The organism is Butyricicoccus pullicaecorum (assembly GCF_002160355.1).
GTDB lineage: Bacteria > Bacillota > Clostridia > Oscillospirales > Butyricicoccaceae > Butyricicoccus > Butyricicoccus pullicaecorum.
Genome location: NZ_NFKK01000003.1, coordinates 229,987 through 287,657, shown reverse-complemented (window position 1 = coordinate 287,657; position 57,671 = coordinate 229,987). Strand labels below are relative to the sequence as shown.

The 57,671-nt window shown below is 52.2% G+C and carries 52 protein-coding genes, 2 riboswitches and 1 other annotated feature (2 of these 55 only partly in view); of the genes, 29 read left to right on the top strand and 23 right to left on the bottom strand.

The genetic code is table 11. From position 1 onward, the window contains the following. Both B5F17_RS04555 and B5F17_RS04550 read left to right on the top strand, forming a co-directional pair. On the top strand, nucleotides 1–216 hold the 3' end of the coding sequence (locus B5F17_RS04555) for a radical SAM protein (protein WP_087371290.1). 687 nt of this gene lie to the left of the window's left edge; only the last 216 of its 903 coding nucleotides appear in the window; the start codon falls outside the window, past its left edge; its stop codon occupies nucleotides 214–216. 418 nt (nucleotides 217–634) lie between these two features. Continuing rightward, nucleotides 635–1,138 (top strand): GNAT family N-acetyltransferase, encoded by a 504-nt coding sequence (locus B5F17_RS04550; protein ID WP_087371287.1) that lies wholly within the window; start codon nucleotides 635–637, stop codon nucleotides 1,136–1,138. Between the two features lie 50 nt (nucleotides 1,139–1,188). Here B5F17_RS04550 and B5F17_RS04545 read toward each other — a convergent pair whose 3' ends face one another. From B5F17_RS04545 to asd, 4 genes are all read right to left on the bottom strand, one after another. Continuing rightward, nucleotides 1,189–2,463 carry an HlyC/CorC family transporter gene (locus B5F17_RS04545; RefSeq protein ID WP_087371284.1) on the bottom strand — a complete coding sequence of 425 codons (1,275 nt, stop codon included), beginning with the start codon at nucleotides 2,461–2,463 and terminating at the stop codon, nucleotides 1,189–1,191. Nucleotides 2,464–2,655: 192 nt separating this feature from the next. Further along, on the bottom strand, nucleotides 2,656–3,417 hold the full coding sequence (gene dapB / locus B5F17_RS04540) for a 4-hydroxy-tetrahydrodipicolinate reductase (protein WP_087371281.1): 762 nt from the start codon (nucleotides 3,415–3,417) through the stop codon (nucleotides 2,656–2,658). Between the two features lie 10 nt (nucleotides 3,418–3,427). Further along, a complete protein-coding gene (dapA, locus tag B5F17_RS04535; RefSeq protein WP_087371278.1) occupies nucleotides 3,428–4,318 on the bottom strand; it encodes a 4-hydroxy-tetrahydrodipicolinate synthase in 891 nt (296 codons plus the stop codon). A 25-nt stretch (nucleotides 4,319–4,343) separates the two neighbouring features. Continuing rightward, nucleotides 4,344–5,423, bottom strand: a complete 1,080-nt coding sequence (gene asd / locus B5F17_RS04530; RefSeq protein WP_016146574.1) for an aspartate-semialdehyde dehydrogenase — start codon at nucleotides 5,421–5,423, stop codon at nucleotides 4,344–4,346. A 122-nt stretch (nucleotides 5,424–5,545) separates the two neighbouring features. Next, nucleotides 5,546–5,740, bottom strand: a riboswitch (Lysine riboswitch). A gap of 97 nt (nucleotides 5,741–5,837) precedes the next feature. Between asd and B5F17_RS04525 the strand changes: the two genes are divergently transcribed. The 26 genes from B5F17_RS04525 to B5F17_RS04400 all read left to right on the top strand — a co-directional run bounded on the left by B5F17_RS04525 (nucleotide 5,838) and on the right by B5F17_RS04400 (nucleotide 35,668). Further along, complete coding sequence (locus tag B5F17_RS04525) at nucleotides 5,838–7,229, top strand: SpoIID/LytB domain-containing protein (protein WP_087371275.1); 1,392 nt, start codon at nucleotides 5,838–5,840, stop codon at nucleotides 7,227–7,229. Between the two features lie 63 nt (nucleotides 7,230–7,292). Beyond that, a complete protein-coding gene (queA, locus tag B5F17_RS04520; protein WP_016146576.1) occupies nucleotides 7,293–8,321 on the top strand; it encodes a tRNA preQ1(34) S-adenosylmethionine ribosyltransferase-isomerase QueA in 1,029 nt (342 codons plus the stop codon). Nucleotides 8,322–8,348: 27 nt separating this feature from the next. Further along, a complete protein-coding gene (tgt, locus tag B5F17_RS04515) occupies nucleotides 8,349–9,491 on the top strand; it encodes a tRNA guanosine(34) transglycosylase Tgt (protein ID WP_087371272.1) in 1,143 nt (380 codons plus the stop codon). A 114-nt stretch (nucleotides 9,492–9,605) separates the two neighbouring features. Continuing rightward, nucleotides 9,606–11,153, top strand: a complete 1,548-nt coding sequence (locus tag B5F17_RS04510) for an MATE family efflux transporter (RefSeq protein WP_087371269.1) — start codon at nucleotides 9,606–9,608, stop codon at nucleotides 11,151–11,153. A 113-nt stretch (nucleotides 11,154–11,266) separates the two neighbouring features. Beyond that, nucleotides 11,267–12,451: a THUMP domain-containing class I SAM-dependent RNA methyltransferase gene (locus tag B5F17_RS04505; protein WP_087371266.1), complete on the top strand. Its 1,185-nt coding sequence runs from the start codon at nucleotides 11,267–11,269 to the stop codon at nucleotides 12,449–12,451. 153 nt (nucleotides 12,452–12,604) lie between these two features. After that, on the top strand, nucleotides 12,605–12,889 hold the full coding sequence (locus B5F17_RS04500) for a co-chaperone GroES (RefSeq protein ID WP_016146580.1): 285 nt from the start codon (nucleotides 12,605–12,607) through the stop codon (nucleotides 12,887–12,889). A gap of 49 nt (nucleotides 12,890–12,938) precedes the next feature. After that, nucleotides 12,939–14,564 (top strand): chaperonin GroEL, encoded by a 1,626-nt coding sequence (groL, locus tag B5F17_RS04495; protein WP_087371263.1) that lies wholly within the window; start codon nucleotides 12,939–12,941, stop codon nucleotides 14,562–14,564. 191 nt (nucleotides 14,565–14,755) lie between these two features. After that, a complete protein-coding gene (locus B5F17_RS04490; protein WP_087371260.1) occupies nucleotides 14,756–15,211 on the top strand; it encodes an NfeD family protein in 456 nt (151 codons plus the stop codon). A 19-nt stretch (nucleotides 15,212–15,230) separates the two neighbouring features. Then, complete coding sequence (locus tag B5F17_RS04485) at nucleotides 15,231–16,163, top strand: SPFH domain-containing protein (RefSeq protein WP_087371257.1); 933 nt, start codon at nucleotides 15,231–15,233, stop codon at nucleotides 16,161–16,163. Nucleotides 16,164–16,414: 251 nt separating this feature from the next. Beyond that, entirely contained in the window at nucleotides 16,415–16,792 is a 378-nt protein-coding gene (locus B5F17_RS04480) for an ArsR/SmtB family transcription factor (RefSeq protein WP_016146584.1), read from the top strand. Nucleotides 16,793–16,971: 179 nt separating this feature from the next. Continuing rightward, complete coding sequence (locus tag B5F17_RS04475; protein WP_087371254.1) at nucleotides 16,972–18,810, top strand: TIGR03960 family B12-binding radical SAM protein; 1,839 nt, start codon at nucleotides 16,972–16,974, stop codon at nucleotides 18,808–18,810. Continuing rightward, on the top strand, nucleotides 18,803–19,471 hold the full coding sequence (locus tag B5F17_RS04470) for a TIGR03936 family radical SAM-associated protein (protein ID WP_143287668.1): 669 nt from the start codon (nucleotides 18,803–18,805) through the stop codon (nucleotides 19,469–19,471). Before B5F17_RS04475 ends, B5F17_RS04470 begins: the two co-directional genes overlap by 8 nt. Before the next feature lie 29 nt (nucleotides 19,472–19,500). Continuing rightward, nucleotides 19,501–20,928, top strand: coding sequence for a tRNA (N6-isopentenyl adenosine(37)-C2)-methylthiotransferase MiaB (miaB, locus tag B5F17_RS04465; protein ID WP_087371248.1), 1,428 nt, complete (start codon nucleotides 19,501–19,503; stop codon nucleotides 20,926–20,928). Nucleotides 20,929–20,951: 23 nt separating this feature from the next. Next, nucleotides 20,952–23,546, top strand: a complete 2,595-nt coding sequence (gene mutS, locus B5F17_RS04460) for a DNA mismatch repair protein MutS (RefSeq protein WP_087371245.1) — start codon at nucleotides 20,952–20,954, stop codon at nucleotides 23,544–23,546. A gap of 21 nt (nucleotides 23,547–23,567) precedes the next feature. After that, nucleotides 23,568–25,694, top strand: a complete 2,127-nt coding sequence (gene mutL / locus B5F17_RS04455; RefSeq protein WP_087371243.1) for a DNA mismatch repair endonuclease MutL — start codon at nucleotides 23,568–23,570, stop codon at nucleotides 25,692–25,694. Nucleotides 25,695–25,704: 10 nt separating this feature from the next. Next, complete coding sequence (miaA, locus tag B5F17_RS04450) at nucleotides 25,705–26,646, top strand: tRNA (adenosine(37)-N6)-dimethylallyltransferase MiaA (RefSeq protein WP_087371240.1); 942 nt, start codon at nucleotides 25,705–25,707, stop codon at nucleotides 26,644–26,646. 36 nt (nucleotides 26,647–26,682) lie between these two features. Further along, nucleotides 26,683–26,928 (top strand): RNA chaperone Hfq, encoded by a 246-nt coding sequence (gene hfq, locus B5F17_RS04445; RefSeq protein WP_016146591.1) that lies wholly within the window; start codon nucleotides 26,683–26,685, stop codon nucleotides 26,926–26,928. A gap of 17 nt (nucleotides 26,929–26,945) precedes the next feature. Continuing rightward, nucleotides 26,946–28,190, top strand: coding sequence for a biotin/lipoyl attachment domain-containing protein (locus B5F17_RS04440; RefSeq protein ID WP_087371237.1), 1,245 nt, complete (start codon nucleotides 26,946–26,948; stop codon nucleotides 28,188–28,190). Then, entirely contained in the window at nucleotides 28,187–28,933 is a 747-nt protein-coding gene (locus tag B5F17_RS04435) for a YggS family pyridoxal phosphate-dependent enzyme (protein ID WP_242968701.1), read from the top strand. Before B5F17_RS04440 ends, B5F17_RS04435 begins: the two co-directional genes overlap by 4 nt. A gap of 37 nt (nucleotides 28,934–28,970) precedes the next feature. Beyond that, on the top strand, nucleotides 28,971–29,438 hold the full coding sequence (locus tag B5F17_RS04430) for a cell division protein SepF (RefSeq protein ID WP_087371234.1): 468 nt from the start codon (nucleotides 28,971–28,973) through the stop codon (nucleotides 29,436–29,438). 13 nt (nucleotides 29,439–29,451) lie between these two features. Next, complete coding sequence (locus B5F17_RS04425; protein ID WP_087371231.1) at nucleotides 29,452–29,724, top strand: YggT family protein; 273 nt, start codon at nucleotides 29,452–29,454, stop codon at nucleotides 29,722–29,724. 83 nt (nucleotides 29,725–29,807) lie between these two features. Continuing rightward, the gene (locus B5F17_RS04420; protein WP_087371228.1) at nucleotides 29,808–30,614 is read left to right on the top strand and encodes a DivIVA domain-containing protein; all 807 of its coding nucleotides are present in this window, start codon (nucleotides 29,808–29,810) and stop codon (nucleotides 30,612–30,614) included. A 33-nt stretch (nucleotides 30,615–30,647) separates the two neighbouring features. Next, nucleotides 30,648–33,446 (top strand): isoleucine--tRNA ligase, encoded by a 2,799-nt coding sequence (gene ileS, locus B5F17_RS04415; RefSeq protein ID WP_087371225.1) that lies wholly within the window; start codon nucleotides 30,648–30,650, stop codon nucleotides 33,444–33,446. A gap of 57 nt (nucleotides 33,447–33,503) precedes the next feature. Then, the gene (lspA, locus tag B5F17_RS04410; protein ID WP_087371222.1) at nucleotides 33,504–33,962 is read left to right on the top strand and encodes a signal peptidase II; all 459 of its coding nucleotides are present in this window, start codon (nucleotides 33,504–33,506) and stop codon (nucleotides 33,960–33,962) included. After that, a complete protein-coding gene (locus B5F17_RS04405; protein WP_087371219.1) occupies nucleotides 33,955–34,881 on the top strand; it encodes an RluA family pseudouridine synthase in 927 nt (308 codons plus the stop codon). The genes lspA and B5F17_RS04405 overlap by 8 nt, the downstream gene beginning before the upstream one ends. Continuing rightward, nucleotides 34,874–35,668: a Cof-type HAD-IIB family hydrolase gene (locus B5F17_RS04400; protein ID WP_087371216.1), complete on the top strand. Its 795-nt coding sequence runs from the start codon at nucleotides 34,874–34,876 to the stop codon at nucleotides 35,666–35,668. Before B5F17_RS04405 ends, B5F17_RS04400 begins: the two co-directional genes overlap by 8 nt. Nucleotides 35,669–36,173: 505 nt before the next feature. Here the strand turns inward: B5F17_RS04400 and B5F17_RS04395 are convergent. From B5F17_RS04395 to B5F17_RS04305, 19 genes are all read right to left on the bottom strand, one after another. Further along, nucleotides 36,174–36,800, bottom strand: a complete 627-nt coding sequence (locus B5F17_RS04395) for an ECF transporter S component (protein WP_087371213.1) — start codon at nucleotides 36,798–36,800, stop codon at nucleotides 36,174–36,176. A gap of 125 nt (nucleotides 36,801–36,925) precedes the next feature. Beyond that, nucleotides 36,926–37,057, bottom strand: a riboswitch (FMN riboswitch). 58 nt (nucleotides 37,058–37,115) lie between these two features. Beyond that, nucleotides 37,116–37,745, bottom strand: a complete 630-nt coding sequence (locus B5F17_RS04390; protein ID WP_087371210.1) for a ribonuclease M5 — start codon at nucleotides 37,743–37,745, stop codon at nucleotides 37,116–37,118. Then, complete coding sequence (gene holA / locus B5F17_RS04385; protein WP_087371207.1) at nucleotides 37,742–38,788, bottom strand: DNA polymerase III subunit delta; 1,047 nt, start codon at nucleotides 38,786–38,788, stop codon at nucleotides 37,742–37,744. Before holA ends, B5F17_RS04390 begins: the two co-directional genes overlap by 4 nt. A gap of 11 nt (nucleotides 38,789–38,799) precedes the next feature. Further along, nucleotides 38,800–41,061: a ComEC/Rec2 family competence protein gene (locus B5F17_RS04380; RefSeq protein ID WP_162608075.1), complete on the bottom strand. Its 2,262-nt coding sequence runs from the start codon at nucleotides 41,059–41,061 to the stop codon at nucleotides 38,800–38,802. Between the two features lie 85 nt (nucleotides 41,062–41,146). Further along, nucleotides 41,147–41,482 carry a histidine triad nucleotide-binding protein gene (locus B5F17_RS04375; protein WP_016146607.1) on the bottom strand — a complete coding sequence of 112 codons (336 nt, stop codon included), beginning with the start codon at nucleotides 41,480–41,482 and terminating at the stop codon, nucleotides 41,147–41,149. 37 nt (nucleotides 41,483–41,519) lie between these two features. Continuing rightward, nucleotides 41,520–44,168 (bottom strand): alanine--tRNA ligase, encoded by a 2,649-nt coding sequence (gene alaS / locus B5F17_RS04370; RefSeq protein WP_087371201.1) that lies wholly within the window; start codon nucleotides 44,166–44,168, stop codon nucleotides 41,520–41,522. Between the two features lie 332 nt (nucleotides 44,169–44,500). Beyond that, nucleotides 44,501–45,724 carry a peptidase U32 family protein gene (locus tag B5F17_RS04365; RefSeq protein WP_016146609.1) on the bottom strand — a complete coding sequence of 408 codons (1,224 nt, stop codon included), beginning with the start codon at nucleotides 45,722–45,724 and terminating at the stop codon, nucleotides 44,501–44,503. Nucleotides 45,725–45,745: 21 nt separating this feature from the next. Beyond that, nucleotides 45,746–47,086 carry an endolytic transglycosylase MltG gene (mltG, locus tag B5F17_RS04360; RefSeq protein WP_087371198.1) on the bottom strand — a complete coding sequence of 447 codons (1,341 nt, stop codon included), beginning with the start codon at nucleotides 47,084–47,086 and terminating at the stop codon, nucleotides 45,746–45,748. A 13-nt stretch (nucleotides 47,087–47,099) separates the two neighbouring features. After that, complete coding sequence (locus tag B5F17_RS04355; protein ID WP_162608074.1) at nucleotides 47,100–47,765, bottom strand: CPBP family intramembrane glutamic endopeptidase; 666 nt, start codon at nucleotides 47,763–47,765, stop codon at nucleotides 47,100–47,102. Between the two features lie 217 nt (nucleotides 47,766–47,982). Next, entirely contained in the window at nucleotides 47,983–48,549 is a 567-nt protein-coding gene (locus B5F17_RS04350) for a 5-formyltetrahydrofolate cyclo-ligase (RefSeq protein ID WP_087371195.1), read from the bottom strand. Then, on the bottom strand, nucleotides 48,539–49,084 hold the full coding sequence (locus tag B5F17_RS04345) for a DJ-1 family glyoxalase III (protein WP_087371192.1): 546 nt from the start codon (nucleotides 49,082–49,084) through the stop codon (nucleotides 48,539–48,541). Before B5F17_RS04345 ends, B5F17_RS04350 begins: the two co-directional genes overlap by 11 nt. A gap of 16 nt (nucleotides 49,085–49,100) precedes the next feature. Further along, nucleotides 49,101–49,937: a GNAT family N-acetyltransferase gene (locus tag B5F17_RS04340; protein WP_087371189.1), complete on the bottom strand. Its 837-nt coding sequence runs from the start codon at nucleotides 49,935–49,937 to the stop codon at nucleotides 49,101–49,103. After that, nucleotides 49,934–50,845 (bottom strand): DUF2156 domain-containing protein, encoded by a 912-nt coding sequence (locus B5F17_RS04335; RefSeq protein WP_016146615.1) that lies wholly within the window; start codon nucleotides 50,843–50,845, stop codon nucleotides 49,934–49,936. Before B5F17_RS04335 ends, B5F17_RS04340 begins: the two co-directional genes overlap by 4 nt. 60 nt (nucleotides 50,846–50,905) lie before the next feature. Then, complete coding sequence (thyX, locus tag B5F17_RS04330) at nucleotides 50,906–51,679, bottom strand: FAD-dependent thymidylate synthase (RefSeq protein WP_087371187.1); 774 nt, start codon at nucleotides 51,677–51,679, stop codon at nucleotides 50,906–50,908. Next, entirely contained in the window at nucleotides 51,676–52,413 is a 738-nt protein-coding gene (locus B5F17_RS04325) for a WecB/TagA/CpsF family glycosyltransferase (protein WP_016146617.1), read from the bottom strand. The genes thyX and B5F17_RS04325 overlap by 4 nt, the downstream gene beginning before the upstream one ends. A 151-nt stretch (nucleotides 52,414–52,564) precedes the next feature. Beyond that, complete coding sequence (gene leuB, locus B5F17_RS04320; protein ID WP_087371183.1) at nucleotides 52,565–53,641, bottom strand: 3-isopropylmalate dehydrogenase; 1,077 nt, start codon at nucleotides 53,639–53,641, stop codon at nucleotides 52,565–52,567. 5 nt (nucleotides 53,642–53,646) lie between these two features. After that, complete coding sequence (leuD, locus tag B5F17_RS04315) at nucleotides 53,647–54,138, bottom strand: 3-isopropylmalate dehydratase small subunit (RefSeq protein WP_016146619.1); 492 nt, start codon at nucleotides 54,136–54,138, stop codon at nucleotides 53,647–53,649. An 18-nt stretch (nucleotides 54,139–54,156) separates the two neighbouring features. Further along, nucleotides 54,157–55,419, bottom strand: coding sequence for a 3-isopropylmalate dehydratase large subunit (gene leuC / locus B5F17_RS04310; RefSeq protein WP_087371180.1), 1,263 nt, complete (start codon nucleotides 55,417–55,419; stop codon nucleotides 54,157–54,159). Between the two features lie 18 nt (nucleotides 55,420–55,437). After that, nucleotides 55,438–56,946 carry a 2-isopropylmalate synthase gene (locus tag B5F17_RS04305; RefSeq protein WP_016146621.1) on the bottom strand — a complete coding sequence of 503 codons (1,509 nt, stop codon included), beginning with the start codon at nucleotides 56,944–56,946 and terminating at the stop codon, nucleotides 55,438–55,440. A 73-nt stretch (nucleotides 56,947–57,019) separates the two neighbouring features. Beyond that, nucleotides 57,020–57,256, bottom strand: a binding site (T-box leader). 179 nt (nucleotides 57,257–57,435) lie between these two features. Here B5F17_RS04305 and B5F17_RS04300 point away from each other — a divergent pair. Further along, nucleotides 57,436–57,671: the 5' end (the start) of a phosphatase PAP2 family protein gene (locus B5F17_RS04300; protein WP_087371176.1), read on the top strand. 319 nt of this gene lie beyond the right edge of the window; 236 of the gene's 555 nt are visible here — the first part of the coding sequence; the start codon lies at nucleotides 57,436–57,438; the stop codon falls past the right edge of the window.

Below are 57,671 nucleotides of genomic sequence, written 5' to 3'. Positions count from 1 at the left end.
GAGCACTTTGGTGATCGGATTCTGGTCAGCCTGATGCGCCAGTACACACCGTTCGGTATGGCAGAGCGTTACCCGGAGCTTGACCGAAAGATTACAGACGAAGAATACGAGCAGGCGGTTACGCTGTTTTCTGAGCTGGGACTTGCCGGATTTTTGCAGGATAAAGAGTCGATCAGCGAGAGTTTTATTCCATCGTTCGAGGGGCAGGGCGTGTAACTGAAAATCGGTTGACAAACAGGGAAACGGGTGTTATACTGACCTCATAGTGAAACAGATTCATAGCATAAAGGCGATGAAAAGGAAAGTACAACGTGACCGAAAGCACAGAGAGCCTCGGGATGGTGTAACGGGGACTGGAAGCGCGTCTGGAAAATGGCCTTGGAGCCGCGTACCGACCTGCGTGAGATCATCACGCAATAGGATGCGATGGGTGCGCCCATTACAGCGCCTGGATATCGAGCGGCAGTCTGTCCGTTCCGTACCCGCAGAGGTTCGCATCGTGAGGTGCGGATAAAGTGAAGGTGGTAACACGAAGCGATTTCGCTCTCGTCCTTGCACGTAGTCAGGGACGAGGGCTTTTTTATATCCCTTATCCCACAAACCAATACCATTTGATGGAGAAAGGGAATGTAAGATGGAGATTCAGATTCGTACATGGAAGCCGGAAGACGCTGCGGCATTGGCAGAGCAGGCAAACAACGAGAAGGTAGCAGAGCATCTGCGCAATGTATTTCCGCATCCGTACACCGAAGAGGACGCACAATTCTTTATCAACGGCGCATTGCGTACCCATTGTGACCGTGCCTGGGTGCGTGCAATCGAGGTGGACGGTAAGATTGCGGGCGGCATTACGCTGACGTTTGGAGACGACGTGTACAGTAAAAATGGCGAATTAGGCTATTGGCTGGGAGAGTCCTATTGGAATCGCGGCATTGCCACCCGTGCAGTCGCTGACCTGTGCGAGCGGGCGTTCCGTGAAACCGATCTGGTGCGCATTGAGGCCGAAGTGCTGACCAATAACCCGGCATCAATCCGCGTGCTGGAAAAAGATCATTTCCAGAGAGAGGGATACTTCTGCAATCGCGTCTGCAAGAATGACAAGCTGATTGATAGTGTCGTTTTTGCGCTGCTCAAGTAAACGAAAAAAACGCCCCGATGATATTCGTCGGGGCGTTTTATGTATGCGTTTTAAGATGCGCTGTCCTTTGTCGAATCCAGCGGTTCGGGGCAGATGCGTTCAACCAGAATAAACGAGATGTAACGACCGTTGGTCTGTTCAATCGTAAAGCGCAGACCGTTGAACACAAAGACCTCCTTGTCATAGATCGAGCTTAACTGAGACATTAACCAACCGTTCACCGTTGTCAGGTCGGTTTCCGGCGTATCCAAGTCAAGCTCGTCGAAGAGCTTGGACAGACGGGTCTCACCGCGTACCCGGTAGGAAGTTTCCGAGAGCTGTTCGATCTCGGGTTCTACCGTATCGTGTTCGTCCCAGATTTCGCCGACCAGCTCTTCCAGGATATCTTCCATCGTTACGATGCCGGCCGTACCGCCGTACTCATCGGTGATGATTGCCAGGTGGGTCTGACTCTGCTGGAAGAGACGGAGCAGATCGGAAATCTGAAGGGAAGGTGCAATATAGAGCGGGGGCTGAAGGACAGACGAGAGCGGCTTGTGCTCAGCAATCACATGATTGTAGAAATCCTTCTCATGCAGGATACCGACAATGTGATCAATGTTGTCCTGATAGACCGGCAGACGAGAGAATCCGGTGTCGCGGAACACTTCGATAATTTCCTCGTTTGTCGCGGTGTCCTCGATGCCGCAGACCGATACACGGGGCGTAAACACATCGATGACGTCCAGATCGTTAAATTCGATTGCCGAGCGAATCAGGTCACTTTCCTGCTCGTCGAACGTGCCGTCGTTTGTCGCTTCATCCACGATCGTCAGCAGCTCATCCTCGGTGATGCTGGTTTCCGCTTCGGTGGGGAAAATGTGAGAAAGCAGTTTTTTCCACTGACCGAACAGGAAATTGAGCGGTGCGAGGATGGTGAGAAAGATGCGAAGGATAGGAGCGGAAAACATCGCGAACTTTTCGGGAGATTCCTTAGCCAGACTTTTCGGAGAAATCTCACCGAAGATCAGAACCAGAACGGTCATGACAACGGTAGAGAGCGTCGGACCGGTGCTCGAGCCGAACCATGCGATGAAAAGAACGGTGGCGATGGAGGTCGAGCAGATATTTACGATGTTGTTGCCGATCAGAATGGTCGAGAGCAGACGGTCGTATTGATCTGCCATATCCAGCGCGAGCTGAGCACGCTTGTTGCCGTCAGCTGCCATGTTTTTCATGCGGATACGGTTAAGCGATGAGAACGCGGTCTCAGTGGCTGAAAAGTAGGCTGAGCCAACAATGAGAATGACGATGGCTATGACCAGGGGTATGTGACTACTGTCCATGGAAAAAAGAAACCTCCCAAAGATGAAATATAGGGTTAATAAATAGATTTATGGTGATTATACCATGAAAATCAAGCAGCGTCTATGAAAACTTTGTAAAAAATTACAGCAGAGCATGCAAGATACATAAAGAGAAAGATCCGGAGACAGACTCCGGATCTTTGAAACTTTATTTGGTTTGGAAAGAACCGGTTACTGTGCTGCAATGACGTGACTCATGTTGTAGAGTCCGGGTGTCGTCTGCTTTGCCAGGAAAGCGGCAGCGTTGACTGCACCGACGGCGAAGACTTCACGCGAGAGCGCAGAGTGCTTAATTTCGATTACTTCATCACGGCCACAGAACATAACACTGTGCTCACCAACGATGGTACCGCCGCGGATGGAGTGAATGCCAATCTCGTGCGCCGGACGCTTTTCACGGCGTTCGTGACGATCGTAGACATACTCAGCATCATAGGGCAGTGCCTCGGAAACAGCATCGGCCAGCATCAGTGCGGTACCGCTGGGCGCATCAAGCTTCTGGTTGTGGTGTGCTTCCACAATCTCGACGTTGTAATCCTCACCGAGAACGGATGCGCACTTTCTCAGCAGATCCATCAGCAGGTTGATGCCAATGGACATGTTGCCCGAACGGAAGACCGGAATCTGCTCGGAAGCTGCCTGAATCTGAGCGAGCTGCTCGGGTGAGTGACCGGTGGTGCAGATTACGACCGGAACATGGCGAGACAGACAGAACGCCAGCAGTTCTTCGGTCAGTGCTGCATTGGAAAAGTCGATGACAACATCGCAGTCGCCGGTAAACTCTGCCGGATGGGCAAAGACCGGGTAATCGGACAGAGAAACCGCATTGAGATCGAAACCAGCTACGATCTGCATGTCGGGCTTTGTCGCGCAGATATCGGTGATCGCGCGGCCCATACGGCCATTACAGCCGGAAAGAACAATTTTAGGCATGGGATACACCTCAGATCTTGCAGCCCATGCGCTCGAGTTCACGACGCAGCAGCGCTTCGTGTTCCTCGGTTACACCGACGAGCGGCAGACGCAGGTCGCCAACCTTCCAGCCCAGAATCTCCATCGCCTTCTTGACCGGAATCGGGTTGACTTCGCAGAACAGTGCATTGATGAGGGGCAGATAATCGAGCTGCATGCGGCGCGCCTCTTCATACTTGCCCTCAAGGCACAGCTGGGTGAGCTTGTGGGTCTCAGCCGGTGCGACATTGGACAGAACCGAGATAACGCCCTTGCCGCCCATTGCCATCAGGGGAACGATCTGATCATCGTTGCCCGACCAGAAGTTCATCTCGTCACCGCACAGGTGCATTGCCTCGATCAGTAGAGAGAAATTGCCGCTTGCTTCCTTTGCACCGTTGATGTTGGGATGCTTGGACAGTGCAGCGTAAGTTTCAGCTGCGATGCTCAGGCCGGTACGGCTGGGTACGTTGTACAGGATAACCGGGCAGTCGCTGCAATCTGCGATTGCCTCAAAATGTGCGATCAGACCGCGCTGGGTGGTTTTGTTGTAGTACGGGGTAACCGACAGAACGGCGTCTGCACCCGAAGCCGCAGCCTCACGGGTCAGCTCGATGGCAGCCGCGGTATCGTTGGAGCCGGCACCGGCAACAACCGGAACGCGGCCTGCAATGTAAGAGCAGCCGAAGTCGACGACCTCTGCATGCTCCTTGAGGGTCATGGCAGAGGACTCGCCGGTGGTACCGACAATGACGATTGCATCGGTACCATGCTCGATCTGATGATCGATGATCTTCTTGAATTCGTCATAGTTTACATCGCCGGAAGCGGTAAACGGGGTGACGATTGCAACAGCGGCACCGGTAAATACAGGCTTTTTCATAGTAAACTTGTTTCCTCCTTGCCGATTAGTCCAGATAACCCTCGGCGCACAGCAGCTCAGCCATCAGAACCGCACCACCTGCTGCGCCGCGCAGGGTATTGTGCGACAGGCTGACAAACTTGTAATCGAATACGGAATCCTCACGCAGACGGCCGACCGAAACGCCCATGCCGCCCTCAAGATCGCGGTCGAGCTTGGTCTGAGGACGATTGTCTTCCTCAAAGTAGGTCAGGAAGTGCTCGGGAGCAGAAGGCAGCTTGAGCTCCTGTGCACGGCCGGAGAATGCACGCCACTTGGCGATGATCTCTTCCTTGGAAGCCTTGTTCTTGAGCTTTACGAAGACAGCTGCCATGTGACCATCGGCAACCGGTACACGCAGGCACTGTGCGGTGATCTTGGGAGAAACTGCGGGCTCGATGTGGTCGCCCTCGATGTGACCCCAAACCTTCATCGGCTCAACCTCGGACTTTTCTTCCTCGCCGCCGATGTAGGGGATGACGTTGTCGATCATTTCCGGCCAAGTGTCGAAGGTCTTGCCGGCACCGGAGATTGCCTGGTAGGTGCAGACAGCGACTTCCTCTACGCCCAGATCCCAGATGGCCGACAGTGCGGGAACGTAGCTCTGAATGGAGCAGTTAGACTTAACTGCGATAAAACCGCGCTTGGTGCCCAGACGCTTTCTCTGTGCCTCGATGATCTTGGCGTGGTCAGCGTTGATCTCGGGGATAATCATGGGAACGTCGGGAGTCAGGCGGTTTGCGCTGTTGTTGGAGATAACCGGGCACTCGAGCTTTGCATAGCGCTCTTCCAGTGCACGAATCTCATCCTTCTTCATATCAACGGCACAGAAGATGAAATCGACCTTAGAAGCGAGAAGCTCTGCGTCCTCGGTTGCATCCAGAAGAACCATATCCTTCATGGACTCGGGGATGGGACGGGTCATCTTCCAGCGGCCCTCAACGGCCTCTGCATAGGTCTTGCCCTTGTTGCGGCCGGAAGCTGCGAGAGCTACGACGTGGAACCAGGGATGATTTTCCAAAAGGAGAGAGAAACGCTGACCGACCATGCCGGTTGCGCCCACAATGCCTACCTGATACTGCTTCATGATTACAAGATCCTCCTGTATCTTAACCGTTCACTTGAAATCTCCGACAGATACGAAAAAAACCGGTTGAAAAACCGGTATAGACTCACTATAATGGAAAGACAGGATCATTGTCCTAACTAAACCAAGACAGCACTCCACCGGCACAGCGCGAATCGTTCTATGCAGTGACAGACGACGGGATATTCTCCGCGGCATCCAGGACGGCCGTGCCGTAACGCAGGCTGACCTTCGGCGATGGTCCCTTTTTCGTATGGTCACCGGGGTTACGGCCCCTCCCAGACGATACTGATGAACACCGCGCCTCTATCTGAAGGAAATTTCTTTATTTAGGTAAAGTATAATATGCCTTTATTCTATTGCACAGGATGCGGTTTGTCAAGACGAGATTCATGAAAAAAGGAGGCAGTTCGTATGAAACGTCGATTTGCAGCATTTTTGCTTGCGGGCGTGCTGCTGTGCACACCGGCTTCGGCGGCGGTATCCACTGTACAGAGTCAGACGATTGTACGTGTGGGACTGGCGTATGATACGACAGCAATGACCGCACCACAGCTTCAAAATGTTGACGGTACGGGATATGATATCGACACCATGAACGGTACATCGTTTTCGGCGGTGACCAGCGTGAGCCAGACCCGACTGACGATCAAGCCGCAGGGAACTGGTTTGGCTGTATTGGATACCGATTCCGGACAGGTGCTCTATCAGACGAGCGGGACGACACTTGCCATTTCGCCGCGCGGAACGCTGACCTGGTTTAACAAATATAAGTATCGCGGCGACTTTGTATATACCCGAACGGGCAACGCTGTGACAGTGGTGAACTATGTCGGTTTGGAGGACTATATCAAGGGCGTTATTCCGTATGAGATGTCGGCCAGCTGGCCCAAGGAAGCACTCAAAGCGCAGGCTGTCTGCGCACGGTCATATGCTGACGGACAGATGGACCGCCATAAGAGCCAGGGGTTTGATGTCTGCAACAGCACTCATTGTCAGGTATATAAGGGAGCGAACAGCGCAACCGCAAATTCAGACGCGGCAGTCGATGAGACACAGGGAAAGTATATTTACGAGAATGACAAAAAGGTCGTTGGATATTTCTTCTCGTCGGACGGCGGTGCGACCGAGTCTTCGGTTAACGTCTGGGGCGGTAACTATGCATACCTGACCGGCAAGGTCGACCCGTATGAAAATACGGCTGCGGCATCGAATGGCGTGTGGAGCGTGACGCTGACTGCGGCTGAGGTGCAGTCTAAGCTGCAAAGCGCGGGATATTCGATTGGTACGATACAGTCGGTTCAGGTGACAAAGCGTACCGCAGTGGGCAATGTCAATGAACTCACGATCACCGATACGAGCGGGAAGCAGGTCGTGCTGTCCAAGGATAAATGCCGTACAGTACTGGGACTCAACAGCATTCGCTATACGGTGAACGGTCTGGGTTCTACGCAGGCAGTTACGAATTCTGCGGCAAGTGGACTGTACATAAACGGTACCCGGGCAACCGATGGCAGCTTGTATGCAGTGTCGGGAAATGGCACTGTGTCTGCGATTGGTTCGGCAAACGGCAAGACTGCACTGACCGGAACGGGTACCCAGACCATTACGACGACCACGTCTGGTGGCCAGACAACCATGAATACAGCAGACCCGGCAGCAACCGGAGCGAGCTATACATTCAGCGGAACCGGCTGGGGACATGGTGTTGGTATGAGTCAGTACGGCGCGAAGGCAATGGCTGAACAGGGATATACCTACAATCAGATTTTACAGTTCTACTTTACCGGCGTTACGGTAAAGTAAGGTTTGAGATAGAACGGGAACAAACAGCGAAGGAGGAACCAGGGCGAAACCGCCCGATTTACTATGAAGAAGAGTGATTTTTATTTTGACTTACCCGAGCGATTGATCGCACAGCATCCGATGGAGCAGCGCGACGCATCGCGTATGCTGGTCATGGACCGCAAGACGGGAGAACTGTCGCACAGACATTTCCACGATCTGATTGAATATTTAAAGCCGGGTGACTGCTTGGTTATGAATAACTCGCGCGTCATTCCGGCACGCCTGATGGGACAGGCCGAAGGACGTACCACGCCGATCGAAGTCGTTCTGCTGACCGATCATGGTGACGGTGTGTGGGAATGCCTGACCCGACCGGGTAAGAAGACCCGCGAGGGTGTCAAGCTGTCGTTTGGTGATGGACTGCTGACCGGTGTGGTTGAGTCGGTCAATCCTAAGGATGGCAACCGCATGATTCGCTTCCAGTATGAGGGCGTTTTCCTTGAGCTGCTCGAGCAGCTGGGCACCATGCCGCTGCCGCCCTACATTAAGGAAAAGCTGGATGACCCGGAGCGCTACCAGACCGTTTACTCCAAGACACCGGGCTCGGCAGCAGCGCCGACTGCGGGACTGCATTTTACCCCGGAACTGCTGGATGAAATTCGTGCTAAGGGTGTAAAGACCGCGTTTGTGACTTTGCATGTTGGTTTGGGAACTTTCCGTCCGGTTAAGGAGGAAGAGATTACCGATCATATCATGCACTCTGAGTTCTATACCATGGATGAGGAGACAGCACGTATTATTAACGAGACACACGCGCAGGGACATGATGTATTTGCAGTTGGCACAACCGCATGCCGCACGCTGGAGACCATTGCAGCGGAAGACGGCACGGTACGTGCGCAGTCTGGCTGGACGGATATTTTCATCTATCCGGGATATCGCTTTAAGTGCATCGATCATCTGGTGACCAACTTCCATTTGCCCGAGAGTACGCTTATGATGCTGATTTCGGCTTTTGCCGGACGCGAGCGGGTGCTGGATATGTATAAGACTGCGGTAGAACAGGAGTATCGCTTCTTCTCGTTTGGCGATAGCACGCTGTTTTTGTAAGAGAGTTTCAGATCAAGAGGTGACACAATGGAAATTGGAGCATTTGAGTTAAAGAAAACCGAGGGTAAGGCACGACGTGGTGCGTTTCAGACCGCACACGGCCTGGTGCAGACCCCTGTATTTATGAATGTCGGAACGGCTGGCGCAATCAAGGGTGCGGTTGACGCATTTGACCTGAAGGAACTTGGCTGTCAGGTAGAGCTGTCCAATACTTATCATCTGCATGTACGTCCGGGTGACGCGATTGTAAAGCAGATGGGCGGTCTGCATAAGTTTATGCGCTGGGATGGCCCCATGCTGACCGACTCGGGTGGATTCCAGGTATTCTCGCTGGCTTCGCTGCGCAAGATCCGAGAGGAAGGCGTGACCTTCAACTCGCATGTAGACGGCAGAAAGATTTTTATGGGTCCGGAAGAGAGCATGCGCATCCAGTCTAATCTGGGTTCGGATATCGCGATGGCATTTGACGAGTGCATTGAGAATCCGGCGCCTTATGAGTATGTAAAGGACTCTTGTGCCCGTACCACGCGCTGGCTGGTACGCTGCAAAGAGGAGATGGCACGGCTGAATAGTCTGCCGGATACCGTCAATCCGCATCAGCTACTGTTCGGTATCAACCAGGGTGGTACCTATGATGATCTGCGTATCGCACACATGGAGGAGATTGCAAAGCTAGATTTACCCGGATATGCAATCGGTGGTTTGGCAGTCGGTGAGAGCACAGATGTGATGTATCATATTCTGGATGTTGTTCTGCCGCATGCGCCTGAGCATAAGCCGCGTTACCTGATGGGTGTTGGTACACCGTCCAATATCATCGAGGGCGTTGCACGCGGCATTGACTTCTTCGACTGCGTCATGCCTACCCGTAATGCACGTCACGGTCACCTGTTTACCTGGGACGGTATTATGAATATCCATAACGCGAAGTACCAGACCGATGACCGTCCGATTGAAGAAGGCTGTCAGTGCCCGACCTGCCGCAAGTTCTCGCGTGCTTATGTCCGTCATCTGCTCAAGGCAGGCGAGATGCTGTCCCAGCGCCTTCTGGTACAGCATAACCTGTGGTTCTATAACAATCTGATGGTTAAGATTCGAGAGGCATTGGATCAGGGAACCTTTGCTGAGTTCCGCGCACAGTACAGCGAGAAGCTGGCTAAGCGTATCTGATTTCAAATATATGACATTCAAGCGGTGCAGATACCTTTTCTGCATCGCTTTTTGTTTGGTCTTTTTTGGAGCGTGGTCCCGTATACTTGGAACGAGAACAAAGGGGGCGTGTCCATGCGGAAGTGTGATAGTTTCATGGGAAGGCTGTTTTTGCTCTGTGTCTCCAACATTGGCCTTCAGCTTTTGGGATTTGTATATCGTATTTTCCTCAGCCGGTTTGCGGGAGCTGAGGGACTGGGTGTTTATCGTCTGGCGTTTTCTGCGTATATTGTCATTCACGCAGCGACACTTTCGGGTGTTACGATGGCATGCACCCGCCTGTCAGCCGAGTGGAGTGCCCAAGGGCGAGCGGGAGCAGTACGACAGCTGGTGTATCGAGCTGCACGTACTTTTTTGTGCTTTTTCCTGTGTGCAGGCACCATCCTGCTCGGATTCCGGGATTGGATCGGCACCGAGTTGCTTGGCGATGGGCGCACGGTAGATGCCATGCCCATTATGCTGGTCTGTATTTTGCTGACCGGCGTTGAGAATATTCTCAAATCCACCATGATCGGCATGAATCGCGTGGATAACGCGGCGGCAAGTGAACTGACCGAACAGATTGTACGCATCGGCGCGACCATTGTGCTGCTGTCTTTTGAGCAGACTGCTGATCTGGGACGCATTGCTGTGCTGATTTTCACCGGCATGGCAATCAGTGAGTGCGTCAGTGCTGCGATGATGGTACACATGTATGGGGGACTGCATTTGCCTGCGCATTGTCCACCGCCAACCGGGAAAGACCCGTTTTGGAAGATTGTCCTGCCGGTCTCGGCCTCAGCGCTTGTGACCAATGGCATTGCGTCTGCCGGTGCGGTCATTCTGCCGACTCGTCTGGTCGCTTCAGGGTTGTCTCGTACCGAAGCCATTTCTGCACTGGGTATTGTCTCGGGCATCGCATCTCCCATCATGTTTTTGCCGATCGCGCTGCTGGCATCCTTGTGCACGGTAGCCATGCCTCAGGCCAGTCGATACGCCTCCAAGCACAATCAAAGCAGATTGCAGCATTTTACCTCACAGAGTTTGTTCGCGACCGGCATCGTGGGCATTCCGGCAACCGCACTCTTGCTGCCGCTTGCCCCGGTTATCGCCCGACTGTTTTTTTATCGAGCTGTTCCCACCGGGTATTTTTGGCTCATCGGTCTGTCTGCAATCTTTTGCTATTACCAGATGATTACTGGCTGTCTGCTCAACGGCATCGGACGACAACAGTTTACGGTCATGAGCGCATTGTCCGGTGAAGCACTTCAACTGATTTTGGTATATCTCATGGCAGGACAGCCGCATTTGCGTGTGTATGGCTATCTGATTGCCCAGTGCATCGCGCCGATCTATGTGGTTTTGTGCAACCTGATTCGATTGGTTTCTTGCGGCGCTCTGGTCATCCGCCTCCAGCGCTTTTTGGGTGCACCGCTGCTATGTGGGTTTGCGGTATGGCTGTGGACGCGGATTTTCTATTCGTTCTTTGTCGGTTGGCTGGGCGGCCAGTGGATGGGACTGTGCTGTGCGGTGGTATGTTCGATCGCGCTGTATCTGTGCTTTCTGCGGCTGTTTGACATCAAAATCGAAAAATACCTGTCCGTTCGCGGGCGTCCGATGCATGATTTGATGCTGTTCTATTGACTTTTTGGCAGAAACAAGGTATTATGAGGTCAGAAAAAGTGATTGGCTCCTGTCTCAGGACAGGAGCCTTTCTTTTGCAGAATGCTCGCTGTTTTAGATGTTGAGGTGGAAAGATGAAATTAGAGTTTTGTTGTCCGACGCTGTTCGGATTGGAAGGAATCGTTGCCGATGAACTGCGTTTTGGCGGTAAGCTGACCGATGTACGCGCGGAAAACGGCCGCGTCCTGTTTACCGGCGATGAGGATACGCTGATCTGGGCAAATATGAATCTGCGCTGCGCCGAGCGCGTGCTGATTCGTCTGGCAGCTTTCCGGGCGGATACGTTTGACCAGCTGTTTGAAGGCGTCAAGGCAATTCCGTGGGAGGATTTTCTGCCGGTAGATGCGGCATTTCCGGTTAAGGGACATGCACTGGATTCCAAACTGCACAGTGTGCCCGACTGTCAGAAGATCATCAAGAAAGCGATTGTCACCCGACTGGGTGGACATTATGGCGTGAGCTGGTTTGAGGAAAAGGGTGTCCGCTGTCAGGTGCAGTTTTCGATCATGCACGATATGGCAGAAATCTATCTGGATACCTCGGGCTCGGGACTGCACAAGCGTGGTTATCGTGCCAATGCCAATGCGGCACCGCTGCGTGAGACGCTGGCAGCAGCGATGGTCAAGCTGGCGCGTTGGCGCGGCCGCGATGCGCTGATCGACCCGTTCTGTGGTTCGGGCACGATTGCCATTGAGGCAGCCATGATTGCGCTCAATCGTGCACCCGGACTCATGCGCACTTACGATGCGGAGAAGTGGTCCTGGGTTGGAGATGCACGCTGGAAGGCAGCGCGTGAACAGGCGATTGCAGCGGTGCGTACCGATCTGACGCTGGACATGTGCGGCAGTGATATTGACCCGGCGTGCGTGGTGCTGGCACAGGAAAATGCCAAGAAGGCAGGCGTCGGACATTTTATCCGCTTTGAGCAGGCAGACGCAGCCAAGCGAGTGTATCCGCAGTCCGGTGTCCTGTTTGCCAATCCGCCGTATGGCGAGCGCCTGATGGACCGCGAGAGTGCGCAGGCGATTTACCATGCAGTTGGCCGTGCGGTCGGAAAGAGTGAACTGCGCCAGTATTACCTGACATCCGACCCGGAATTCGAGCGTTTTTATGGATACCAGGCGGACAAGCGCCGCAAGCTGTATAACGGCATGATTAAATGTGATCTGTATATGTATTTCCGTCCACAGGAGGCGCGCCGACCGTTTGGCAGGAGAGACAGCAAAGTGCCAAACTCCGGAAAGCGGGAACGTCGATAAGCATTCATAAATTTTTCACAAATTTTTTGTTAGATTCTTCAAAAAACCACTTGCGTTTCCAGTATACTTGATGTATCATAATAACCGGATTAGCACTCTGACGTTTTGAGTGCTAAGTGATTTTGTATTCTAATCTTTTAGGAGGAATAGATTATGACTTTGAAGCCCCTTTCTGACCGCGTTGTCATCAAGATGGTCGAAGCAGAAGAGACCACTGCAAGCGGTATTATCCTGACCGGTTCCGCAAAGGAAAAGCCCCAGGTAGCTGAGGTTCTGGCGGTTGGCCCCGGCGGCATCGTTGACGGCAAGGAAGTTGTCATGCAGGTAAAGGTTGGCGATAAGGTAATCACCAGCAAGTACTCCGGCACCGAAGTCAAGATTGACGGCGAAGACCTGATCGTTGTCCGTCAGGGTGACATTCTGGCTGTTGTTGAGTAAGCGTATTCCATTTGATTATTTGTTTGATATTGTAAGGAGTAATTGAGTTATGGCGAAGCAGATTCAGTTTGGCGAAGAAGCACGCAAGTCTCTGATGAATGGTATCGACCAGCTGGCCGACACCGTTAAGGTTACTATGGGTCCCAAGGGCCGCAATGTTGTTCTGGCAAAGAAGTTCGGCGCTCCGTTGATCACCAATGACGGTGTCACCATTGCAAAGGACATCGAGCTGGACGATCCGTTTGAGAACATGGGTGCACAGCTGGTTAAGGAAGTTGCAACCAAGACCAACGACGTTGCAGGCGACGGTACCACCACCGCTACCATGCTGGCACAGGCATTTGTACACGAGGGCCTGAAGAACCTGGCTGCTGGTGCAAATCCGATGGTCATGCGTAAGGGCATGAACAAGGCTGTTGAGACCGCTGTTAAGGCAATCGCTGAGCAGTCCAAGAAGGTAGACGGCGCAGCTGATATCGCACGTGTTGCAGCTGTTTCTTCTGGCAACGACGAGATCGGCAAGCTGATCTCCGAGGCAATGGAGAAGGTTTCCACCGACGGCGTTATCACCGTTGAGGAGTCCAAGACCGCAGAGACCTACTCTGAGGTTGTTGAGGGTATGCAGTTTGACCGCGGTTACGTTACTCCCTACATGGTAACCGATACCGAGAAGATGGAAGCTGTTCTGGACGACGCACTGGTACTGATCACCGACAAGAAGATTTCGGTTATCGCTGACCTGCTGCCCATCCTGGAGCAGATCGTAAAGATGGGCCGCAAGCTGCTCATCATTGCAGAGGACATCGAGGGCGAGGCTCTGTCCACCCTGATCGTAAACCGTCTGCGCGGCACCTTTACCTGCGTTGCAGTTAAGGCTCCGGGCTTTGGCGATCGCCGCAAGGATATGCTGCAGGATATCGCAATCCTGACTGGCGGTACTGTAATCTCTGAGGACATCGGCATCGAGCTCAAGGACGCGACTCTGGAGATGCTGGGTCAGGCTCGTCAGGTTAAGGTCAACAAGGAGACCACTACCATCGTTGACGGCGCTGGCGATTCTGAGGCGATCAAGGCTCGCGTTACAACCATCCGCAATGCAATCGAGAAGACCACCTCTGACTTCGACCGTGAGAAGCTGCAGGAGCGTCTGGCTAAGCTGGCAGGCGGCGTAGCAGTCATCAAGGTTGGCGCTGCAACCGAGGTTGAGATGAAGGAAATGAAGCTGCGCATTGAGGACGCACTGAATGCAACCCGTGCAGCAGTTGAGGAAGGCATCGTTGCAGGCGGCGGTACCGCATACGTCAACGCAATCCCGGCAGTTGAGAAGCTGCTGAGCGAGGTTGAGGGCGACGAGAAGACCGGCGTACAGATCATCATGCGTGGTCTGGAAGCACCGGTTAAGCAGATCGCTGCAAACGCTGGTGTAGACGGTGCAGTTGTACTCGATCGCATCAAGAATTCTGGTAAGGTTGGCTTCGGCTTTGACGCTTACAAGGAAGAGTTCTGCGACATGATCCCGTCCGGCATCGTAGACCCGACCAAGGTAAACCGTTCGGCTCTGCAGAACGCAGCATCCATCGCTTCGATGGTTCTGACCACCGAGAGCATCGTTGCAGACAAGAAGGAGCCTGTTGCTCCGACTGCTCCGGCTCCGGACATGGGCGGCATGTACTAATTCCCAGATAATTTGGTACAAAAGAATACTTTCAGGCGGCTGTTCGTATGGACAGCCGCCTTTTTTGGTGACAATCTGGTATCAATATCAGAAAGCATAGACATTTTAACACCGGTGCAGTATAATAGCGATAAACAGCCGGGTAAGATACTTGTGAAAGGATCGACCCAGTTCAAAGGAGGGATACTCGAATGTTTTGGCTGTCAGACAACGTGTGCTGGATTCTTGTCATCGTCGCGGCGTTGATTGTGGAAGCGATTACACTCAGTCTCAATGCAGTCTGGTTTGCATTGGGCGGAGTCGGAAGCCTGATCGCAGCTTCATTAGGCGCTTCTGTGCCAGTGCAGTGGGTGGTATTTATCATCGTGTCTGCAATTTTTATGCTTTTGATTCGTCCGTTTGCGCGGCGTGTGCTCAAACCGAAGGGAGCAGCCACCAATGCCGATCGTATTCTGGGCGAACAGGCAATTGTGACACAGGCGATTGACAACACACAAGCACAGGGTGAAATCAAGATTATGGGACAGTATTGGACGGCACGCTCGGCGGACGGCGCACCGATCGCGCAGGGGAGTGTTGTACGCGTGCGAGAGATTGTCGGCGTGAAAGCAATTGTCGAGTCTGTCCCGGCGACCGATAAGGTATGAAGAAGTAAGGAGGTCAAGTATGGCTACTATCGCGACTATCGCTGGTTGGATTATTCTGGCACTGATCATTCTGATCATCATTGCAAAGAACATTGTCATCGTGCCGCAGGCACATGCGTATATTATTGAACGTCTGGGCACCTATCAGGGCACCTGGAACACCGGTTTGCATGTAAAAATTCCGCTGTTTGAGCGCATTGTCCGCAAGGTAACGCTGAAGGAGCAGGTTGTTGACTTTGAGCCGCAGCCGGTTATCACCAAGGATAATGTTACCATGCAGATTGATACCGTTGTATATTTTCAGATTACCGATCCGAAGCTCTATACTTACGGCATTGAAAATCCCATGGCAGCGATTGAGAACTTGACCGCAACGACGCTGCGTAACATCATCGGTGATCTGGAACTTGACCAGACGCTGACCAGCCGTGATATCATCAACACCAAGATGCGTGCGATTCTGGACGAAGCGACCGATCCCTGGGGCATCAAGGTGGGACGTGTCGAGCTGAAGAACATCATTCCGCCGACTGCGATTCGTGAGTCGATGGAAAAGCAGATGAAGGCAGAGCGTGATCGTCGAGAGGCAATCCTGACCGCAGAAGGTGAGAAGCAGTCCAAGATTCTGGTTGCAGAAGGCGAGAAGGAGTCCATGGTTCTGCGCGCAGAAGCAACGCGACTGGCAAAGATCAAGGAAGCGGAAGGCGAGGCAGAAGCACTGCTGACCGTACAGAAGGCGCTGGCAGATTCCATCCAGATGCTGAATGATGCCGCACCGACCGATCCGATCATTCGTCTGAAAGCACTTGAGGCATTTTCCAAGGCGGCAGACGGCAAGGCAACTAAGATCATCATTCCGTCTGAGATTCAGGGTCTTGCAGGACTGGCAGCTGGACTTAAGGAAGTCATTACGAGCGACCAGATTCAGGAAGATAAGAAAATCAACCGATAAACATAAAAGTGCAGCTGATTTCAGCTGCACTTTTTATATTCCAGCAGTTTTCTTTCTTTATATGAATGATACAAAACGTGAGATATCTAAAATACAAATTCTCTAAAAATGTCATTAAAAGGATGAAAACTGTCAAAATGCGCGGAATAGGGGACAAAATAGAAAATATGTTTGAAAAACAGGGCGGGAATCGTGTATAATAGATATACCGGCTCGGAGAGAGACCGGGTAGAACGGTATGAGGTGAAACTATGGTGAACGAACCTCTGATGTGCTGCGAAGAAAACTGCGTACACTGCGAAGCGGTCAAGCAGGTTGGATGCCGGATGCCGGACGAGCAGACTGCACGATTGACTTCGGATTTTTTCAAGGCATTTGCGGATAAAACACGAGTGCGGATTCTGTCCGCGCTGGCGATTCACGAACTGTGTGTATGTGACATTGCCGATCTTCTGGGTATGACCCAGTCGGCCATTTCACATCAGCTCAGCTTTCTCAAACAGGCGCGTCTGGTTGTCGGACGCAAAGAGGGAAAGACGGTGTATTATACCCTGTGCGATGGTCATATTCGCACCATTTTGCGGCAGGGCATCGAACATGTACAGGAAGAAACGACGGGAGACGTGTAAAGCGTCTCCCTTTGTCATGTAGATGGTCTGCGATTCGTTGAAAAAAGAAATTTCGATACGCACGAAATTTAGCTTAAAAGCACAATCTTTTCCGCGGAAAAAGCATTTTCGAGATTTTGAATTGCGCTTTTTCGGGATTCGTAATATAATAAACTCTGTATATGAAATGGAGGATTGTCATGCTGCATACTGCTCTGGAACAGATTTTGCCCCGTGTACAAAAGCCTGCCCGTTATGTCGGCGGTGAATGGGGATCTGTGACCAAAGATAAAAACAATGTTGATTTACGCTTTGCGTTCTGTTTCCCCGACGTTTATGAAGTCGGTATGTCCCATCTGGGTTCGCGCATTTTGTACGGACTGCTCAACGATCAGAAGAACATCTGGTGTGAGCGCGTCTTTGCGCCCTGGATTGACATGGAAGACGAGATGCGCCGCGCAGGAATTCCGCTGTATGGTCTGGAGAGCGGCGATCCGCTGTCTGATTTTGATATCATCGGCTTTACGCTGCAATACGAGCTGTCGTTTACCAATATTCTGAACATGCTGGATTTGGGCGGCGTGCCGATTTTGGCTAAGGATCGTCCGGGCCTTAAAAATCTGGTTGTCGCCGGCGGCCCGTGTGCTTACAACCCGGAACCGCTCTGCGATTTCATCGATCTGTTTATGATCGGTGATGGCGAGGAGATCATGCTCGATCTGACCAATCTGTATCAGAGTGCGGTACAGCGTGGTCTGTCCAAGCACGAATTCCTGGTCGAAGCGGCCAAGATTCGCGGTATGTACGTTCCGGCGCTCTATGAGGTCGGCTATAAGGAAGACGGTACGATCAAGGCAATTACACCTAAGGACGGTGCACCGGCATTCGTACAGAAGCGCATTGTACGCGATCTGGATACCATGTACTATCCGGATTATTTTGTCGTTCCCTCGACCGATATCGTATTTGACCGTGCGATGATCGAGCTGTTCCGCGGTTGTCCGCGTGGCTGCCGTTTCTGTCAGGCAGGTCATACCTATCGCCCGCTGCGCCGCAAGTCTAAGGAAACCCTGATGAAGCAGGCCGAGGCTATCCTGAAAAATTCGGGTTACGAGGAGATTTCGCTGTCCTCACTGTCCACGAGTGATTACGGTGAACTGAGTGAGCTGACTGAGTGCATGCTCGACTACTGTGAGCCGCGTCATATCAGCCTGTCGCTGCCGTCGCTGCGCGCGGACAGCTTCAGCTCGGAGCTCATGCAGCGCGTCCAGAAGGTGCGCAAGAGCGGTCTGACTTTTGCGTGTGAGGCAGGTACCCAGCGCCTGCGTGATGTCATCAACAAGAATATCACCGAAGACGATGTCCTGCACGCTTGTGAGATCGCATTCAAGGGCGGCTGGAATAATGTCAAGCTGTACTTTATGATTGGCCTGCCGACCGAGACTTCGGAAGACCTCGACGGTATCTCTGAGATTTGCAAGAAGGTCGCTTACTGCTGGCGCATGAACACCGACAACCGTCAGCGCGGCGTTAAAATCACGGCCTCGGCTTCGTGCTTCGTGCCCAAGCCGCAGACCCCGTTCCAGTGGGATGCACAGAACTCGCTCGAGGAGTTCCGCGGCAAGCAGGATTATATGAAGAAGATCATGCGCACCAAGAACGTGACTTATAACTGGCATGATGCTGAGACTTCGGTCATGGAGGGCGTCATTGCACGCGGTGACCGCCGTCAGGGTGCTGCCATCTATACCGCATGGAAGAATGGCTGTAAGTTTGACGGCTGGGATCAGTGCTTCTCGTATGAAAAGTGGATGGATGCATTTGCGTCCTGCGGACTGGACCCCAAGTTCTACGCATACCGTCAGCGCCCGCTCGACGAGCTGTTCCCGTGGGATCATATCGGCTGCGGTACGCTCAAGGATCACTTGAAGCGTGAATGGGAGCGTTCGCGTCAGGCGATTGTCACCCCGGACTGCATGCAGCAGTGTGCTGCCTGCGGCTCCAATCGACTGCTCGAGGGAGGTAAGTGCTGTGTTTAAGGCTAGAATGCGATTTGCCAAGGAAGGCCGTGCGAAATATATTTCTCACCTCGATCTGATGCATACCATGCAGCGTGCAATGGCACGCTGCCAGATGCCGCTCTGGTTTACCGAGGGTTTTAACCAGCACGCTTACGTGTCGGTTGCCCTTCCGCTCTCGACCGGTTACTCGGGCGAGTATGAGTTTTTGGACTTTAACCTGTTGTCCGAGAATGTACCGATCAATGCCGTGGAAGCACTCAATGCCGTGTTCCCGGAAGGCCTGCGTGCCATTGAGATTTATCCGCTCGCAGACGGCGGTATGCCGCTGCGCGATATCGCATGGTCGAAGTATCGAATCACTTGGTCGTTTGCCGACGGCGTGCCCGCAGATTTTGCAGAGAATGTCAATAAGCTGTTTGCACAGCCGACGGTGGAGATCGTCAAGCGCTCCAAGCGCGGCGAAAAGACCGTCAACATGCGCGAGCTGATGAACGGTTTTGCACTTACCGAGCAGGACGGTCAGGTGGTCGCCGAGGTCGTGACCGCTGCGGGCAATAATAATATGAGCCCGGAGTATCTGACGCGTGCGATTGCGCAGTATTTGCCGCAGTATGAAATTTCGAGTGCGGCATATCACCGCCTGTGCGTCTATAACGATAAGATGCAGGCATTCCGATAATTGAATTCGTTCGGCAGAAAGGAAATTACATGCCAAATAACAAGACAGTTGTCTCGCAAGAACAGATTGCACATCAGTATGAATATATGCAGTTCATCGCCCGTATGAACGAGGACAAGGCACAGGTGCGTGGACAGCGCCCGAAAGCCTTCACCCAGACTTTTGGCTGCCAGCAGAACGAGGCAGATACCCAGCGGATCGCCGGCATGCTGGACGAAATGGGCTATGAAAAGACCGACCGTACCGAAGATGCCGATGTCATTGTCATCAACACCTGTGCGGTGCGTGAGCATGCAGAGAGCCGTGCGCTGGGCAATGTCGGCGCACTGTCTCATCTGAAGAAGGCACGTCCTGAGGTTACCATCTGCCTGTGCGGCTGTATGGTCCAGCAGGAGCACATGCCGGACAAAATCAAGAAGAGTTATCCGCAGGTCGATCTGGTGTTCGGTACCCATGCGCTCTGGCGTTTTCCCGAGCTGCTGTATCGCCGCTTGACCGGAGATAAGCGCGTCTTTGATACCAGTGGAGACGCGGCAGGCTATATCGCCGAGGGCTTGCCGGTACTGCGTGACGGCGGTACCAAGGCATGGCTGTCCATCATGTACGGCTGCAACAATTTCTGTACCTATTGCATCGTACCCTATGTTCGCGGCCGCGAGCGCAGCCGTGCACCGGAGGAGATCGTACACGAGTTAGAGCAGCTGGTCGCAGACGGCTATAAAGATATCACGCTGCTTGGTCAGAATGTAAACTCCTACGGTAAGGACTTGGACGAGCAGATCGATTTTTCTGACTTGCTCATGCGCCTGAACGAAGTACCCGGAGATTTCCTGCTGCGCTTTATGACCAGCCATCCCAAGGACGCTTCGCATAAGCTGTTTGATACCATGGCTGCCTGTGATAAGGTGGCAAAGCAGCTGCATCTGCCGTTCCAGTCGGGCAGCGATACCGTGCTCAAGCGCATGAATCGCGGCTATACTGCCGAGCACTATCGTGAGCTGATCGCATATGCACGCAGCAAGATGCCGGATATCACCCTGTCGAGTGATATCATCGTTGGATTCCCGGGAGAAACCGAGGAAGACTTTGAAAAGACGCGCACGCTGGTTGCAGAAGTTGGTTTTGACATGCTGTACACCTTCCTGTACTCCAAGCGCAGCGGTACACCTGCGGCAGAAATGCCCGATGACACCACGCACGCAGTTAAGCAGGCACGCTTTGAGCGTCTGCTCAAGACACAGGACGAGACGGTGCAGGCAAGACAGGACGCCTATCAGGGCAAGCGCCTGCGCGTTCTGGTAGATGGTACGAGCAAGGGGACCGAGTATCCGCTGACCGCACGCACCGAGGGTGGTCTGCTGGTCTGCTGTGCGGGTGATGACTTGAAGATCGGTGAGTTTGCCGATGTTGTGATTGAAAAAACTTCCCTGCGCTGCCTGTTTGGCCGAAGCGTATGAGACCGAGAAAAGAAGGAAAAAACATGGCAGAGCTAACCCCAATGATGAAGCAGTACTTCGAGATCAAGGAGAAGTGCCGCGATTATATTTTGTTTTATCGTCTGGGCGACTTTTATGAGATGTTCTTTGACGATGCCATTTTGGTCTCGCGTGAACTGGAACTGACGCTGACCGGCCGTGACTGCGGACAGGAAGAGCGTGCGCCCATGTGCGGCGTACCCTATCACGCCAGCGAAAGCTATATTGGTCGTCTGGTGCGCAAGGGTTATAAGGTGGCGATTTGCGAGCAGGTAGAAGACCCCAAGACCACCAAGGGACTGGTCAAGCGCGATATTGTGCGCATGGTCACGCCGGGTACGGTGATCGAGGCTTCCATGCTGGATGAACGCCGCAATAATTTCCTGTGTTGTCTGTTTACCGAGGGCGCTGCCGGCGGCGTATGCTTTGCCGATATTTCCACGGGTGAAGTATATGCGACCTCGACAACCACCGCAGGCGAACTGCTCAGCGAAGTGGGACGTTTTCTGCCCAGCGAGACCCTGCTCGGCGGTGATGCTGTGACCGATGCCTCGCTGCAAGGCTTTTTGAAAGAGCGTGTAGATTCTATTTTCTCGCCGCTCGATGCGCAGGCATTTGATGCAGAACAGGCGTATGCACTGGTTGAAACCCATTTCGGTGCGCAGGCAATTGAGGCCAACGGACTGGGGGAAAATGGCATTGTCGTGCGCGTACTGGGTGGCCTGCTGCACTATCTGGAGGAAACGCAGAAAGCCAGCTTGGGCGGACTGAATACACTTAACGTCTACCAGCAGGGTCAGTACATGGAACTTGACCTGACTGCACGGCGTAATTTGGAGCTGTGCGAGACCATGCGAACCAAGGAAAAGAAGGGTTCGCTGCTCTGGGTCATCGACCGTACCAAGACGGCAATGGGTTCGCGTATGATTCGTCAGTGGCTGGAAAAGCCGCTGCTTAATCCCTTGCACATTCGCAAGCGTCAGCAGGCAATCGGTGCACTGTGTGACGATCCGGTACTGCACTCTAATTTGACCGATGAGCTTGACCAGCTTTTTGATATTGAGCGTCTGATTGGCCGTGTGGTCTACGGCACGGCAAATTGCCGTGATCTGCGCGCCATGCAGACATCGCTCGAGCGCTTGCCGCTTATCAAGCAGCTGCTGTCTGAGCTGGATAAGATCCCGCTCGTGCACGAGTTGAACGAGCGCATTGATCCGCTGACCGATATCTGTGAGCTGATCGGCAGCGCCATTGTAGACGAACCGCCGGTTTCGGTGCGTGAAGGCGGACTGATTCGACCGGGCTTCCGACCGGAAGTTGACGATCTGCGCGGGCTGGCATCGGGCGGTAAGGGTAAGATTGCCGAGATCGAGCAGCGAGAGCGCGAGGCGACCGGCATTAAGGGACTCAAGATCGGATACAATCGCGTATTTGGTTATTATCTGGAAGTCACCAAGACCAATCTGGACGCAGTTCCGGAGCATTACATCCGCAAGCAGACGCTTGCCAATTGTGAGCGCTACATTACCGAGGAACTCAAACAGCTGGAAGGCCAGGTGCTCGGTGCACAGGAACGTCTGACCGCATTGGAGTACGAACTGTTCTGCGAGGTGCGTGAGCACGTTGCAGCGCAGGTACACCGCATCCAGCGCACGGCACATGCGCTGTCCAATATCGACGTACTGGCAGCGCTGAGTGATTTGGCAGCCAATGAGCATTATGTATGCCCGGAGGTGGATTTCTCCGGACGGATTGATATTAAGGATGGCCGTCATCCGGTTGTCGAGAAGATGCTGCGCGGCGGTCTGTTTATTCCGAACGATACGCTGCTCGATCAGGATGACAACCGTGTTGCTGTTATTACCGGCCCGAATATGACAGGTAAGTCCACCTATATGCGTCAGGTTGCTCTGATCACTATTTTGGCGCAGATGGGTTCGTTTGTACCAGCGGCTTCGGCGCGTATCGGTATTGTGGATCGTATTTTCACCCGTGTCGGTGCATCGGATGACCTTGCAAGCGGCCAATCTACGTTTATGGTCGAGATGAGCGAAGTTGCAGATATTTTGCGCGGTGCAACGCGCAATAGCCTGCTCATTCTGGACGAAATTGGACGCGGTACATCCACTTATGATGGTATGTCCATCGCCCGTGCTGTTGTCGAGTATGTCGCTGATAAAAAGCGCATCGGTGCACGCGCCCTGTTTGCCACCCATTACCACGAACTGACCGCACTGGAAGATCTGGTGGATGGCATTAAGAATTACAATATTGCTGTCAAAAAACGCGGCGATAACATTACATTTTTGCGTAAGATTGTGCGCGGCGGCGCAGATGACAGCTACGGTATTGAGGTTGCTGGTTTAGCTGGTGTGCCCAATCCGGTCATCAAGCGTGCCAAGCGTATTTTAGCCGATCTTGAGAGCAATACGCCCAAGGTTGAAGTGCATGCAGTCGCGGATAGTGAACCTGCGCAGGTATCGCTGATGGATTTGGGAACCAATGCGGTTGCCGACCGGCTGCGCAGCATGCAAATTGAGACCATGACGCCGATTGAGGCGATGACCGCACTGTATGAGCTCAAACAGATGCTCAGTTAAAGAGAAAGGAGGCTGTAACCCATGCCGATCATTCATGAATTGTCCGATCATCTGGCCGACTTGATTGCGGCTGGTGAAGTTGTAGAGCGTCCAGCCTCCGTTGCCAAGGAGCTGGTCGAGAATGCAATCGACGCGCACGCAACACAAATCACGGTAGAGATTGAGAACGGCGGCATTTCTTACCTGCGTATCGCAGACAATGGCTGTGGTATGTCACCAGAGGACGCACCCATTGCGTTTCGCCGCCATGCGACCAGTAAGCTGAGAACCGAGGATGACCTGTCCGCGATTGGAACGCTGGGATTTCGCGGTGAGGCGCTGGCAGCCATCGCGTCGGTTTCTCGCATCGACCTGTTTACCAAGCAGGCGGATACCCTTGCAGGTGTGCATCTGCACTTGGAAGCGGGTGAGATTCTGGAAAATGAGGAAGCTGGCTGCCCGAACGGTACGACCATCATTGTACGGGATATTTTTTACAATACCCCGGCACGTATGAAGTTTTTGCGCAAGGATTTCACCGAAGCAGGCTATGTCGTCGGTGTTGTCCAGCATGCAGCACTGTCTCATCCCGAAATTGCATTTACCATGATTCGAGATGGCAGACAGGTTTTTGCAACGCCGGGCAATGGCAAACTGATTGCACCGGTGTTCTCGGTGTTCGGCAAGGAGATGACGGCAAACCTTATTGAGGTACCCGCATTTTCTCGCGGAAGCCTTTCGGCCTGGGGCTATATCACCAAGGCACATGCCGGACGTCCCAATCGCTCTATGCAGCACTTTTTCGTCAATGGACGCTATGTCAAGTCGCGTGTCATGCAGGCGGCCATGGAAGAAGCCTATCGCAATAAGCTGATTACCGGCAAGTATCCGTCGGGCGTTATGTTCCTGACGCTGCCGCTGCACATGGTCGATGTCAACGTGCATCCGGCGAAAACCGAGGTCAAATTTGCCGAGGAAAAGGCAGTCTTTGACGTGGTCTATGTGGCTTGTAAGAATGCACTCGAGCAGGATGACAACGTACCCGAGATCAAGGCGCATGCGGAAAAGAAACCGGCTCGCGAAGATCATCTGACGCAGGAGCAGCAGCGCATGACCATGCCGCAGCCGACAGCTGCCAAGCCGGTTGAGGAAAAAACAGTTTCCGCTCCGGTTACGCCGCCTGTGCAGGTACAGGAGCAGCCCAAGGTCGAAATCAAAGCAGAACCTGTTATTTCGACCGTTACACCGATGCCTGAGCGTACGGCGCCTGCACCGGTCGAAAAGCCTGAGCCGCAGCCCAAGCCGAGCAAACCGGAAAAGTATCCCGTTACCGATTCGTATTCTCTGATGGGACGCACGGTAAAAGTGCATTCTCTTTATGCATCCAAGGCGGCAGAGCTAGGAACAGGAAAGTTCCCGCTGCATCAGAACAGGATTAAACAGCCGTATGTCAATGCAGACGACGAGGATGGTTTGGACTGGGATTACCTGCCGCAGCTGGTGATTCCCGGAGATGATCGAGACCGCTCACCGGCGGCTGAAACCGTCTCGGTACAGCCTGAGCCGCAGCCTGAAACCGAGGCGCAGCCGGTCATTCCGGAACATAGTGCCCGTGTGCTTGGAGAGGCGTTCCAGACTTATATTGTGGCAGAAGACGACAAGGGACTGCTCCTGATCGATAAGCATGCAGCACATGAACGCATGATTTTTAATCGTCTGCGTGCAAGCGTGGATATTCCGAGACAGGAACTTCTGACACCTGTGATTGCCGAAGTGACCGCACCTGAATACGCAGCACTCAGCGAGCAGCTGGAGCGCATTCGGGAGATTGGTTTTGATATCGAGCCCTTTGGACAGAATAGCTTTGCCATTCGTGCCATTCCGGCTTATCTGGACAGCGGTGCAGTACAGGAGACGGTCACCGAAATGGCGGATAAGTTGATGAACAATCGGACACCGGTACCCGATCGTCTGGACGATGTCATCCATACCGTGTCGTGCAAGGCGGCAATCAAGGCGGGTATGACAACATCGCTGGCTGAACTGCAAGACTTCTGCAATCGTGTACTGGAAGATTCGGACGTTGTCTGTTGTCCGCATGGCCGACCGGTCACGGTGCGTTTAACCAAGTATGAGCTTGACAAGATGTTCAAGCGCGTCAATCAGTGAGGAGACCGATATGCAAAATAGGCTGATTTGTATTACGGGGCCAACGGCAAGCGGTAAGACCGCGCTGTCGATTGCGCTCGCACAGCGTCTGCAAACCGAAATTATCTCCTCGGATTCCATGCAGATCTATCGAGAGATGGATATTGGAACAGCTAAGCCGACGGCGGCAGAACAGGCTGCGGTACCGCACCACATGATTGACATTGTCGACCCAGGTGAACCGTTTTCGGTTGCTCGATATGTCGAACTGGCCGATCAGTGTGCACAGACGCTGCTGCAAGCGGGCAAAATCCCGCTCATAGTCGGCGGTACGGGATTATACCTGGACGCGCTGATTGAAGGCAGCGCATTTCCCGGAGATGAAACCGACCACTCAATCCGTGAGAAGTACGAGCGTATGGCACGGGAGCAGGGAAACGAAGCGGTACATGCTTGTTTGCAGCAGGTTGATCCTGTGGCAGCTGAGCGCCTGCATCCGAATAACCTCAAGCGTGTCATTCGCGCGCTGGAAGTGTTTGAGCAGACTGGATTGACGCTTGACGCATTCAATCAGCAAAACAAACGACCGGAACCTAAGTATCAGGCGATTAAAATTGGTCTGTGTCCCTCCGATCGAGAGATTTTGTATGCACGCATCAACCAGCGGGTCGATCAGATGCTCGAGGAAGGACTACTAGAAGAAGCCGAGCACCTGTTCCGGGAAGGAAAGCTGACTGGTACAGCGGCGCAGGCGATCGGCTATAAAGAACTGGCCGACTACTTTTCCGGAAATGGTTCGCTGGAGGAGTGCGTTGAGATTCTCAAGCGACGCACGCGCAATTATGCCAAGCGGCAGCTGACCTGGATCAAACGCGATCCGACGGTCTTCTGGCTGACTTATGATGCGGGTGCGGATTTTGAACAGGTGCTTCAGCGTTCGACAGATTATCTTGCGCAGCAGGGTATACAATGATTCCATAATTTTATACAATTATGGAGGGAATATCTTGTGAAAAACGATATCAATTTGCAGGACGCTTTTTTGAATGTCGTCCGCCAGCAGGGCCAAGTGATTACGGTGATTTTGATGAACGGTTATCAGATGCGCGGTATTATTCGCGGTTTTGACAGCTTCATTGTAATCCTGGAGAGCGACGGCCGGCAGCAGATGGTTTATAAACACGCGATTTCGACGATGATTCCCAGTCAGCGAGTCGAATTTTATACTCGCCGGGAGGAGCGTGCGTCGAACTAGACAAGGAGACTCTGGTTGTGGGAAAACAATCTATCTGGAAACGGATTAAGCCTGCGAATGTGATGGTCGCAGTATTGACCGTGGTCGCTGTGGCTTATTTGATCGTGCAGTGCGTAAATTCCATGCAATCCAACATTGAGACGACGCCTGCGGTCTATGTGACGATGGATGAATCGATCTCGGCAGAGGGATGGTTTGTGCGCGATGAGACGGTGGCCGAGGGTACGTCAAGCAACTCGGTCAAGCACATCGTTTCAAACGGCGAAAAGGTACAGGATGCGGCAGCGCTTGCGATTGTGTATGAAGATGAGAGCATCATGGAAGCCAGCCGACGGATGGAAGAAATCGACAATGAGCTGAGCTTGCTCAATTCGGCGGTACAGTCGGTCGATAATTACACCAATGACAATACCAAGCTCGACCAGCAGATTACGCGAGAGATGCAGCAGCTGGCAGTCCGGGTGGACGACGGCATGTTGTCCGACGCTTATGAGACTGCAACCGAGCTGCGCAAGCTGGCGCTGCGCAGAAATGCATCCTCGCTGGATGTGGCATCCATCAAGTCGCAGATTGTTGCGCTGGAGAATGAGAAGAAGCAGCTAACCGGACAAGCTTCCGGCCGCAGCAATACCATCAGCGCGCCGGCTTCGGGATATTTTTCCGAGGTTGTAGACGGCTATGAGGAAATTCTGACTCCGGAAAAGGTCAGAACCATGCAGCCGGAGACCTTCAAGCAGCTGACCGAGCAGAAGGTCACGGCACCGACCGGAAAGCTGGGTAAGGTAGTCAGTGGGTTTACCTGGGACTTTGCGACCGTTTTGAGCGAAGAGAATGCCGCACGCTTGTCAGTTGGACAAAAGGTAACGCTCAAATTTTCGCAGATCTCAGCGAATGCCGATGCCGAAGTGGTAGCGATCAATTCCAGCAAAGAGAGCGGGGAAGCGCTCGTTGTTTTCCAAAGCCAGATCATGAACGGAGAACTGGTCTCCATTCGACAGCAGAAGGTCGATATTGTGGTGGCCACACATTCGGGACTGCGTGTTCCGGTTTCTGCGATCACGATGAATGACAAGGGCGAGACGGGTGTATTGATCCTGACCGGAAATACGGCTCGTTTTAAGTACATTGATGAAAAGAATTCGTACAAGGGTGAACAGTATTACATCGTTCCCAAGGGAACAACATACAAATACCTGCTCATGAATGACGAGATTGTCATTCATCCGAGCGGTTCGAATAATTTGAAGGTGATTTCATCATGATGACAGAGACAGAACGCAGTACATTGGAAGAACGCCTGCATGACGTACAGCAACGGATTGCACAGGCAGCCCGCGCGGCTGGACGAGATCCGAAGGAGGTACTTCTGGTTGCGGCGACCAAAATGAACGACGCAGAGCGCGTGCAGGCCGCAATCCAGGCAGGACTTACGGCCTGCGGCGAAAACCGCGTGCAGGAGCTGTTAGAAAAATATGAGCAGGGTGCGTATCAAGGTGCAGACTTGCAGTTTATCGGCACCCTGCAAAGCAATAAGGTAAAATATTTGCTTGGCAAGGTCTCGCTCATTCAGTCGGTTAGTTCGCTGAAACTGGCAGAATGTATTGCAAAAGAGGCAAAAAAGCGTAATATGTGCCAAGATATTTTGCTGGAAGTCAATATTGGACGGGAAGAGGCGAAAAGCGGATTTCTGGTAGAGACACTGGATTCTTCGCTGGAAGCGCTTTCCAAATTCCCTGAAATTCACATCCGCGGATTGATGGCCATTCCACCGATTCCAACAGGCACAGACAAAAATTCGCGTTATTTTGCAGAAATGCGACAACTCTTTGTTGACATATCGGCAAAAAAATACGATAATGTATCTATGGACTATTTGTCTATGGGTATGACTGCTGACTTTGAAGAGGCGATTCGGTTCGGCGCAAATATCGTGCGCGTCGGTACGGCGATCTTTGGACGGCGGCCTTATCCGGTAGGCACCGGTCTGTCAAGGGAGATCCAATAAAAAAGAATTAAAGTTATCCACAAAGGAGTTTTGGAATATGGCATCGATCAAGGGTTTTCTCGATTGGGTAAAGGGCGAGGACATGGAAGAGAATTTCGACGATTTCGCCCCCGTACAGCGTGAGGAAACGCTGGAGGACGATCAGCCCGCTGAGGAGTCCTCTTACAATAGCGCATCCACTTCGTCGGCTGCAGGCCGCCGCAACAATGTTGTAAACATCAACACCACGGCTCAGCTGGCGGTTGTTCTGGTTAAGCCCGACCGCTTCGAGAATGCTGCGGAGATCGCAGACCATCTCAAGGAGAAGCGTACGGTTGTACTCAATCTCGAGCAGACCAATAAGGATGTTGCCCGCCGCCTGGTAGACTTTTTGAGCGGTGTTGCATACGCACAGGAAGGTAAGATTAAGAAGGTCGCAAACAGCACGTTCATCATCACCCCCTATAACGTAGATATTCTGGGTGATCTGATTGATGAACTGGAGAACAACGGACTTTACATCTGATTGAAGGAATAGCGTGTTTAACTATTTTGTCATTTTGGTAATACAGCTCATCAGAATCTTTGAGTTTTTGATGTTTGCTCGGGCGATCTTTTCCTGGTTCCCGCAAGTGCGCGGCAGTAAGATCAGTGAGTTGCTGTATCTGGCAACCGAGCCGATCGTTATGCCGTTTCGTTCGCTTTTGGATCGCGTGGATGCGTTCCGCGGCATGATGTTTGACATCCCGTTTCTTTGCGGGTTCATGTCGCTGATGATTGTGGAGCGTATCCTATACAGTCTGGTCATATAACAAAGTGAGGTGGCTGGGGGTACTCCGGCCATTTTGCCTTGCAGGAAACAGATTCACTTCATGTATTTCGGAGGATAAAAACTATGCTGACGGTTCAGGAAATTCAGGCATTGACTTTTGAAAAAGCAATGTTCAACGGATATGACCCGAAATCTGTTGACGAGGTGATCGAGCAGATCACCGAAGACTATGCAGCAATGCAGAAGGAGAATGCCGCGCTCAAGGCCAAGATGAAGGTGCTGGTCGACAAGATCGATGAGTATCGTTCGGTTGAGGACGGTATGCGCCGTGCACTGGTTTCGGCACAGGGTATCGCACAGGAAACCCTGGATAAGGCCAAGCTGGAGGCACAGCAGATCATTGACGAGGCGAAAGAAAAGTACGAAGTACGCGTCAAGGAGCTCAAGGCTGAGATCGTAGCCGAGGAGCAGCGTCTGGAAATCGCCAAGAAGAATAACGCTGATTTTCTCAGCAAGATGACGGCTGTTTACGAGGCGCAGAAGAAGATTCTGGTCAAGCTCGCTGCCGCACCCGAGCTGCAGCCGGCAGAGCCGACTGTGGAGAGCGCAGAGGCTGCAATGCCGGTCGCTGAGGACACAGCAGAGCCGGCTGTGACCGAGAATGCACCGCAGGCTGTTGAGGAAGCAGCTGCTCCGGCTGCTGCACCCGAGCAGGTCAAGGTTCCGCGCAATGAGGAGCTGCCTGAAGAGGTTAAGCAGTACGTCGAGCTTCAGAAGGAAAAGAAGTTTACGATTTCTGAAGTGAACCTTGCGTCGAGCAGACAGCATGGCGTCAACTCGGATACCCAGCGTCTGCATGAGCAGGCAACTGCACGATTCGATTTCGGCGAGCTGAAGTTCGGTGCGGACTACAAGCCCGAGAACGATTAAGAGAGAAACAAACGAAAGGACGGACACGGTACAATGCCGCAGGATTATAACGAGACAATCAATCTGCCCAAGACCGACTTTCCCATGCGGGCAAATCTGCCCAAGAGAGAGCCTGGCTTCCTGGCAGGTTGGGAGCAGGACAACAACGCGCTTTATCATGCGCTGATGAAGAAGAACGAGGGTAAGCCGCTTTTCGTGCTGCACGACGGCCCTCCGTATGCGAATGGTAATCTGCATATGGGTCATGCCCTCAATAAGGTACTCAAGGACTTCATCGTTCGATACAAGAACATGGCAGGTTTCTATGCCCCCTACGTACCCGGCTGGGATACGCACGGTCTGCCGATCGAGCGTCAGGCAATTCAGGCGTATGGCATGGATCGCGATAAGGTATCTGTATCGGAGTTCCGCCAGAAGTGTGAGGAGTTCGCTCGTAAGCACGTTAACACGCAGCGTGAGCAGTTTAAGCGTCTGGGCGTTATCGGCGATTGGGAGCATCCGTACCTGACCCTGACCCATGACTTCGAGGCGAAGCAGATCGAAATCTTCGGCGAGATGGCCAAGAAGGGTTATATCTATAAGGGCCTGAAGCCGGTTTACTGGTGCCCGCATGACGAGACCGCACTGGCTGAGGCTGAGATTGAGTATCAGGACGAGCCCTGCTCTTCGATCTATGTTAAGTTCGCGGTAACCGACGATAAGGGTGTTATTGAAAAGGCAATCGGTACCAAAGAGAACGTCTACTTCGTAATTTGGACGACCACCACCTGGACTCTGCCCGGCAACCTTGCAATTTCGGTCAATCCGTTCTTTGAGTATGATCTGGTTAAGGTACCCAATGGCGAGATCTACGTTCTGGCGAAGGAACTGGTCAACAGCGTTATGCAGGCTGCTGGCATTGAGTCCTGGGAAGTTCTGGCGACTCTGCTGGGCTCTGATCTGGAAATGATGAAGACCCAGCATCCGATCATGGATCGTGAGTCTGTAATCATCACCGGCGAGCATGTTACGCTGGATGCTGGTACCGGCTGTGTTCATACCGCACCTGGCTTCGGTGCAGACGACTTCATTGTCTGCCAGAAGTATAATATTCCGATCATCGTTCCGGTTGATGGCAAGGGCTATGCAACCGAGGATGCCGGCAAGTATGCTGGTATGTATTACGAGAAGACCACCCCGATCATTCTGGATGATCTGCGTGCATGCAATGCACTGCTCGCAATCGAGGATATCGTTCATAGCTATCCGCATTGCTGGCGCTGCAAGAACCCGATCATCTTCCGCGCAACCGAGCAGTGGTTCTGCTCTGTCGATGCGCTCAAGGATGACGCGGTTAAGGCTTGCCATGAGATCACTTGGCTGCCCGGCTGGGGCGAGGAGCGCATGACCTCCATGATCATGGAGCGCTCTGACTGGTGTATTTCCCGTCAGCGTATCTGGGGCGTTCCGATCCCGATCTTCTTCTGCAAGAAGTGCAGTAAGCCGCTGGTCAATGAGCAGACTATCAAGCTGGTATCCGATCTGTTCCGTGAGAAGGGCTCGAATGCTTGGTTTGAGATGGATGCAAGCGAGATTCTGCCGTCCGACATTCATTGTGAGTGCGGCTGCGGTGAGTTCGATAAGGAAACTGATACCATGGACGTATGGTTCGACTCCGGTTCGAGCTGGGCAGCAGTCATCGAGCAGCGTGAAGGCCAGCCCATCCCGGTTGACGTATACCTTGAGGGTAACGACCAGTACCGCGGTTGGTTCCAGTCTTCTATGCTGACTGCGATTGCAACCAAGGGTATTGCACCGTATAAGACGGTCATCACCCATGGTATGATCGTTGACGAAGAGCGTCAGAAGATGTCCAAGTCTCTTGGCAACGGCATCAGTCCGCAGGAGATTCTGGATCAGTATGGTGCAGATATTCTGCGTCTGTGGGTATCCTCGGCAGATTACCGTCAGGACATGCGCATTTCCAAGGAAATGTTCAAGCATCTGGCACAGAACTACCTCAAGATTCGTAACACCGCTCGTTACATTCTGGGTAACCTGGAAGGCTTCGATCCTAAGACTGATATGGTTGCATACAACGATCTGTGCGAGCTCGATCGTTGGGCACTGATGAAGCTGAATGATCTGGTTGCAAAGGTCATCAAGGGCTACGACGACTATGAGTTCCATGTCGTTCTCCATGCAATCCATAACTTCTGTGTCGTTGATATGTCCAACTTCTACCTGGATGTTATCAAGGATCGCCTGTACTGTGAGGAGAAGAATGGCGTACTGCGTCGTTCGGCTCAGACCGCAATGTACGAGATTCTGGATGCACTGGTGCGCATGATTGCACCGATTCTGTGCTTCACCGCTGACGAGATCTGGCAGGCAATGCCGCATCGTGACGGCGATGACGCTGCAAACATTGTTCTCAATGCAATGCCTCAGGTAAATCCGGCATGGGCATTTGCAGAGGAAGCTTCCAGCAAGTGGGACAAGCTGATCGCACTGCGTGACGATGTCAACAAGGCACTGGAAGAGGCTCGTAAGAACAAGGTAATCGGTAAGCCGCTGGAGGCATGGGTCACTGTCTATGCCGACGATGAGACGGCAGCTCTGCTGGAGACCGTACCGGCTGATGAGCTGGCTGCACTGTGCATCGTTTCCAAGCTGCGTGTCATCCGTGGAAACGGCGAGGGCATGCAGGGCGAGAACCTGCCGGTTCAGATTGCAATTGAGCGCGCTTCGGGCGATAAGTGCGAGCGCTGCTGGATGTATGTCGATTCGATCGGCCAGGATTCCAAGCATCCGACGCTGTGTGCACGCTGCGCCGCGGTTGTAGGCGAATAAAATATTGAAAATAAAAGGACAGGCAGCAATGTCTGTCCTTTTTTAAGGAGTTTTGTTATGATCATTGCGATCGTGATTATTTTAATGGTTTTGCTTGATCAGCTGGTAAAATACTGGGCACTGATCAAGTTGTCTGCAATCGGAACAATCCCACTGATTGACGGTGTATTTCACCTGACCTATGTCGAAAATCGAGGTGCAGCATTCGGTATTCTGCAAGATCAACGCTGGCTGTTTCTGGTGATGACACCGATCATTTTGGCTGTATTGGCTTATGTGCTGCATAAGAAGTATATTCGTACCAAGCTTGGCCGCGTGTCGGTTTATCTTATTGCAGCCGGTGCGGTGGGCAATCTGATTGACCGTGCATGGCATGGATTCGTGGTCGACCTGTTTGACTTCCGTCTGATTCATTTTCCCGTGTTCAACGTGGCCGATATCTATGTCGTCATTGGCGTAGTGCTGTTCTTCTATTATTACCTGATTCAGCACGATAAGGCGGTGCCGCATGAATGAGCAGATTTTTGCCGTTTTGCCCGAACAGGAAGGCAAGCGTATCGACGCATTTGTCTGCGAGCAGCTTGACGGTATTACGCGCAGCATGGTGCAGAACTGGATTGAACAGGGGCATGTAACGCTGGCTTCTGGAAAGACAGTCAAGAAAAATTATAAGGTCAGTGCGGGCGATGAAGTGATCGTACAAATGCCAGAACCGCAGTCTGTGGAGATCGAACCGGAGAATATCCCGATTGATATTGTCTATGAAGACGAAGATATCATAGTCGTCAATAAGGCACGTGGCATGGTGGTTCATCCGGCCGTGGGAAATTGGAATGGTACCTTGGTCAATGCACTAATGTATCATTGCGGTGACCGACTCTCAGGAATCAACGGTGAGATCCGTCCGGGTATTGTGCACCGTATCGATAAGGACACCAGCGGCCTGCTTGTAGTGGCAAAAAATGATTTAGCGCATCAGTCGCTGGCTGAGCAGATTGCCTGCCATTCTGCCGCACGAGAATATCAGGCGATTGTGGTAGGCGCACCGCGCGAAGATCAGGGAACGATTGCCCAGCCAATTGGCCGACATAAGGTTGATCGTAAGAAAATGGCCATTGTACCGGAGGGACGACATGCGGTGACGCATTATCAGGTTCTGAAACGTTTTCGGGGATATAGCCTGTTGGCATTTCAGCTAGAAACCGGACGTACACATCAGATCCGTGTACACATGGCATCCATCGGCCATCCGATCATTGGGGATCCGCTGTATGGCTTGAAAAAGGATCGGTTCAGTAGCTTAGACGGACAATGTCTGCATGCTTGGCGCTTGTCTCTCGATCATCCGAGAACAGGGGAACGCATGGTGTTCGAAGCACCCCTACCGGAGTATTTTATAGCAATTTTGAATAAAATGGTGCAGGAAAATGGGTAAATTTGACGGAATTGTATTGTTAAGTGATATGGACGGCACGCTTTTGGACGATCAAAAGCATATTTCCGAAGAAAATCAACGCGCAATCGATCGATTTGAGCGTGAAGGCGGCTGTTTTTGTATTGCAACAGGTCGTCCACCGATGACAACGGTTGATTTTGAGGAGCTTCTTCCGGCGGATGCACCTAGAGTATACCTAAATGGTGCATTTGTTCGGGACGGAGCGGGGAAGACGTTGGCGTCGCTGCCGTTAAATGATGAGATTTGGACGTTAATTGACCGTATTGCACAGGAATTTCCGATGGTGGGCTGTGAATTGTTCGCATCTGAGCAGATTTATCTGCATCGTTCCAGCCCGGAGTCGATGCGGCACCAGCAGATGGCAAGCTGTGAATTTACAGATTTTGCGCAGTATCGTCCTGGAGAACCGCTGTATAAGGCGAATTTCACCGGACAGCCTGAGATTTTAGCACAGGTGCGTGAGGCGTGCGCGGATTTACTTGCACAGTATGAGGCTGCATCGTCAACGCCGATTTTTCTGGAAGTGACAGAAAAGCGTGCAAGTAAGGGTGAAGCATTGCGCACGATCAAACAAGAGCTGAATGCAAAACGAGCGTATGCAATTGGCGACAGCGGAAATGATTTGTCAATGCTGTTGGCAGCAGATTTTAGCTTTGCACCGGAAAATGCAGATGCAGACATTTTAGAGATTGTGTCACAAGTTGTGCGCAGAAATACACAGCACGCAATTGCGCATGCGATTGAAGTGATTGAACAGCAGTTATAACGTGTATCACATGAAAAAATCAGCACCGGAGATTGGGAGGTGCTGATTTTTTGAGATATTATTAACTATACAAAATAAAGATTTTGTATAGTTGAGAGTAGGGACTTCTCCGGAATCCTGGAAATTTCTTAGTTTTCTGCGATTTTATGAAATCCCCAATATTGCACTTATACAGCATGTACATGCATGTTTTTTTATTTCTCCAGTGATCGATACAATCATTTTTATATTTTCTTTGTAAGTTTAATTGTTTGCGATCACTGATTAGATCAGTTTAGATATTTTGTCCGTTCCAAATTTCATTTCAAAAACAAAATCTTGATTGATTTTTAAATTTGTATTTTGCCAATCTATTTGCATTTACATATATTTACCCATATTGCAGCCATTTTGAAATTAAAATCCCCTGATTTCAGCTTGATTTTGAGAGTTCTCTGCATAAACACATATAAAAAGCCGCCTGCATCGTGCAAGCGGCTTTTCGGGTATAAATTTGAACAATGACTTAATTAGTGGTTGCCGGATGATGTGCGCTCAGACGCTTTTCCTTGATAAATACGCTCAAACGCTTATAAACCAGCATGGTAATGGTGGTCAGGATGATGCCCTTGATCATGGTGAACGGGAAAACACCCAGGAACAAATATGCGTTCATGCCATCAATAGCCGGATTTACACTCTTGCACAGATCAAAGATCATATCCAGGTTCCAGCCCATACCTTTTACGTAGAACGGCAGAATGATCAGCTTGTTGGTAATCATTGCAACAATCGACATAACAACGGTACCAACTGCACAGCCAACAAATGCGCCCTTGCGAGAGGTGTGGAGACGATAGAACGTAACAGCGATGATAATCAGCGTACAAGTCAGCAGAAAATCCTGCAGCTCACCAGTGCCGGCCGTCTGGGTCTGCGTTACATGAATGAGATCCTTAATCGCAGCCATCGCGATGCCGGGGCCAACGCCAAAAATAAAAGCACCAATCAAAATCACTGCACCGCTCAAATCAATTTTGAGGAACGGCGGCATAAACGGCAGCGGAAATTCGAAATACATCAGAACCGTTGCGATTGCTGCAAACACGGCTGTGTAAGTGATTTTCATGGTTTTTGTCATTTTGGTTGACATAAGAATACAGCTCCTTCTTTCCTACCGTCCTGTTGAGGAAATAAAACAACCCCGAGGAAACAAATCAAATTGCTCCAAGGGGCTTAAAAAGTAGGCATAGAAAAGCAAGTAGCTTTGTGCTATGTCACCTGTTTCTTTCATCCGGACTTTAACCGTCGGTTGGGATTCTCACCCATCATGCCCTAAGGCTCGCAGACTTACAGTACATAGACTGATTCACTGCCGGTGGAGACTTTCACTCCGCCCTGAAACAGAACGATCTTTAATTTCTGATATCATTATACTATATCGAGATGGATTGTCAAGCGTCTAGCCTTACTTTTTTCTGATTTCTTCGACAAGTGCAGCCAATTCATCGCGATTGGAAATCACATTAAGAAATTCGATCAGCGCGTTGGCAGAAAGTGTAGTAGGAAGCCCAAGTTCACGCAGGACTTGTGTGCGCAGCTTCTCGCTGCCCGGTTGACCGGATAATCCAAGTGCATAGAGATCGGCTTTCTTGATCGGAGAGATTGCGCGCTGAGCATGCTCAGTACACTTCCCTGTCTCTTCCCCACTTGTATCATCTAAGATCGTGGCACCTGCACGCCGCAGCGCTTCGCGCAGTACATCGGGCTTCATACCCTCGACGCCGAGCTTCCCTTCTTTGGATGCTGTGCGCTTGCGCGGTTCCTTGCCGAAGATCTCCGGAATATAAGCATGCTTAACCTGAGATGCTGGAATGGAACCTTTCAGATAGTTTCGGATGACTAAGCCAGCACCATCACTGTCGGTCAAAATGAGCAGCCCGCGTTTTTTTGCCAGCTGACGGAACATCGATAGACGCTCTTTGTCGGAAAAAATGCGAAAGCCACCGGTTTCAAGCACGATGGTATCGACCAACTGCTTGACCGTGTTTACGTCATATCGACCTTCAACAATAATTGCTTCTTTAATGCGAATCATGAGCGCTCCAATCCGGCTGCCATTTCCAATAAGGCAAGCTCAATCAGTTTTTGTTTGTCTGCCGCACTGCTTTTGAGTGCAGCATCGGTCTGACCACACAGTAAGACCGATTGCCGCAGCCAACTTTCGGGTAGTTTATGCGCAGCGGAACGAATGCGCTTTGCATAGTACGGAGAGGCAGAACCTAAGAGACTGAGCAGTTCCTTCTCGCTTCCTCGCGCAGATTCGTTCAGTTTGGCGGCATATAGACGCTGCATGTGACGTGCAATCGTGGAAAAAATGACGACCTCAGGATTTTTCTGCGCAAGTAAGTCATTGACCAGAGCGATTGCCTTGTCAAAGCGACGCTCTGTGATTGCATCACTCAGGTCGAATACAACTGCATCGAGTACCTTGGTGCATACCGTGTCAATATGATATCGTTTGATCGTGCCTGTGGTGCAGAATGCAGCAGCTTTTTCGATTTCCGTGATCAAATTGGTCATGGAAGTGCCGCACAGGAAAATGAGATACCGCGCGGTATCGTCATCAATGCCGCGATCGAGCGCACGGAAGCGTCTGCGAATCCAGTCTACCAGCTGTCGTTCGTCCAAGTGTTCAAAGGATACGAACGTACCTGCTTTGGATAGCACCTGATGGATTTTCAGGCGTTTGTCCGGTTTACATTCGATGACATCATAGTGGAAGATCAGACAAATGTATTCGGGCAGATCGGCGAGCAGCGCAGGCAGAAATTCACTGAAAGCCGCAGGCATTTTGTAGAGATCGAAGTCATGGACGATGACCAATTTGCGTTCGGCCATAGCAGGATAGCTCTCGATCGCATCGCGCAGCTGATCGGGAGACATCGATTTTCCGTCAAATTCAAACAGATTAAACTCTGCAAACGGACTGTCTCCGATGATTGCCTTTTTGCACTCACCCAGATAATGCATACGCAGATAACTCTCCTCACCGGAGAAAATATACAGTCTGCCAAGCTCACCTGTCTTTAACGATTGCTTGAGTGCAGAAAATCCATTTTCTTCTTGCTTTTTCGCCATAATATTTCTCCTTAGAGATGAGGAATTTTCCAGGTCAGATCCCCGACCAGATTGGTAGAACGGACAGGAATGTCGAATAGAGTGTCAGATGCACCGTATCCGGTTGAGAGAATGATTTCGGTGGGCTGAAGTTGATTCAGTGCACGCTGTAAATAGTCTTGCTTTTCGAACGAATTGTCCAGGATAACCCGATCACTTTGCAGAGGCGTGGATGTTAACAGTGCATCGAGCATATTTTGCGTCATGCTATGCAGCGTCAGCAGTTCAAAATCTCCGTCTACAAGACGAACGCCGAGCTTTCGGTCTATACCACCGATCAAAGTCGTCTGTGCAATTCCGGGAAGCGGGTATGCACTCTCCCCTGCCTTTTCCCAGACCGTTAAGGTGATGCCAGTCTGTTCAGCGGCTTGCATGAGGTCAGTGAGCGTTTCGCTTTCCTTCACATGATTGGGTAGGATGCAATGCGAAACTGGAATTTCGGTCAGAACTTGTGCGATGTTGCGGGCATGGGCTTTGTCCACGGCAGTCAGAATGACCGAGTCCAGTTCAGAGAAGCCATACCAGTTCATAGTCTCACGCAATATCGCCATTCCGTCTTGATTGGAAGCACAGCCACAGTCGATTAGAGACATCGAGTCGAATCCGTCGATCACCGAAATCATCTGTCCGTCTCCAACTGCATGCAGCGTCACGCGGGTGGTGTTGCTGTGGAGATAGTATGCATATCCGGTCGTTGCGATGAGAAAGCAGCAGCAAAGCGGAATGCTGATTTTGGGATAGACATAGCGATGTGCAAGAATCAGTACAATGAGCAATAGGATGGAAAGAACGGCGAGCCGACCGCTGGTTTCTTCCCAGTACAGAATACCCCAGTGCTGCGTGCCAAGTGTCTGCGCACACCAAAAGACATAGTCAATCAGGGGCACTAAAACATGCACCAGCACACCGGTTAAAAATGGGAAGAGACAGAAAAATACGCCCAAACCGAAAATGATACTGATGATACCTAAAATCATCAGGTTTGCCGGAATGGATAACAGCGTGATATAGCCAAAGGTACTAACCAGAATGGGTGTCGTAAATAACATTGCACACAGCGAGCAGCTAACTGCAGCGCCAAAGGCGTGTGCAAACTTCTTGCCGATATGACCGGGAATAAGAACATAAAGCTTTCCAAACAGGGTATGCTCCAGACGGCCGGCATAGCGTAAGATGCCGAAAGTAGACAAAAAGGACAGTTCCAGACTGAGACTGAACAGGGCGTAGGGATTGATACAGAGCAAAACCAGAAGTGCGGCACCCAAGGAAGTCTGTCCATCGCTTTCTCGTCCAAACAAAAAGGCAATACCGGAGAGCGTCGCCATGATGCCTGCGCGAATGATGGAGGGCGAAGCACCCGCCATAGGGATGAAAAACAGGATGGCGATAAAGGAAACCAGAACACCGATCTTGCGGCTGAAGAGCCGATAGATCAGTCCCACCAGAAACATCAGATGCAGACCGGATACAGCGATGATGTGGCTGAGACCTACCTTCTGTAAGTTCTGCTGGTCTAAAGGATCTAAATAGTTGCGATTGCCCAGCAAAAGCGCGTAGAGGAAACCGCCTTCGCGCTCGGGTAAATGCTCCATGATATAGCTGCCAAACTGTCGCGCGAGGGCTTGCGGACGATAGAAAAGCGGCGTTTCCTGGGCCTTTTCTGCTTCAAAGAGTGCGGCTTCTTTGGTTTCTTTGTCCTTCAAATAGGAAAAGGAAAGAAAGTTGCCGTTTGACATTTGATAACGCTGCCGGTCAAACCCCTGAAGGACGGTTGGCTGATAAAAGGTCACCAACACTTGCACCTGATCGCCGGGAGAAAGAGGCTCTTCGGTCAAAGGCAGATAACCGATGGCGGAAAATGATTGCCCAGGATAGGAAGAAAGTCCAACCGAATCACAGGATACCTTCACCTCGACACGCTGATTTTGGTCGTAAATATCAGGATCGGCGCGTACTTCGGCTTGCATCACCATCGTGCGCTCACATAACGCATCCAGCGGTGCGACCATAACCGTATGATACGCTGCGGTATAAATTCCGCCTGCGGCAAGACCAGTCAGAATACAGATGACTATGGGCTTACCGAAATACCGTGCCAGATAAATGCCATAGACGGCTAACAAAAGAATCAGCGGACTGTGTTTTACCAGCACAGGTGCATATTCGGTGAATTGCAGTACCAGAAAAAGCGCGGCAGCAAATGCCAGGGCGAAATAAAATAGATAGCGACGCATATCCCCAATCCTCCCTGCGTGCATAGGAAAAGAAGTGGCGGCATTGCTGCACGCCACTTCAACATTCCATTTCTAACAGCCGGAATTAGCCCGGAGGCCAGGTCATATCACGGCCGGAGAGCACATGAAAGTGCAGATGGAAGACCGATTGTCCCGCCTGCTCGCCGATATTCGACACGACGCGGTAGCTTTCCAGACCCAGATCTTTGGTGATCTGTGCGATCACAGAAAAGATGTGACCGACGACTGCCTGATTTTCCGGGGTAACCTCGGAAACCGAAGCGATATGCGCCTTGGGAATCACGAGAAAATGGGTCGGAGCTTGGGGATCGATGTCATAGAATGCGTAGCACAGGTCATCTTCGTAGACTTTTTTGGACGGGATCTCCCCTGCTGCGATTTTACAGAACAGACAATCCATAAGAACCCTCCTTTTTAGAGATATGGAACAGACTGTATTAGGACAGCTGCGCCTCTACAATGTTGTTGACAGCTTCCAGAGCTTCTTCCAGCTTGGAAGCATCCTTACCGCCAGCAGTTGCGTTGTCGGGACGACCGCCGCCGCCGCCGTTACACATCTTAGCGACTTCCTTGATGATCTTGCCAGCGTGTGCACCAGCCTTGACAGCCTCTGCGCCGCAGACACATACGAAGTTGATCTTGCCGCCGTCTACAACGGTCGACAGGACAGCAACCATCTTCGGAGCCTTCTCCTTGATCTGGTCACCCATAACACGCAGCATATCCGGGGTTACGTCCTCGAGCTTAGCAGCGATGACGTTGACGCCCTTGACATCGCGGGACAGGTTAAACAGATCGATCATCTGCATGTTCGCAACCTTTGCGCTCAGCTTTTCGACCTTTTTGTTGGTGTCGCGGATTTCCTCGAGCAGCTGCTCAACCTTGCCCAGCAGATCGTGCGGGGTGGTCTTCAGCGCCTTGGCAGTATCCAGAATCAGGGTCTGCTTTTCCTGCAGGAAGTTCAGAACACCCTTACCGGTCAGTGCTTCAATGCGGCGAACGCCGGCTGCAACCGAGCTCTCCGAGATGATCTTGAACATACCAGCCTGAGCAGTGTTGGTCAGGTGGGTACCGCCGCACAGCTCGATGGAGAAGTCACCAGCCTGTACAACGCGAACGGTAGAGCCATACTTCTCGCCAAACAGTGCCATTGCACCGCGCTTCTTCGCTTCGTCGATGGGCATTTCCTCGGTGATAACCGGATAAGCGGCAAAGATTGCATCGTTGACGATATCTTCGACCTTGACCAGCTCTTCCTGCGTAACAGCTGCAAAGTGGGTGAAGTCGAAACGAACGTGGTCGGCATCGGTGTAAGAGCCAGCCTGCTCGACGTGGGTGCCCAGTACCATGCGCAGAGCCTTCTGCAGCAGATGGGTTGCAGTGTGCGAACGTGCGATCGCCTGACGGCGTGCGGTGTCGATCGCAGCGTTCACCAGATCGTCAACGGCAATGACACCGGACTCTACGACGCCGATGTGCATGAACTTGCCGTCCTTGGTCTTCTGTACGTCGGAGATGCGGACAACCAGACCCTTGTCGTTGGTCAGCAGACCGTGGTCGGCAACCTGACCGCCCATTTCAGCGTAGAACGGAGTGTGGTCGAGTACGACGGTAACCTGATCGCCGGTTGCAGCCGAGCCGGAAACCTCACCGTTGGCAACGATTGCCAGAACAGTTGCCTGCTCGTCCATGATGGTGTAGCCGTCGAAACGGGTCTTGATGGACTTGTCCAGACCCAGATTCTCAGAAGCCCAGCCGAGGTCACCCATCTTCTTACGGTCTTCACGTGCACGCTCGCGCTGCTCGTTCATCAGTGCGTCAAAGCCTGCGCGGTCGGTGGTCATGCCCTGCTCTTCCAGAATTTCCAGCGTCAGGTCGATCGGGAAGCCGTAGGTGTCGTACAGCTTGAAGGCATCCGAAGCCGGAAGCTCGGTCTTGCCCTCTGCCTTGACTGCGGTTACCATATCGCCCAGAATGGACAGACCGCTGTCGATGGTTGCATCAAAGCGAGCCTCTTCCATCTCGATAACCTTGTGAATGTAGTCGCTCTTCTGTGCAAGCTCAGGATAGTGACCTTCGTTCTCTGCGATGACCGTATCCAGAACCTCGGACAGGAAGGGACGGTTGATGCCCAGCAGCTTGCCATGACGCGCTGCACGGCGCAGCAGACGGCGCAGAACGTAGCCGCGGCCTTCGTTCGAAGGAATGACACCGTCGCAGACCATCATAGCGGTCGAACGGATGTGGTCGGTGATCACGCGTAGCGAGATGTCGATCTTCTCATCCTTGTGATACTCGACGCCAGCGATGCGCTCGATGTGCTTCATGATGTTGCGGACGGTATCGACCTCGAACAGCGAGCCAACGCCCTGTACAACACAAGCCAGACGCTCCAGACCCATACCGGTATCGATGTTCTTTTGCTTGAGCTCGGTGTAGTTGCCATGACCGTCGTTGTTGAACTGGGAGAATACGTTGTTCCAGACTTCCATGTAGCGGTCGCAGTCACAGCCAACGGTGCAGTCGGGCTTGTGGCAGCCATACTCTTCGCCGCGATCGTAGTAGATCTCAGAGCACGGGCCGCACGGACCAGAGCCATGCTCCCAGAAGTTGTCAGCCTTGCCAAAGCGGAAAATGCGCTCAGCGGGGATGCCGATTTCCTTGTTCCAGATTTCAAATGCCTCATCGTCATCGACATAGATGGACGGATAGAGACGATCGGGGTCGATGCCAACCCACTCGGGAGAGGTCAGGAATTCCCAGCTCCAGTGAATCGCTTCACGCTTGAAGTAGTCACCGAAGGAGAAGTTACCCAGCATCTCGAAGTAGGTGCCGTGACGTGCGGTCTTGCCGACGTTCTCGATGTCGCCGGTACGAATGCACTTCTGGCAGGTGGTGACACGATGACGCGGGGGCTCCTGCTCACCGGTGAAGTAGGGCTTCATCGGTGCCATACCGGAATTGATGAGCAGCAGGGACGCATCGTTCTGCGGGATCAGCGAAAAGCTGGGCAGACGCAGATGACCCTTGCTCTCGAAGAATGAGAGATACATCTCACGAAGCTCGTTTAAGCCTCTGTACTGCATGTTTGGTTTCCTCCAATGTAAAATTAAAATAAGCGAAATGGATTTTTGTAGACACAGCGGAAAAAGAAACAGCTTCCGCCCCGGTTTAGGGGCGAAAGCTGTAAAACTTCCACGGTACCACCCTAATTGCCATAATCATGGCGTCTCAGGCTTCCCTTAACGCGGGAATTACGTTCCGGTCATCCCGGAAAGCTCCGAACTGGCTGTCAAAACCGCTGGCCGAAGGGCTTCCACCGTCCCCTTCTCTCTAAAGACTGCGTGTCTGACTGGGTTCATCATCGCATACAGACGATATTACATAACTATTTTAACACATTCTGCCCGATTGTCAATCAATTCTTGCGCTCGTGACGCAAGATTGCAAACGGTTCGACGGTGAACGGGAACTTCAGATGGAAGCGCATTTCGGGATGGTGTACGACTTCGAGTGCATTGCCCTCGTCGTCGGTTACCTGATCGACCGTAAAGACATAGGGTTCCTTACCCGGCTGAATCAGTTCCAGGGTATCGCCGGGATAGAAACGGTTTTTGAGAGTAAAGACCGCTTCCCCGTTGTCTTTCACCTCGGCCAAAAGGCCGGTGACCTCCCAGTCACGGATGTACTGGCTGTCCTCGTAGTACTGGCCATTTTCCTCGCTGCCAAAGTAGAAGCCGGTGTAATAGTTGCGGTGGCTGACCTTGCCGATCTCTTCATGGATATCACGCGGCAGGACAAAACCATCCGGATTTGCACAGTAAGCATCTACTGCACGGCGATATGCCGAGGTGATGCCAGCAGCATAGTATGCGGTCTTGTTGCGTCCTTCGATCTTGAAGGAATCTACACCAGCCTGTACCAGCTCGGGAATGTGCTCAATCATGCACAGATCCTTGGAGTTGTACAGATAGGTACCGCGATCGTCCTCGACAACAGGGAAATATTCGCCCGGACGTTTTTCTTCGACCAGAGAGTACTTCCAGCGGCAGGGCTGCGCACATGCGCCATGGTTTGCGTCGCGGCCGGTCATGTACTGAGAGATCAGGCAGCGGCCGGAGTACGAAATGCACATCGCACCGTGTACAAAAGCCTCGATCTCGAGTGTCTTGGGGGTCTTGGCACGGATCTCTGCGATTTCCGGGAGCGAAAGCTCACGTGCAAGAACGATGCGCTCAGCACCCTGGTCGGCCCAGAAGTTCGCAGCTTCATAGTTTAAAATGCTGGTCTGTGTGCTGATATGCAGCGGAACCTTGGGTGCATACTTTTTCGCCAGCGATACGACGCTGACATCAGCTGCGATGATTGCATCCGCGCCGCAGTCCTGCAGCAGTGCCAGATAATCGGGCAATGCTGCAAGATCGTCATTGGACGGGATGATGTTTACGGTGATATAGCACTTAACGCCGTGCGCATGCGCATAGGCAATACCGGTGCGCAGCTCGTCGGCACTGAAGTTTGCCGCAGCCGCACGCATACCGAAGGATTGACCTGCCATATAGACCGCGTCCGCACCGTATGCGATGGCATATTTCATTTTTTCAAAGTCACCAGCGGGTGACAGAATTTCAGGTTTTTTCAAGATATTGTCTCCATAGATGTTTTATTCATTGTTTGCTTCGGCCCAAGCTTCTTCAGCGCGCTCGCGGTTGCGATTGTGTTCGCTGTTGGTCTCGGCGAAGAGATGGGTTCCATCGGGCATCGCGACATAGTAATAATAGTCGTGGTCGTCCGGATGGGTTGCAGCATACAGCGCATTATAGCCGGGATTACAGATCGGTCCGGGCGGCAGACCCTTGTTGGTATACAGGTTGTAGGGGCTGTCCAGCTTGAGGTCTTCCTCGGTTAGCGGATTGTTGTGACCGACGGCATATTGCAGCGACGCGTCAATCTGTAAATAGGGATATTCTTCGCTGTTGTTGAGTCGGTTGTGAATGACGCCGGAAATTTTGGAAAATTCATCCGCTTCCTTGGCTTCTCGTTCGATCAGAGACGCAATGACGACAACTTCATGCGTGGTCAGACCGAGTTCCTTCGCGCCTTCTTCGATCTGCTCGTCATACTTCGTATCGAAGTTGTTGAGCATGACGTTCAGCACTTCGTAAATGGGCTGTTTGCTGTCCTGCACGAACTCGTAGGTGTCCGGGAACAGATATCCTTCCAGCCAGTTTTCCTTGGGCGGCTGCTCGTCCTTGAGGAAATCGTGCTTAAAGGCGTAATTGTTCAGCGCATCGTCCAAAAGAGCCTCAGAGGTTACGTTGTTGTCAAGCAGCGTCTGACGAATTTGAGCGATGGTGTAGCCCTCGGGAATGGTGACCTTTACTGTGGTGGTGGATGTGGTCTCAGTCAGAGCGCTGACGATCTGATCGTAGTCCATCGTCGGGTTGAGGGTGTACACACCGGCAGAGATAATGACATCTCCATCACCCTGGAGCGAATTGAACAGACGGAAGAATGTGCCGTAATTGACAACGCCGCTTTGGTCAAGCTGCTGGCTGATACCGCTGACGGTGGTGTCTTCTGCAACAACGAAGGAGATATCCTGATCGTCTTTGACCAGGGCAAGCGCATCGTTTGCGGCGAAGATCAGCACCACAGACAGACAAATCGATATGCCGAAAATCACAATAAAGTAGAGCGAAGCCAGCGCACAGCCAGTTTTTGATTTTTTGCGACGCGGTGTGCGGTATGCGTGCGTCTCATTTTCAAATAGATCGTCTGCCTGCGAGTGGGAGCTGCGGCGCGTCGAGCGGGATTCTGTATTCAGGCTGCGCCGCATACTGTTGTGCGTCGGCACCTGATCGGAAAACAGGTCGGCATCTTTTCTGCGGTAAGGTCTGCGTGCAGAATCCGCAGTATCACGCGTACGGCGGGAAGCATTGCTGGTAGCCCTGGAACGCGGCTTGTTTTCCGAATGCTTGGGGGTATAGCGATGATTTTCCATGATAATACCTCGTTTATATAATACCGATCACGGCTTTTGCGATGAATACGAACAGAAATGCAAGTGCTGCCGCATTGCTTGCAAATTTAGTGAACGAATAATCGCTGTGTTGCACATAGTGCAGTTTTCTGAAAGCTTGACGCAGGGTAAGACGTTCGGCGAGACGCAGTGCAATGTAGAAGAACAGCAGTGCGAAGATGATGCAGAGCGCAGGAAGAAAGCGCAGAATGCCGTATACCATAAACTTACCGAGCAGCCAGTTCAGGAAAAGGAACAAAGCCGATGATACCGCATGTGCAATGACCGCATACCAGAACGATCCAAATACAAAGGTGAGCCAGCTCATGCCGAAAGCAAAGATAATACCACCCGGCAGTGCGGGCAGAGAGCCGTACAGCATTGCACTGATACAGGTGATCAGTCCGATGACCTGACGGGTGCTCATGTACTCACTCAGGAAGGTCTGGATATACCCGCGCAGATAAAATTCTTCGATCAGGGCGGGTACCAGAATGGCAGCCAGAATCGCGAAGAACGAAACCGAGTTGCCAAACGGGATGGTCAGCAGTGAAAATGAGAGATTGATCTCACTGGCACCGGTGATGCGATAGACCAGATATTCAATATCAAAACGAATAAAGGATAATCCCAAAGCCATGCACAGGGTAAAACCAAGCATTTCGGCTGAGATATGTGAGGGCTTCAACTTTGGCCGGAAATTCTCTTTGCGCGGCATAAGAACATGCAGCAGAACAATGGGAATGAACATAGCGGCAAAGTCGAGCAAGATACCGAACCATTCAGGATAGAGGGTTAAAATATTCGGTAAAAAGGATTGCGCGCCGATGAGCAGCGCAAAACAGATGAAGAGCGACAGGCAGAGCCGCAATGCGGATTTACTTTTCACTATGTACCTGCCTTTCCGTTACGATACAGTCACAAGGGATATCGGTAGCTTCTCGGGGCAGCGGTGTGCGCAGCAGTCGGGAAAAATCGCACAATACTGCCGTGAAAGCTGAGGTTTGACACAAAAAGCGATCGTAGTATCCACCGCCGTAGCCCAGACGAAATCCTTGGAGATCGGCACACAGACAGGGCACGATGCAAAAATCGATTTCTTCCGGTGAGATGATGGGGCGATCAGCTTGCGGTTCGCGGATTCCAAATTTTCCAGGAATGAGCTCATGCAGAGAATGGATTTCTCTGGCTGTCATTTCTCCGGGACGCTCGCAGCGTGGGACACATACTCGCTTTCCGTGCACCAGCGCATTGGAAATAATCGCGTCAGTTGCGATTTCTTCTGCTGTCGCGCAGTAGCAGAAAATCGTGTGCGCTGATTGGTATGCATCCAGTCCGCACACAGCCTCGGTAATAGCACGATCCCGAAGGCGACGTGCCTCCGGGGTCTCTGCTGCCCGCAGTGCAAGCATTTTTTTGCGTAAGAGAGCTTTTTCAGCGTGCATAGCAGACTGAAGCGGCAATCTTATCCGCGGTTTCCCGACCGCACAGTGCCTCGCAGAGTGTCAGTGCAAAGTCAAACGCCGCGCCTGCGCCGCGACCAGTGATAATCTTGCCGTCCCAGACACAGGGAACAGCCTGTGCAATGGCACCGACCATGCCGTCTTCCATGCCCGGATAGCAGGTTGCACGCTTGCCCTTGAGCAGGCCCATGCCGCCCAGAACGATAGACGGTGCAGCACAAATCGCGCTGACATAGTGACCGTCAGCCAGAACCTTCTCAACTGCATTGCGAACGAAATCCGATGCATAGAGATTCTTGGTGCCCGGCATACCGCCCGGCAGGAAAATCAGGTCGGCCGATGCCAGATCGGTCTCTTCAGGCAGTAAATCGGCGATCATCGGTACACCGTGCGCACCGGTCACCGTCTTTCCAGTCACACCGACCGTGCGGACATCGACACCAGCGCGGCGGAGGACATCAATCGGGGTCAATGCTTCGACTTCTTCAAAACCGTCAGCTAAAAATACATAAACCATGACTGTTCTCTCCTTTTCAGTTGAGCATAAGATTCATATAGCCGTGCATGGACGGCCGAGACGTGTAAAATTTAATGCATCCCAAAGAATGAGCGGGCTCGTCGGTCGGGCCGGAAATGCGTACCGAGGTGCAGCCTGTCTGATGTGCCAAAGCGGACAGGAAAGCCTCTCGATTGGCACGGTCTGCACAGATACATTCCTGTGCCCAGATGCCAGATTCTTCCTGCCAGACGAAAGCGTAGCCTGTTAGTTTCCCATCTTGCTCCCAGCCATAAGCACCAGCACCTAAAGTTTGAAAGAGGGCGAGCTGCTGCTGCCATTGTGCAGCCGAGCGGATCACTGCCATATCGTACTGTGCAGTCTGGGCATCGTAAAGCGCCTGACACGTATCAAGATCATCTGCGGTCAAGGGACGCAGACAATTATTGGGGATGGGTGCAATCTGCCTGGTGATCGTTTGGATAGAAAACTGAGGCAGATAGCCGAATGGACGATAGAAATCGAACAACCATTTCTCTTGTGGAATGAGCATGGAGGCAACACGGCCATGCTGTTGATCCCAGTCGAAAGAAGCGGACAGCAGTTGACTCATCAGATGCTGACGGCGGAAGTCAGGATGGGTACAAGCGCCGTAGATATAAGTGACCGGAAAATCCTGATCGTGCACACGAAGTGTATAGGGCAGCATCTGCACCATGGCAGCGATACAACCGTCAAGTTCACATACAAGGGTGTCATTCAGGGAAAACAGATGATCAAAGTAATAAGGGTTAAACCCGGTGTCATCCGGAAAACAAATCTCCCAGAGATCACGAATTGCCGAAAGATCACCCGGCTGAGCGAAGCGGATCATTGTGCTTCCCCTTTCGGGACGGCGACATATTTTTTGGACAAAAATGCCGGATAGTAAGATTGCTTTGCCTTGCGCAGACCTTCCAGACCGAGATCTTCCTCACGATTGACGTACATGACATCGGTGCAGTTGCGTTTGACGAACTGCTGGTTGATCATCTGATAGGCACCGGGAATATTATGGTCAGCCTTTTCGATCTGAACGACGTACATGTCATCGGTTGCGCGACAGCCGAACGTGAATGCGATCACTTCCCCGTCCAGACGCAGCAGACCGCCGCGCAGACCGAGGGCATCCCAGTTGTTCAGGCCGATACCAACCGCGCAGGTTTCGCCGAAGAAGGCGTGGTCACGCATGCAGCCATTCATCTCGCACCATTTGAAATGGAACTTGAGTGCTTCCCGCACGTTATCCGGGGTAATATCCTCGTAACTCCAGCGGCCTTCATAGTTGGCCAGGAAACGGTTGACCAGATTGCGCTTGGACTGTAATTTCTTACCCGATAAGGTCTGTAATTTTTCGCTCAGATAGACATAGTCGGCTGCGCCTTCGTTGTAGGAGTAGTCGAACTGACCCGGACAGCAGGTTTCCATGCGCTCAATCATGTCCTCGGCAACTGAGACCATAATAAACGGGTTGCCGCGCTCAGCAGCATCCTCACGCAGTGCTGCGACCGGCTGACACAGACTTCCCTCTCCGATCGGCGCCAGATACATTTCCTTTCCGGAATCTGCATCCCGCATTTTAACCAGTAAGAAGTCACCTAGAAAACAGATTTTGGTATCATAGTGATCGCGCCAGATATACAGATCGACAAAGCAGTGCTCGCACAGATGGTAGTTGTGCGCTCTGGCACAGGCTTCAACGCGCTCTTTATCTTCCAGCGTGATTTCTCGAAAATCTAACATAAAATCCTTTCTCTCTCGTGTAGATCGCTCTTATTTGGATGATTTGCAGCCGAAAACGAATTATTCAGCGTTCTGCAGTTCCAAATAATGGGCGCGAACCTGACTTGCCTGACCGCAGGTCATTTTGCCTTCCGTGCAGGGACCGGACACGCACGGCGGGCCGGCATGACGGAACAGCGTGGGCGCTACGGCATAGACAAGCTTGTACATTTCTTCTGCCAGTGCACGAATCTCCCACTGTGCGCGGTTGCAGCAGCGCAGACGGAAGAAGTTTTGCAGAGAACGTGCATTGGCGGTCATGACGATGCGGGTTGTGCAGGCGTTGGGCAGTACATAACGCGCATCCTCAATGGCTTTTTTCTCCGCCTTGGAGCGAGCAGCCTTTTCGCTCATACCCGCAGCCAGATTTTCGGCCAGATAACCTTCCATCAGCGTTGCGGTCAGCGCTTCATAAGTGCGCTGATCGTCTTCCATTGCCTGAATAAACTGTGCCTTAGCTGCCGGGATTTTCTCAATCTCGGGCGGGACAACATATTCAAAGCCCTTCTCGCGCACATAGCGCTGGGACTGGACGCTGTAGGAAGCCATGCGATGGCGGGTAATCTGTGCCAGCAGCGAGCGGGACACGCCTTCGATTGCAAAGGTGAACGAAACGTGCTCAATCGGGCTTTCGTGACCGATTTCGGTCAGCATCTGTAAGAAGGACTGTGTTTTTTCCTCGGTCAGTCCATCCAGAATACCGTCAACATCGACGGACGAGTAGCAGTTTTTAGCCGCGGCGGCGATCAAACGCTCAGGGTCGGGCGTGTGTGCCAGCAAACGGACTTTCATCATGATTGTTTTCCTCCAAACAGTCTGGTCTTGATGGTGATCAGCAGAAACAGCGGCAGTTTCATCATGCGTCCGAAGCGGCTGGGCTGCTTGAGCAGACGGTGGAGCCATTCCAGATTCAAACGGCGGAAGAGCTCGGGCGCACGCTGTACGGTTCCGGCGAATACATCCAGCGAACCACCCAGACCACAAGACAGCGTAACCGGGAGCTCGTCCATGTGACCGGCCATAAAGCGCTCCTGCTTGGGGGCACCGAGGCAGGTAAACATGACATCGGCTCCGCCTGCGGCCTTGACCGCATCGATTGCCTGCTGGTCGTCCTTAAAGTAGCCGTCCTGCGTACCAGCGATGACCAGTCCGGGATATTTCTTTTTGATGTTTTCAGCAGCCTTTTCAGCGACACCCGGCTTGGCACCGAGCAGGAACAGGCGCATACCTTCCTGCGACATGCGATACATAAGTGCGTCTGCAAAGTCGATACCGGGAACCTTGCCGGCAAGCGGAACGCCCAAAATGCGGGCAGCATAAATAACGCCAATGCCGTCGGGCAGAACAAGAGAGGCACGGTTAACGATATCGCGGAAGACCGGATCCTCGAACGTTGCATATACGATTTCCGGGTTAGGGGTTACGACATAACCCTTTTTTCCGGCGCGGATCTGATCCATTGCCGCGTCGACCGCGTCTTTGAGTGTGACATTATGAAAAGTGACACCTAAAATATTTGCAGTTTTCACAGCTGATTCTCCATCTATATATATATTTTATATCTATTCTATTCTAGCGCATTTCCCGATAAACCACAAGCCTAATTTGTTCGGGATATCTGTAAAGGTACACAAAAACAGCCGACACAAATCGGTGCCGGCTGTTGAAATTTCAGATATTTTAGATCAAATCGCGGATGACCTGACCCATCTCACTGGTGGACAGAGCGGTCTGACCGGGCGCTGCGATATCGGCAGTGCGGCAGCCGTTGTCGAGTGCCTTTCCGACAGCCTGCTCGATGGCGTCAGCTTCCGCCGACAGACCGAACGAGTAGCGCAACATCATGGCGCAGGACAGAATAGTCGCAATCGGGTTTGCAATGCCCTTGCCTGCGATGTCGGGTGCAGAACCGTGAATGGGTTCGTACATGCCGCGGCCGGTTTCGCCGATCGAAGCGGACGGCAGCATACCGATCGAGCCGGTAATCATGGAAGCCTCGTCGGACAGAATGTCGCCGAACAGATTGCCGGTCAGCAGAACGTCAAACTGACCCGGGTTATGTACCAGCTGCATGGCAGCGTTGTCAACATACATGTGCTGCAGTTCAACGTCGGGATACTCGGCTGCAATGCGGGTTACGGTCTCACGCCAGACGCGGGAGGTCTCGAGCACGTTGGCCTTGTCAACGCTGGTGACCTTCTTGGAGCGGACACGCGCCATCTCAAACGCACGGCGTGCGATGCGCTCTACCTCGTAGACCGAGTAGTTCATATCGTCGCATCCCATTTCGCCCCAACCACAGTCACTTTCCTTGCGGTAGTGATTGCCAAAGTAGACGTCACCAGTCAGCTCGCGGCAAACGACGATGTCGAAACCGTCGCCAATGATTTCCTTCTTGATCGGGCAGGCATCCGCGAGAGCCTTGTACATCATCGCAGGGCGAATGTTAGCAAACAGACCGAGTGCTGCGCGCAGACCGAGCAGAGCCTTTTCCGGGCGCTTTGCAGACGGTACATTGTCCCACTTAGGGCCACCGACGGCACCGAGCAGAACCGAGTCTGCATTTTTGCAGATTTCGACCGTCTCATCGGTCAGCGGAATGCCATTTGCATCGATGGAGCAGCCGCCAGCCAGAACTTCCTGAAAGTTAAAAGTGTGACCAAACTTTTCGCCGATCTTTTCCAGAACCAGCATAGCCTCGGAAACGATTTCCGGGCCGATACCGTCACCCTTGATGACTGCAATATTGTAATTCATGGGACTCACTCTCCTCTTTCCTTCAGCGACTTGAGCAGACCGCCGGCATGGATGATAGACTGAATAAACGGCGGGAATGCAGCTGCCTGGTAGGTCTCGCCTTTGGTAACGTTGGTGATGACACCGGTATCAAAGTCGACCGATACCTCATCCCCTGCCTCGATGCCGTTTGCAGCAGCTTCGCATTCCAGAATGGGAAGACCGATGTTGATGGCGTTGCGGTAAAAAATACGTGCAAAGGAAGCTGCGATGACGCAGGAAACCTTGTTTTCCTTCAGAACGAGCGGCGCATGCTCACGCGAGGAACCGCAGCCAAAGTTGCGGTTTGCCACGATGATGTCACCGGGCTGAACCTTCTTGACAAATTCGGTGTCGATATCCTCCATTGCATGGGTAGCCAGCTCAGCCGGATCGGCGATATTCAGATAACGTGCAGGGATGATAACGTCGGTGTCGACGTTATCTCCATATTTGAAAACAGAACCTTTTACGATCATGGTAGACTTCCTTCCCTGTTACTTGACATCTTCGGGGGCACAGATGTAGCCCATAACGGCGGATGCGGCAGCGACTGCCGGGCTTGCCAGATAGATTTCGCTCGTGATATGACCCATACGGCCGACAAAGTTGCGGTTCGTGGTCGAGATCGAGCGCTCGTTCTGCGCCAGAATACCCATGTGACCGCCGAGGCACGGGCCGCAGGTCGGCGTGGAGACAATGGCACCAGCCTGGATGAAGATTTTCGCCAGACCTTCCTCGATGCACTGGAGGTAAACTTCCTGTGTTGCCGGAATAACGATGGTACGTACACCGGGAGCAACATGACGGCCCTTGAGGATGGAAGCTGCAATGCGCATGTCTTCGATACGGCCGTTGGTGCACGAACCGATCACCGACTGCTGAATCTCGATGTGGTCGAGTTCATCAATGGTCTTGGTGTTCTCAGGCAGATGCGGGCATGCAACAGTCGGACGCAGCGTGGACAGATCGATCTCGTAGGTCTCGTCGTAGACTGCGTCTGCGTCGGCCTCGAATACCGTGACATCGCGGTGTACACGATCCTTGATGTATTCCATGGTCTTGTCGTCAACCGGGAAGATACCATTCTTAGCGCCTGCCTCAATGGCCATGTTGCAGATGGTGAAGCGGTCGTCCATGGACAGCTCTGCAACACCCGCGCCGGTAAATTCCATCGACTTGTACAGTGCACCGTCTACGCCGATCTTGCCGATGATGTGCAGAATGACATCCTTACCGGAAATCCAGGGAGCCTTCTTGCCCTTCAGAACAAACTTGATGGCCGAGGGAACCTTAAACCATGCCTTACCGGTTGCCATACCGGCAGCCAAATCGGTCGAGCCAACGCCGGTGGAGAACGCACCCAGCGCACCGTAGGTGCAGGTGTGGGAGTCTGCGCCGATGATGAGCTCACCCGGAGCGGTCAGGCCTTTTTCGGGCAGCAGCGCGTGCTCGACACCCATCTCGCCAACATCGTAAAAGTTTACGATGTCGTACTTCTTCGCGAATTCGCGGCACTCCAAGCACTGCTGAGCAGACTTGATGTCCTTATTCGGTGCAAAGTGGTCCATAACAAGCGCGATCTTGGTGCGGTCAAAAACCTTGTCAAAACCTGCCTTTTCCATCTCGCGGATGGCAACCGGGCCGGTGATATCGTTGGCCAGGGTCAGGTCGACCTGTGCCTCGATGAGCTGTCCGGCGGTCACCGCGTCAAGTCCCGCATGTTTTGCGAGGATCTTCTGAGTCATTGTCATTGCCATAGTTGTAATCCCTCTTGCTTATTCCATAAAGAACTTATTGATACCGTTGATATATGCCTTGATCGAAGCCTCAATGACGTCGACTGCAACGCCGCGGCCGGTGACAAGCTCGCTGCCGTCTACCGAGATCTTGACGATTGCTTCGCCCTGTGCGTCCTCGCCTTCGGTCATTGCCTTCAAAGAGTAATCCTCCAGAACAACTTCGCGGCCGACGATCTTGTTGATGGCACGGAATGCGGCGTTGATCGGGCCGTCCGATGCTGCGACGCGCTCAATGGTCTCATCGCCGTGCTTGACACGGATGACTGCGGTCGAGGTGATGGAGTTACCAGAGTTGATAACGAAGTTGACCAGCGTGTAACGCTCGCTGCCGGAAACCGGAACTGCGCCGACCAGAGCTTCGAGGTCGCGATCCTTGATGATCTTCTTCTTGTCTGCGAGGAGCTTGAACTTTGCAAATGCCTTGTCGAGCTTTTCAGCATCGAGCTGATAGCCCAGCGTGCGCAGACGATCTTCGAATGCGTGACGGCCGGAGTGCTTGCCGAGAACGATGGCGTTCTGCGGAATACCGACAGATTCGGGGGTCATGATCTCGTAAGTTTCCTTGTTTGCCATGACGCCGTGCTGATGGATACCGGATTCGTGTGCGAATGCGTTTGCACCGATAATCGGCTTGGTCGGAGCGACCGGAACACCGGTGATGGTCTGAATCATGCGGCTAGCACGATAGATCTGGGTGGTATCGATGTTGGATTCTGCCTGATAGTAGTCGCGGCGGACATGCAGCGCCATGACGCACTCTTCCATGGAAGCGTTGCCGGCGCGCTCGCCGATACCGTTGATTGTACATTCGATCTGGTTGATACCGGCCTCAACGCCTGCCAGCGAGTTGGCAACCGCCATGCCGAGGTCGTTGTGGCAGTGGCAGGACAGCGTGACGTTTTCAATGCCGGGGGTGTGCTCACGCAGATAACGAACGAGTGCAGCGTACTCATCGGGAGCCATATAACCGACGGTGTCGGGAATGTTAAGCGTGGTTGCACCAGCCTTGATGGCAGCTTCAAAGGTCTTTGCCAGGAACTCGGGCTCGGTGCGGCAAGCGTCCTCAGCGGAGAACTCGATATCGCTCAAATACTTCTTTGCGTAAGCAACATTGTGCGCGATTGCTTCCAAAACTTCGTCCTGAGACATTTTCAGCTTATACTGTCTGTGGAGCGGAGACGTTGCAAGGAATACGTGAATACGTGCGGAGTTTGCACGCTTGATTGCGCTGTATGCCGCGTCAATGTCCTTTTCTACACAGCGCGCCAGCGAGCAGACCGTCGAGTTGTGAACGTTGTCTGCAATGGCTGCGATCGCTGCCGCATCACCCGGGGAAGCAATGGCAAAACCGGCCTCGATGATGTCGACCTTCATGGATTCCAGCTGACGTGCAACCTCGATTTTTTCATTCAGGTTCATGCTGCAGCCGGGAGACTGCTCGCCATCACGTAAGGTTGTGTCAAAAATCTGAATCGTTCTTCCCATGATCAAAATCCTCCTGATAGACAAAGTTTGGGATCTGCGGGACAAAACAAAAAGCTTCGTCCCTTAAAATACTTTAAGAGACGAAGCTAGAAACTCCGCGTTACCACTCTCATTGCCGTCCGTAGACGACCACTCAGTGCATATCAAACAATATGCCTTCCCTATAACGGGGGACAACCGGTAGAACCTACTGGAAAATTTCAGTCCACAGCTCCCGGGCGAGTTTCACCGGTCACAGATACTGTTTTGCACCGACCAACAGCTCTCTGAAATCTGGGGAACGATTACTTTACCCGTTCATTGCTTTTACTAATTTAGCTTGTGAAAGAATATAGGTATATGATAGACCATTTGTGCAAAGCTGTCAAGAGAAAATTTGGGATTTTTTGAGACAAATTTTAAGACAATACAAAAAGTCAATTTCTTCGCTTGCAACTTCCGATCGGATTCTATACAATAAATAAAACGAACAGGAGGAGTTTGGCATAGATGGAATGGATACAGGGATTAGATCATGATATATTGCTGTACATTGCCCAGCATGTACGGCAGGACTGGCTGACACCCATTGTGACACTGATCACTTCACTGGGAAATGCAGGAGCGATTTGGCTGATACTTGCACTTGTACTGGTGATTCGTCCGCGTACACGGCGGTGTGGTATCGCGATGCTGCTTGCATTGCTGCTCGGATTGTTGATTGGAAATCTGGCCATTAAGAACAT

Bases quoted from the DNA above. Each gene is read 5' to 3' on its own strand.
- B5F17_RS04550 (WP_087371287.1), top strand. From the start codon at position 635: ATGGAGATTCAGATTCGTACATGGAAGCCGGAAGACGCTGCGGCATTG.
- B5F17_RS04545 (WP_087371284.1), bottom strand. From the start codon at position 2,463: ATGGACAGTAGTCACATACCCCTGGTCATAGCCATCGTCATTCTCATT.
- dapB (WP_087371281.1), bottom strand. From the start codon at position 3,417: ATGCCTAAAATTGTTCTTTCCGGCTGTAATGGCCGTATGGGCCGCGCG.
- dapA (WP_087371278.1), bottom strand. From the start codon at position 4,318: ATGAAAAAGCCTGTATTTACCGGTGCCGCTGTTGCAATCGTCACCCCG.
- asd (WP_016146574.1), bottom strand. From the start codon at position 5,423: ATGAAGCAGTATCAGGTAGGCATTGTGGGCGCAACCGGCATGGTCGGT.
- B5F17_RS04525 (WP_087371275.1), top strand. From the start codon at position 5,838: ATGAAACGTCGATTTGCAGCATTTTTGCTTGCGGGCGTGCTGCTGTGC.
- queA (WP_016146576.1), top strand. From the start codon at position 7,293: ATGAAGAAGAGTGATTTTTATTTTGACTTACCCGAGCGATTGATCGCA.
- tgt (WP_087371272.1), top strand. From the start codon at position 8,349: ATGGAAATTGGAGCATTTGAGTTAAAGAAAACCGAGGGTAAGGCACGA.
- B5F17_RS04510 (WP_087371269.1), top strand. From the start codon at position 9,606: ATGCGGAAGTGTGATAGTTTCATGGGAAGGCTGTTTTTGCTCTGTGTC.
- B5F17_RS04505 (WP_087371266.1), top strand. From the start codon at position 11,267: ATGAAATTAGAGTTTTGTTGTCCGACGCTGTTCGGATTGGAAGGAATC.
- B5F17_RS04500 (WP_016146580.1), top strand. From the start codon at position 12,605: ATGACTTTGAAGCCCCTTTCTGACCGCGTTGTCATCAAGATGGTCGAA.
- groL (WP_087371263.1), top strand. From the start codon at position 12,939: ATGGCGAAGCAGATTCAGTTTGGCGAAGAAGCACGCAAGTCTCTGATG.
- B5F17_RS04490 (WP_087371260.1), top strand. From the start codon at position 14,756: ATGTTTTGGCTGTCAGACAACGTGTGCTGGATTCTTGTCATCGTCGCG.
- B5F17_RS04485 (WP_087371257.1), top strand. From the start codon at position 15,231: ATGGCTACTATCGCGACTATCGCTGGTTGGATTATTCTGGCACTGATC.
- B5F17_RS04480 (WP_016146584.1), top strand. From the start codon at position 16,415: ATGGTGAACGAACCTCTGATGTGCTGCGAAGAAAACTGCGTACACTGC.
- B5F17_RS04475 (WP_087371254.1), top strand. From the start codon at position 16,972: ATGCTGCATACTGCTCTGGAACAGATTTTGCCCCGTGTACAAAAGCCT.
- miaB (WP_087371248.1), top strand. From the start codon at position 19,501: ATGCCAAATAACAAGACAGTTGTCTCGCAAGAACAGATTGCACATCAG.
- mutS (WP_087371245.1), top strand. From the start codon at position 20,952: ATGGCAGAGCTAACCCCAATGATGAAGCAGTACTTCGAGATCAAGGAG.
- mutL (WP_087371243.1), top strand. From the start codon at position 23,568: ATGCCGATCATTCATGAATTGTCCGATCATCTGGCCGACTTGATTGCG.
- miaA (WP_087371240.1), top strand. From the start codon at position 25,705: ATGCAAAATAGGCTGATTTGTATTACGGGGCCAACGGCAAGCGGTAAG.
- B5F17_RS04435 (WP_242968701.1), top strand. From the start codon at position 28,187: ATGATGACAGAGACAGAACGCAGTACATTGGAAGAACGCCTGCATGAC.
- B5F17_RS04430 (WP_087371234.1), top strand. From the start codon at position 28,971: ATGGCATCGATCAAGGGTTTTCTCGATTGGGTAAAGGGCGAGGACATG.
- B5F17_RS04420 (WP_087371228.1), top strand. From the start codon at position 29,808: ATGCTGACGGTTCAGGAAATTCAGGCATTGACTTTTGAAAAAGCAATG.
- ileS (WP_087371225.1), top strand. From the start codon at position 30,648: ATGCCGCAGGATTATAACGAGACAATCAATCTGCCCAAGACCGACTTT.
- lspA (WP_087371222.1), top strand. From the start codon at position 33,504: ATGATCATTGCGATCGTGATTATTTTAATGGTTTTGCTTGATCAGCTG.
- B5F17_RS04405 (WP_087371219.1), top strand. From the start codon at position 33,955: ATGAATGAGCAGATTTTTGCCGTTTTGCCCGAACAGGAAGGCAAGCGT.
- B5F17_RS04400 (WP_087371216.1), top strand. From the start codon at position 34,874: ATGGGTAAATTTGACGGAATTGTATTGTTAAGTGATATGGACGGCACG.
- B5F17_RS04395 (WP_087371213.1), bottom strand. From the start codon at position 36,800: ATGTCAACCAAAATGACAAAAACCATGAAAATCACTTACACAGCCGTG.
- B5F17_RS04390 (WP_087371210.1), bottom strand. From the start codon at position 37,745: ATGATTCGCATTAAAGAAGCAATTATTGTTGAAGGTCGATATGACGTA.
- holA (WP_087371207.1), bottom strand. From the start codon at position 38,788: ATGGCGAAAAAGCAAGAAGAAAATGGATTTTCTGCACTCAAGCAATCG.
- B5F17_RS04380 (WP_162608075.1), bottom strand. From the start codon at position 41,061: ATGCGTCGCTATCTATTTTATTTCGCCCTGGCATTTGCTGCCGCGCTT.
- B5F17_RS04375 (WP_016146607.1), bottom strand. From the start codon at position 41,482: ATGGATTGTCTGTTCTGTAAAATCGCAGCAGGGGAGATCCCGTCCAAA.
- alaS (WP_087371201.1), bottom strand. From the start codon at position 44,168: ATGCAGTACAGAGGCTTAAACGAGCTTCGTGAGATGTATCTCTCATTC.
- mltG (WP_087371198.1), bottom strand. From the start codon at position 47,086: ATGGAAAATCATCGCTATACCCCCAAGCATTCGGAAAACAAGCCGCGT.
- B5F17_RS04355 (WP_162608074.1), bottom strand. From the start codon at position 47,765: ATGCTTGGTTTTACCCTGTGCATGGCTTTGGGATTATCCTTTATTCGT.
- B5F17_RS04350 (WP_087371195.1), bottom strand. From the start codon at position 48,549: ATGCACGCTGAAAAAGCTCTCTTACGCAAAAAAATGCTTGCACTGCGG.
- B5F17_RS04345 (WP_087371192.1), bottom strand. From the start codon at position 49,084: ATGGTTTATGTATTTTTAGCTGACGGTTTTGAAGAAGTCGAAGCATTG.
- B5F17_RS04340 (WP_087371189.1), bottom strand. From the start codon at position 49,937: ATGATCCGCTTCGCTCAGCCGGGTGATCTTTCGGCAATTCGTGATCTC.
- B5F17_RS04335 (WP_016146615.1), bottom strand. From the start codon at position 50,845: ATGTTAGATTTTCGAGAAATCACGCTGGAAGATAAAGAGCGCGTTGAA.
- thyX (WP_087371187.1), bottom strand. From the start codon at position 51,679: ATGATGAAAGTCCGTTTGCTGGCACACACGCCCGACCCTGAGCGTTTG.
- leuB (WP_087371183.1), bottom strand. From the start codon at position 53,641: ATGAATTACAATATTGCAGTCATCAAGGGTGACGGTATCGGCCCGGAA.
- leuD (WP_016146619.1), bottom strand. From the start codon at position 54,138: ATGATCGTAAAAGGTTCTGTTTTCAAATATGGAGATAACGTCGACACC.
- leuC (WP_087371180.1), bottom strand. From the start codon at position 55,419: ATGGCAATGACAATGACTCAGAAGATCCTCGCAAAACATGCGGGACTT.
- B5F17_RS04305 (WP_016146621.1), bottom strand. From the start codon at position 56,946: ATGGGAAGAACGATTCAGATTTTTGACACAACCTTACGTGATGGCGAG.